The organism is Comamonas sp. MYb69, from assembly GCF_037479315.1.
GTDB lineage: Bacteria > Pseudomonadota > Gammaproteobacteria > Burkholderiales > Burkholderiaceae_C > Comamonas.
In genome coordinates this window covers 112,071-169,741 of the sequence record NZ_JBBGZG010000004.1, presented here as the reverse complement: position 1 = coordinate 169,741, position 57,671 = coordinate 112,071, and the positions used below count along the sequence as shown (strand labels likewise).

General features: G+C 64.7%; 48 protein-coding genes, 2 tRNA genes and 1 riboswitch (1 of these 51 only partly in view). Of the genes, 21 read left to right on the top strand and 29 right to left on the bottom strand.

From position 1 onward, the window contains the following. Nucleotides 1–898, bottom strand: partial view of a LysR family transcriptional regulator gene (locus WH303_RS07095; RefSeq protein ID WP_339517635.1) — the 5' portion only. The gene continues 2 nt to the left of window position 1, outside the view; the window shows 898 of its 900 coding nt (coding positions 1–898); its start codon is at nt 896–898; only part of the stop codon is in view: it crosses the left edge, with 1 base visible at nt 1. 168 nt (nt 899–1,066) lie between these two features. Here WH303_RS07095 and WH303_RS07090 point away from each other — a divergent pair, with 168 nt between their 5' ends. Then, nucleotides 1,067–2,158, top strand: a complete 1,092-nt coding sequence (locus WH303_RS07090) for a YeiH family protein (RefSeq protein WP_339517633.1) — start codon at nt 1,067–1,069, stop codon at nt 2,156–2,158. Nucleotides 2,159–2,275: 117 nt separating this feature from the next. Beyond that, the gene (locus WH303_RS07085) at nt 2,276–3,559 is read left to right on the top strand and encodes an O-acetylhomoserine aminocarboxypropyltransferase/cysteine synthase family protein (RefSeq protein WP_339517631.1); all 1,284 of its coding nucleotides are present in this window, start codon (nt 2,276–2,278) and stop codon (nt 3,557–3,559) included. A gap of 116 nt (nt 3,560–3,675) precedes the next feature. On the opposite strand, the gene WH303_RS07080 is transcribed toward WH303_RS07085, so the two are convergent. The 3 genes from WH303_RS07080 to mntP form a co-directional block, all read right to left on the bottom strand. After that, nucleotides 3,676–4,287 (bottom strand): OmpW/AlkL family protein, encoded by a 612-nt coding sequence (locus WH303_RS07080; protein WP_027010866.1) that lies wholly within the window; start codon nt 4,285–4,287, stop codon nt 3,676–3,678. A gap of 287 nt (nt 4,288–4,574) precedes the next feature. After that, nucleotides 4,575–5,576, bottom strand: a complete 1,002-nt coding sequence (locus WH303_RS07075) for a DUF808 domain-containing protein (RefSeq protein WP_021026715.1) — start codon at nt 5,574–5,576, stop codon at nt 4,575–4,577. A 443-nt stretch (nt 5,577–6,019) separates the two neighbouring features. Next, on the bottom strand, nt 6,020–6,589 hold the full coding sequence (gene mntP, locus WH303_RS07070) for a manganese efflux pump MntP (RefSeq protein WP_339517628.1): 570 nt from the start codon (nt 6,587–6,589) through the stop codon (nt 6,020–6,022). A gap of 19 nt (nt 6,590–6,608) precedes the next feature. Then, nucleotides 6,609–6,774, bottom strand: a riboswitch (yybP-ykoY riboswitch). A 417-nt stretch (nt 6,775–7,191) separates the two neighbouring features. On the opposite strand from mntP, the gene WH303_RS07065 reads away from it, so the two are divergent. Together WH303_RS07065 and WH303_RS07060 are read left to right on the top strand one after the other, a co-directional pair. Next, nucleotides 7,192–8,724, top strand: coding sequence for an NCS1 family nucleobase:cation symporter-1 (locus WH303_RS07065; RefSeq protein WP_021027626.1), 1,533 nt, complete (start codon nt 7,192–7,194; stop codon nt 8,722–8,724). 15 nt (nt 8,725–8,739) lie between these two features. Then, nucleotides 8,740–9,474 carry an aspartate/glutamate racemase family protein gene (locus WH303_RS07060; protein WP_021027627.1) on the top strand — a complete coding sequence of 245 codons (735 nt, stop codon included), beginning with the start codon at nt 8,740–8,742 and terminating at the stop codon, nt 9,472–9,474. 83 nt (nt 9,475–9,557) lie between these two features. Here the strand turns inward: WH303_RS07060 and WH303_RS07055 are convergent, their stop codons facing one another. The 13 genes from WH303_RS07055 to WH303_RS06995 form a co-directional block, all read right to left on the bottom strand. After that, entirely contained in the window at nt 9,558–10,679 is a 1,122-nt protein-coding gene (locus tag WH303_RS07055; protein WP_232539663.1) for a VWA domain-containing protein, read from the bottom strand. Between the two features lie 116 nt (nt 10,680–10,795). Continuing rightward, a complete protein-coding gene (locus tag WH303_RS07050; RefSeq protein ID WP_339517626.1) occupies nt 10,796–13,360 on the bottom strand; it encodes a DUF5682 family protein in 2,565 nt (854 codons plus the stop codon). A 48-nt stretch (nt 13,361–13,408) separates the two neighbouring features. After that, a complete protein-coding gene (locus tag WH303_RS07045) occupies nt 13,409–14,491 on the bottom strand; it encodes an ATP-binding protein (protein ID WP_339517624.1) in 1,083 nt (360 codons plus the stop codon). Between the two features lie 43 nt (nt 14,492–14,534). Beyond that, entirely contained in the window at nt 14,535–16,253 is a 1,719-nt protein-coding gene (locus WH303_RS07040; protein ID WP_339517622.1) for a DUF5691 domain-containing protein, read from the bottom strand. Next, nucleotides 16,250–17,662 carry an SWIM zinc finger family protein gene (locus tag WH303_RS07035; RefSeq protein WP_339517621.1) on the bottom strand — a complete coding sequence of 471 codons (1,413 nt, stop codon included), beginning with the start codon at nt 17,660–17,662 and terminating at the stop codon, nt 16,250–16,252. The genes WH303_RS07040 and WH303_RS07035 overlap by 4 nt, the downstream gene beginning before the upstream one ends. 127 nt (nt 17,663–17,789) lie before the next feature. Next, nucleotides 17,790–18,077, bottom strand: a complete 288-nt coding sequence (locus WH303_RS07030) for a DUF3325 domain-containing protein (protein WP_339517619.1) — start codon at nt 18,075–18,077, stop codon at nt 17,790–17,792. Beyond that, nucleotides 18,074–19,783, bottom strand: a complete 1,710-nt coding sequence (locus tag WH303_RS07025; protein ID WP_339517617.1) for a PepSY-associated TM helix domain-containing protein — start codon at nt 19,781–19,783, stop codon at nt 18,074–18,076. Before WH303_RS07025 ends, WH303_RS07030 begins: the two co-directional genes overlap by 4 nt. Then, nucleotides 19,780–20,106 (bottom strand): DUF3649 domain-containing protein, encoded by a 327-nt coding sequence (locus WH303_RS07020; RefSeq protein ID WP_021027639.1) that lies wholly within the window; start codon nt 20,104–20,106, stop codon nt 19,780–19,782. The genes WH303_RS07025 and WH303_RS07020 overlap by 4 nt, the downstream gene beginning before the upstream one ends. Beyond that, on the bottom strand, nt 20,103–20,831 hold the full coding sequence (locus WH303_RS07015; RefSeq protein ID WP_339517614.1) for a cobalt ABC transporter substrate-binding protein: 729 nt from the start codon (nt 20,829–20,831) through the stop codon (nt 20,103–20,105). Before WH303_RS07015 ends, WH303_RS07020 begins: the two co-directional genes overlap by 4 nt. Before the next feature lie 117 nt (nt 20,832–20,948). Then, nucleotides 20,949–23,294, bottom strand: coding sequence for a TonB-dependent receptor (locus WH303_RS07010; protein WP_339517613.1), 2,346 nt, complete (start codon nt 23,292–23,294; stop codon nt 20,949–20,951). A gap of 126 nt (nt 23,295–23,420) precedes the next feature. After that, complete coding sequence (locus WH303_RS07005; RefSeq protein ID WP_339517611.1) at nt 23,421–24,734, bottom strand: sigma-70 family RNA polymerase sigma factor; 1,314 nt, start codon at nt 24,732–24,734, stop codon at nt 23,421–23,423. Between the two features lie 220 nt (nt 24,735–24,954). Next, nucleotides 24,955–25,755: an anti-sigma factor gene (locus tag WH303_RS07000; protein WP_339517609.1), complete on the bottom strand. Its 801-nt coding sequence runs from the start codon at nt 25,753–25,755 to the stop codon at nt 24,955–24,957. Nucleotides 25,756–25,773: 18 nt separating this feature from the next. Beyond that, nucleotides 25,774–26,349, bottom strand: a complete 576-nt coding sequence (locus tag WH303_RS06995) for a sigma-70 family RNA polymerase sigma factor (RefSeq protein WP_339517608.1) — start codon at nt 26,347–26,349, stop codon at nt 25,774–25,776. A 352-nt stretch (nt 26,350–26,701) separates the two neighbouring features. Here WH303_RS06995 and WH303_RS06990 point away from each other — a divergent pair, with 352 nt between their 5' ends. Then, nucleotides 26,702–27,490, top strand: a complete 789-nt coding sequence (locus WH303_RS06990) for an SDR family NAD(P)-dependent oxidoreductase (RefSeq protein ID WP_339517607.1) — start codon at nt 26,702–26,704, stop codon at nt 27,488–27,490. Nucleotides 27,491–27,493: 3 nt separating this feature from the next. Then, on the top strand, nt 27,494–28,195 hold the full coding sequence (locus tag WH303_RS06985) for a glutathione S-transferase family protein (protein ID WP_339517606.1): 702 nt from the start codon (nt 27,494–27,496) through the stop codon (nt 28,193–28,195). A gap of 70 nt (nt 28,196–28,265) precedes the next feature. Here WH303_RS06985 and purL read toward each other — a convergent pair whose 3' ends face one another. Beyond that, entirely contained in the window at nt 28,266–32,276 is a 4,011-nt protein-coding gene (gene purL, locus WH303_RS06980; RefSeq protein WP_339517604.1) for a phosphoribosylformylglycinamidine synthase, read from the bottom strand. A gap of 182 nt (nt 32,277–32,458) precedes the next feature. Here purL and map point away from each other — a divergent pair, with 182 nt between their 5' ends. Continuing rightward, the gene (map, locus tag WH303_RS06975; RefSeq protein WP_021024879.1) at nt 32,459–33,274 is read left to right on the top strand and encodes a type I methionyl aminopeptidase; all 816 of its coding nucleotides are present in this window, start codon (nt 32,459–32,461) and stop codon (nt 33,272–33,274) included. Nucleotides 33,275–33,496: 222 nt separating this feature from the next. Then, a complete protein-coding gene (locus tag WH303_RS06970; protein ID WP_021024880.1) occupies nt 33,497–36,115 on the top strand; it encodes a [protein-PII] uridylyltransferase in 2,619 nt (872 codons plus the stop codon). A gap of 19 nt (nt 36,116–36,134) precedes the next feature. On the opposite strand, the gene def is transcribed toward WH303_RS06970, so the two are convergent. Next, nucleotides 36,135–36,674 carry a peptide deformylase gene (gene def, locus WH303_RS06965; RefSeq protein WP_021024881.1) on the bottom strand — a complete coding sequence of 180 codons (540 nt, stop codon included), beginning with the start codon at nt 36,672–36,674 and terminating at the stop codon, nt 36,135–36,137. 140 nt (nt 36,675–36,814) lie between these two features. On the opposite strand from def, the gene WH303_RS06960 reads away from it, so the two are divergent. From WH303_RS06960 to WH303_RS06935, 6 genes are all read left to right on the top strand, one after another. Then, on the top strand, nt 36,815–37,258 hold the full coding sequence (locus WH303_RS06960) for a YbaN family protein (protein ID WP_116925254.1): 444 nt from the start codon (nt 36,815–36,817) through the stop codon (nt 37,256–37,258). A gap of 75 nt (nt 37,259–37,333) precedes the next feature. Then, nucleotides 37,334–37,409, top strand: a tRNA-Asn gene (locus tag WH303_RS06955). 47 nt (nt 37,410–37,456) lie between these two features. Next, nucleotides 37,457–37,532 (top strand) — tRNA-Asn (locus WH303_RS06950). 146 nt (nt 37,533–37,678) lie between these two features. Further along, nucleotides 37,679–38,464: a leucyl/phenylalanyl-tRNA--protein transferase gene (gene aat / locus WH303_RS06945; protein WP_339517602.1), complete on the top strand. Its 786-nt coding sequence runs from the start codon at nt 37,679–37,681 to the stop codon at nt 38,462–38,464. Continuing rightward, complete coding sequence (locus WH303_RS06940; RefSeq protein WP_339517600.1) at nt 38,457–39,215, top strand: arginyltransferase; 759 nt, start codon at nt 38,457–38,459, stop codon at nt 39,213–39,215. The genes aat and WH303_RS06940 overlap by 8 nt, the downstream gene beginning before the upstream one ends. A gap of 55 nt (nt 39,216–39,270) precedes the next feature. Continuing rightward, entirely contained in the window at nt 39,271–40,068 is a 798-nt protein-coding gene (locus WH303_RS06935) for an IclR family transcriptional regulator (protein ID WP_021024885.1), read from the top strand. Between the two features lie 69 nt (nt 40,069–40,137). Here WH303_RS06935 and WH303_RS06930 read toward each other — a convergent pair whose 3' ends face one another. The 7 genes from WH303_RS06930 to WH303_RS06900 all read right to left on the bottom strand — a co-directional run bounded on the left by WH303_RS06930 (nt 40,138) and on the right by WH303_RS06900 (nt 49,909). Further along, the gene (locus WH303_RS06930) at nt 40,138–41,265 is read right to left on the bottom strand and encodes a serine hydrolase (RefSeq protein WP_027010406.1); all 1,128 of its coding nucleotides are present in this window, start codon (nt 41,263–41,265) and stop codon (nt 40,138–40,140) included. A 117-nt stretch (nt 41,266–41,382) separates the two neighbouring features. Beyond that, entirely contained in the window at nt 41,383–42,921 is a 1,539-nt protein-coding gene (locus WH303_RS06925) for a 2-isopropylmalate synthase (protein WP_021024887.1), read from the bottom strand. A gap of 154 nt (nt 42,922–43,075) precedes the next feature. Further along, entirely contained in the window at nt 43,076–44,800 is a 1,725-nt protein-coding gene (gene leuA / locus WH303_RS06920; RefSeq protein ID WP_339517596.1) for a 2-isopropylmalate synthase, read from the bottom strand. A gap of 221 nt (nt 44,801–45,021) precedes the next feature. Beyond that, nucleotides 45,022–45,909, bottom strand: coding sequence for a CDP-diacylglycerol--serine O-phosphatidyltransferase (gene pssA, locus WH303_RS06915; protein ID WP_021024889.1), 888 nt, complete (start codon nt 45,907–45,909; stop codon nt 45,022–45,024). Between the two features lie 205 nt (nt 45,910–46,114). Then, the gene (gene ilvC, locus WH303_RS06910; RefSeq protein WP_230773062.1) at nt 46,115–47,131 is read right to left on the bottom strand and encodes a ketol-acid reductoisomerase; all 1,017 of its coding nucleotides are present in this window, start codon (nt 47,129–47,131) and stop codon (nt 46,115–46,117) included. 353 nt (nt 47,132–47,484) lie between these two features. Next, nucleotides 47,485–47,976, bottom strand: a complete 492-nt coding sequence (gene ilvN / locus WH303_RS06905; protein WP_021024891.1) for an acetolactate synthase small subunit — start codon at nt 47,974–47,976, stop codon at nt 47,485–47,487. 142 nt (nt 47,977–48,118) lie between these two features. Then, nucleotides 48,119–49,909: an acetolactate synthase 3 catalytic subunit gene (locus WH303_RS06900; RefSeq protein WP_339517593.1), complete on the bottom strand. Its 1,791-nt coding sequence runs from the start codon at nt 49,907–49,909 to the stop codon at nt 48,119–48,121. Nucleotides 49,910–50,214: 305 nt separating this feature from the next. On the opposite strand from WH303_RS06900, the gene WH303_RS06895 reads away from it, so the two are divergent. The 6 genes from WH303_RS06895 (at nt 50,215) to WH303_RS06870 (ending at nt 53,888) form a co-directional block, all read left to right on the top strand. Beyond that, a complete protein-coding gene (locus WH303_RS06895; RefSeq protein ID WP_182345611.1) occupies nt 50,215–50,778 on the top strand; it encodes an RNA polymerase sigma factor in 564 nt (187 codons plus the stop codon). After that, complete coding sequence (locus WH303_RS06890; RefSeq protein WP_021024894.1) at nt 50,775–51,209, top strand: DUF3619 family protein; 435 nt, start codon at nt 50,775–50,777, stop codon at nt 51,207–51,209. Before WH303_RS06895 ends, WH303_RS06890 begins: the two co-directional genes overlap by 4 nt. After that, complete coding sequence (locus tag WH303_RS06885; protein WP_339517592.1) at nt 51,206–52,141, top strand: DUF3106 domain-containing protein; 936 nt, start codon at nt 51,206–51,208, stop codon at nt 52,139–52,141. The genes WH303_RS06890 and WH303_RS06885 overlap by 4 nt, the downstream gene beginning before the upstream one ends. Before the next feature lie 10 nt (nt 52,142–52,151). After that, the gene (locus tag WH303_RS06880; RefSeq protein ID WP_339517590.1) at nt 52,152–52,721 is read left to right on the top strand and encodes an RDD family protein; all 570 of its coding nucleotides are present in this window, start codon (nt 52,152–52,154) and stop codon (nt 52,719–52,721) included. A gap of 127 nt (nt 52,722–52,848) precedes the next feature. Beyond that, on the top strand, nt 52,849–53,295 hold the full coding sequence (locus WH303_RS06875; protein ID WP_021025146.1) for a diacylglycerol kinase: 447 nt from the start codon (nt 52,849–52,851) through the stop codon (nt 53,293–53,295). Continuing rightward, entirely contained in the window at nt 53,292–53,888 is a 597-nt protein-coding gene (locus WH303_RS06870) for an LOG family protein (RefSeq protein ID WP_021025145.1), read from the top strand. The genes WH303_RS06875 and WH303_RS06870 overlap by 4 nt, the downstream gene beginning before the upstream one ends. A gap of 111 nt (nt 53,889–53,999) precedes the next feature. Here the strand turns inward: WH303_RS06870 and WH303_RS06865 are convergent, their stop codons facing one another. Both WH303_RS06865 and WH303_RS06860 read right to left on the bottom strand, forming a co-directional pair. Beyond that, a complete protein-coding gene (locus tag WH303_RS06865) occupies nt 54,000–55,295 on the bottom strand; it encodes an MFS transporter (RefSeq protein ID WP_021025144.1) in 1,296 nt (431 codons plus the stop codon). A 74-nt stretch (nt 55,296–55,369) separates the two neighbouring features. Continuing rightward, nucleotides 55,370–56,338: an ornithine cyclodeaminase family protein gene (locus WH303_RS06860; protein ID WP_339517589.1), complete on the bottom strand. Its 969-nt coding sequence runs from the start codon at nt 56,336–56,338 to the stop codon at nt 55,370–55,372. A gap of 199 nt (nt 56,339–56,537) precedes the next feature. On the opposite strand from WH303_RS06860, the gene WH303_RS06855 reads away from it, so the two are divergent. Then, the gene (locus WH303_RS06855; protein ID WP_339517588.1) at nt 56,538–57,152 is read left to right on the top strand and encodes a helix-turn-helix domain-containing protein; all 615 of its coding nucleotides are present in this window, start codon (nt 56,538–56,540) and stop codon (nt 57,150–57,152) included. 84 nt (nt 57,153–57,236) lie between these two features. Here WH303_RS06855 and WH303_RS06850 read toward each other — a convergent pair whose 3' ends face one another. Further along, the gene (locus WH303_RS06850) at nt 57,237–57,575 is read right to left on the bottom strand and encodes a P-II family nitrogen regulator (protein WP_021025141.1); all 339 of its coding nucleotides are present in this window, start codon (nt 57,573–57,575) and stop codon (nt 57,237–57,239) included. Nucleotides 57,576–57,671 lie beyond the last annotated feature (96 nt).

The following is a 57,671-nucleotide window of genomic DNA, read 5'->3' as shown; positions in this document are numbered from 1 at the left end:
AGGCAGCGTCCATACAGGCCTGCACCAAGGCCTGCAGCACCGGTGACCGCTGCTTGCCCTGGCGCTGCAGCAGCGAAAACTGGCGCCGCATCGGCGGCAACAGGCTGTGCAGCACCGCCAGCTCGCCGCGCTCGATCCAGGGCTGGGCAATGACGCGCGACAGGCAGCTGATGCCCGCCCCACGCGCCACGGCCGTGCAAATGGCTTCGGAGCTGCCCAGCACCGCTGCAATCGGCCATTCCCGCAACTGGGACAGCACGGTGAACTCCACCGCCTCGCGCGTGCCCGAGCCCTCTTCACGCAGCAGCCAGCGGCAAGCGCCCAGCTGCTGGGCGCTGACAGGGCTGTGGCCGGCAGCGGCCACCAGCGCATGGCCCGGCGCGGCAATCAGCACCAGCTCATCCTCACGCCAGGGCTGCACCTCCAGCGCCGGCCAGTGGCTCACCCCTTCGATAAAGCCCAGGTCCACACTGGCCTCGCCCACCGCTTCGGCCACTTCGCGCGTGTTGCCGATCACCACCTCAAACTGCACCAGCGCATAGCGCTGCATAAAGTCCGCCAGGATGGCCGGCAGCACATGGTTGGCAATCGTGGTGCTGGCTGCCAGCCGCAACACCACGGGCGCCATCGGCTCGGTCTGCTGCGTGGCCTGCTCCAGCTGCAAGGCCAGCTCCAGCAAGCCCTGCGCTTGCGGCCAGAGGCTGCGCCCCAGGTCATTGAGCACCAGGCGCTTGCCGCTGCGCGCAAACAGCTGCGCGCCCAGGCCCGCCTCCAGCTGCTGCAAGGCGGCGCTCACGGCTGATTGCGACAGGCCGATGGTCTGCGCTGCGGCGACGGTGCTGCCGCTGTGGGCGATGGCGCAGAAAACCTCCCACTGGCGCAGGCTGAGATGGAGCATGGGGATGGCGCCCAAGGCGCTTGGGTTGATGAAAAAATATCTACCTATTTTATCGATAGATATTAACCAAACAATTAGTTATACAGATATAAGAATAATTTCTATAGTGACTCCATATCGCCCGGCAGGCCACCGCTTTTGGTCCTGGCAGGGCCTCTGGAACCACCCATGTCACTCGCCCCCCTCTCCCTCCCCCAACTGCGCAACAGCCACTGGCTCGACAGCGCCAAACGCCTCGTGCCGGGCTTGCTGCTGTGCGCGGCCATTGCCTGGTTGGCCAGCACGCTCGCAGCCCTGCCCTGGTTTGGCAGCCATGGGCTGAGCGCGCTCACGCTGGCCATCGTCATCGGCATGCTGGTGGGCAATACCGTCTATGGCTGGGTGCAGGCGCCGGCCGCTGCGGGGGTGGGCCTGTCCAAGCAGCAGCTGCTGCGCCTGGGCATCATCCTCTATGGCCTGCGCCTGACCTTCCAGGACATCTCTGCCGTGGGCGCCAGCGGCGTGCTGATCGATGCGCTGATGCTCGGCAGCACCTTTGTGCTGGCGCAGTGGCTGGGCCAGCGCTGGCTGGGTCTGGATGCCCGCACCAGCATGCTGGTGGGCGCGGGCAGCGCCATCTGCGGCGCAGCGGCCGTGCTGGCCACCGCCCCGGTGGCCAAGGCGCGCGCCGATGATGTGGCAGTCGCCATCGCCACCGTGGTGGTCTTTGGCACGGTGGGCACCTTTTTGTACCCCGTGCTCTACCAGTGGCTCGCGCCCAGCCTGCAGATGAGCGAGGCCGGCTATGGCCTCTGGGTGGGCTCGACCGTGCATGAGGTGGCGCAGGTGGTCGCTGCTGGCGGCGCCATCAGCAGCAGCGCGGCCGACACCGCCGTGGTCGCCAAGATGGTGCGGGTGATGATGCTGGCCCCGTTTCTGATTGCGCTGTCGCTGTGGCTGGCCAAGCGGCCTGGCAATGATGCACCGGCCCCGCAGCCCGCCGCCAACGGCGCCGTGCAGGCCCGCCAGATCACCATTCCCTGGTTTGCCTTGGGCTTTGTTGCGGTCGCGGGCATCCATTCGCTGGGCGTCATCCCGGCGCAGGCACTCGCCATCGGCGTGCAGTGGGACAACGCGCTGCTGACGATGGCAATGGCCGGCCTGGGCCTCACTACCCATGTGCGCTCGGTGCGGGCTGCGGGCATCAAGCCCTTGCTGCTGGCCCTGGTGCTGTTTGTCTGGCTGGTGCTGGGCGGGCTGGCGGTCAATACCTGGATTTGAGGGCGCTACGAGGCCTCTGCGGCCTCATAAGCTCATACCCAAAAAATCGTTGGCCCGGCGCGCAAAACTGCTACAACGGGCAGGCATCTTTCCGCCAACAACAAGGATTCCAACACCATGCGCATCGAGACATTGGCCGTTCACGCAGGCTATTCGCCCGACCCCACTACCAAGGCTGCGGCCGTGCCCATCTACCAGACGGTGGCCTACGCCTTTGACAGCGCGCAGCACGGCGCCGACCTGTTTGATTTGAAGGTGCCGGGCAATATCTACACCCGCATCATGAACCCGACCACCGATGTGCTGGAAAAGCGCGTGGCAGCGCTCGAAGGCGGCATTGCCGCGCTGGCGCTGGCCTCGGGCATGGCAGCGATCACCGCAGCCATCCAGACCCTGGCCGAAGCGGGCGACAACATCGTCTCGGCCAGCACCTTGTATGGCGGCACCTACAACCTGTTTGCGCATACCTTTCCGCAGCAAGGCATCGAGGTGCGCTTTGCCGATCCGCGCGACCCGGCCAGCTTTGGTGCCTTGATCGACGACAAGACCAAGGCCGTGTTCATCGAGTCCATCGGCAACCCGCTGGGCAATGTGACCGATATCCGGGCGCTCGCCGATGTGGCCCATCGCCATGGCGTGCCGCTGATCGTGGACAACACCGTGCCCTCGCCCTATCTGCTGCGCCCCATCGAGCATGGCGCCGACATTGTCGTGCATTCGCTCACCAAGTACCTGGGCGGCCATGGCACCAGCGTGGGCGGTGCCATCGTCGATAGCGGCAAGTTCCCCTGGGCCGAGCACAAGGCGCGCTTCAAGCGCTTGAACGAGCCCGATGTGAGCTACCACGGCGTGGTCTACACCGAAGCGCTGGGCCCTGCGGCCTATATCGGCCGCGCGCGCGTCGTGCCGCTGCGCAATATGGGCGCGGCCATTTCGCCGCAGAACGCCTTCCAGATCCTGCAAGGCATCGAGACCCTGGCGCTGCGCATGGACCGCATCTGCGAGAACACGCAAAAGATTGCCGAGACGCTGCAAAAGCACCCCAAGGTGGCCTGGGTGCGCTATGCCGGCCTGCCCGACCACCCGGACCATGCCACCTTGCAAAAGCAGTCGGGCGGTCGTGCCTCGGGCATTCTGTCCTTCAGCCTCAACGCCGCCGATGGCGAAGGGCGCGCTGCCGGTGCCCGCTTTCTGGATGCGCTGCAGCTGTTCACCCGCCTGGTCAATATTGGCGATGCCAAATCGCTGGCGACGCACCCGGCTTCGACCACGCACCGCCAATTGGACAGCGCAGAGCTGGATAAAGCCGGCGTGAGCGAAGGCATGGTGCGCCTCTCGGTCGGCATCGAGCATGTCGATGACCTGCTGGCCGATCTGGAGCAGGCGCTGGCCCAGGTCTGAGGGTCCGTCGCGCATAAAAAAGAGCCGCTTGCATAAAAAAGAGCCGCTTTCAGTAAGCGGCTCAATCACAGTGCTCTTTGGCTCCTGAACCACCAGGAGCGGGTTGTAGACCCCTTTTAGAAACGGTAGCCCACACCGACACCCAGCAACCAAGGATCCACCTTGAAGGTGCCCACCTTGGTGCCGGCCGAGCGCACATCGGTCTTGATGTAGACCTTCTTCACATCGACGTTGATCGACCAGTGCTTGTCCAGCATGTAGTCAAAGCCGATCTGCAGCGCCGGGCCAAAGCTGTTCTTCTTGATCGATGGATCGAGCGCGGCCTCGACGGCCGGCGCAAAGTTCACGTTCGAGAAGCGCGTGTAGTTCACACCAGCGCCCAGGTAGGGCTTGAAGGCGCCCATATTGGTGAAGTGGTACTGCGCGAGCAGGCTGGGCGGCAGGTGCTTGAGCGTGCCGATCTTGGCGCCGTCCGAGCGCAGGTCGTGCTTTTGCGGATAGGTCAGCACCAGCTCGGCCGCGATATTGGGCGTGAAGAAATAGGTCACATCCACTTCGGGAATCGTCTTGTCATTGATCGACAGACCCAGGCCGGTGGAGTCCTTGTTGGCGCTGTCCAGATGCACGGCGCGCACACGCACCTGCCAGGGGCTTTGCGCCTCTTGTGCCATCGCCGCGCCCGACGCCATTGCACATACAGCTGCCGCTGCCAACATCATTTTTTTCATCGTCATTGCCCTCGCTGCGATCTTGCTCGCATGGATTGAAAAGTAGCTGAACCCAGGCCGCATCTGCATGCCCCCACCCGCGCCAAGCGCCGTATCTGAAGGCGGCAGAGCAGTTTCTGCTGTCCATGCCTGCATCTTCTGCTTTAGCGGGCTGTACGGCCCTGACCCAGATCAACGAGACAAAACAAGCGATGAAAAAAGGCGGCCCGCTGTTGCGATGCCGCCTTCTGCTTCTTGCTGGCCGCGCCCGAGGGGCGCGGCCAGCAGCCATGCGCTGCTGCTTGCGATCAGTGCCCGCGCAGCTTGTGCCAGGCCTCCACCGCCAGCACCACCAGGCCACCAATGGCTGCACCAACAGCCACATGCACCAGCGTTGGGGCCAGCAGTGCCACCACGCCACCCATCGGGGCTACGGTACTCTCCAACCAGTGCTCGATCGGGCCAATGCCATGCACCAGCAGGCTGCCGCCCACCATGAACATCGCAGCCGTTCCGACAATCGACAGGCCACGCATCAGCCAGGGCGTAAACGCAATCAGGCCCCGGCCAAAAGCCTTGGCAGCGGCACTGGTCTTGCGCATCAGCCACATGCCCACATCGTCCATGCGCACAATACCGGCGACCAGGCCATAGACAAACACGGTGATCGCCAGCGCCACGGCCACCAGCACTGCAAACTGCTCCCACAGCGGCTTGCTGGCCACAGTGCCCAGCGCGATGGCGATGATTTCTGCAGACAGAATGAAATCGGTACGCACCGCACCCGCCACCTTGGCTTTTTCATAGGCCACAGGGTCCATGTTTTTCTCGCTGGCAGCCTTCACGGATGATGGCGCCACGCCCATCTGCGCAGCCTGCTCGGACTCCTTGACGGCATCATGGGGCGCCTGTTTGCCGGGCTTGTGGAACAGGCTCAGCACCTTCTCCACCCCTTCAAAACACAGAAAAGCGCCGCCAAGCATCAACAGCGGCGTGATCAACCAAGGCGCAAAAGCACTGATCAAAAGCGCTGCCGGCACCAAGATGACTTTGTTTTTGAGCGATCCCTTGGCCACCGCCCAGACCACCGGCAACTCCCGGTTGGCCTTGACCCCAGTCACCTGCTCGGCGTTCAGCGCCAGGTCATCGCCCAGCACCCCCGCCGTCTTTTGCACCGCCACCTTGGTCTGCGTGGCCACATCGTCCAGGATGGCCGTGCTCTTGCCCGCAGCCGTCTTGGTCATCAGCGCCACATCGTCAAGCAAGGTCGCAATATCATCGAGCAACATCAACAAACCAGCACCTGCCATTACGCACTCCCTGTCTAAATTCGGTGGCAAATCATAGCGATTTCACAAAGCAATGCCGTGTCAGGCCCCGTAAAACGGTGATTTCTACGTTTTGTTGGAGCTTGTTCACAAAACTTTATGCAGACCTTGTCAACAACTTCAGCCTGCGGCCCGTTGTACACCCATCTACACCAGAAAGGTGAAAGGACTGAAATGACTGAAGTGTTTGCTATTTGGCCTGAAGACGAACGTGACCGTAAGCGTGCTCCTGCCCGCTTCTGATACCAGCGCAGCCTGCAAGCGGTTGAGCCAGACCTAAAAACCCGGCACCCGCAGCGATTGCAAGCCCACTGATCTCTCTCACTTAAGCCCCGCTCTGCGGGGCTTTGTTTTGCCTGTAGCAACGCTCCTACAGCGCAAAACGCAGCCAAGCCCTCCGCCATGCCAGCAGAGGGCTTTGGCTTTTACACCGCCACCATGTGCTCGTACAGGATCAGCGAGCCAATCGCAATTAGCACCACACCACCCACCGCCTCTGCCCAGCGGCCGGTGATATTGCCCAGCACGCGGCCGACCATCACGCCCAGGGTCACCATCGCAAAGGTGGCAAAGCCGATGCTGAGCGCAACGACGGTGATGTTCACATCCAGAAATGCCAGGCCCACGCCTACCGCCATCGCGTCGATGCTGGTGGCAAAGCCGGTGGCCACCAGCAGCCAGAAGCCATGGCGCGCGGGCCGGCTCATCTCGGGCTCATCGGCGCTTTGAAAGGCACCCAGCACCATGCGGCCGCCCAGCACCAAGAGCAGCACAAAAGCAATCCAGTGGTCCCAGGCCTTCACATAATCGGCCGCGGCATAGCCCAGCGCCCAGCCCACCAGCGGCGTGATGGCCTCGATAACACCAAAGATCAGGCCGGTGCGCAGTGCCTCGGACCAACGGGGTTTGACAAGGGCAGAGCCTTTGCCAATCGCGGCGGCAAAGGCATCGGTAGACATGGCAAGCGCCAACAGGGAAATGGAAGCAGCGTTCATCGGAGGTTCTTCTAGGACAGTCGGGCATGAGCACAACGGCATGCCACCACTGCCCGACCGAGGTCGTGCTGGCATGCCGATGGTCTCGCCAACCGAAGAACGGATGTCTGCGCCACAGCATGCGAAATGCCGAGTATGTTGACGCAGACGCTTCCAGCGCGGAAGCAGGCTACTCCCCAAGGGAGCCCGCAGTCTAAACGCTGCGCAGCGCTTCGGAGCACATGGCCCCAAACGCGCCAAGTTCTTTAGGAATGGATCGCATTTCTGTCTTGCTGTTGCGGCCTGGACCCAGCAAAACGCCAGCCGCTACAAGCCGAAACATGAGCAAGCTCATGTATTGCAGCTCTCCCTTGGCACCCTCTGACAGAGGCAGCCAAGGCGTCTCCCAAGTAACAGTGTGGCACTTCACCCAGGGTTGCCCCTAGTTCATTTTCAGGTGTTTTGTATACACTTAATGTATGCATATGTGCACACAACGCATAGCCATTGAGGCCTGTTTTGTGCTGCACATGCCATGCATGGACCCGCGCACATGACGAGACAAACCCGGCCGCCAGGCCGCAAATAAGGCGCAGCTGGATGCGCCCGATCCAAGGATGTCAATGACCGATCTTGCAGCAGACCAGAACGCAGGCTTTGCCTTCAATCCCGCACAGCAGCGCCCGGCAGCGGCCGGTGCCTTGCCCGCCGGCGTATGCCCCTCGCTCTACAACAAAGACCTCGCGCCCACCAAGAAAGACAGCCGCTCCTGGGGTGCCTACAGCCTGTTCACGCTCTGGGCCAATGATGTGCACAGCCTGGGCAACTACGCCTTTGCCATCGGCCTGTTTGCGCTGGGCCTGGGCGGCTGGCAGATTCTGACGGCGCTGATGATGGGCGCCGCCTTGCTGTTTGTGCTGCTGACCTTGTCGGGCTTCATGGGCCCCAAGACGGGCGTGCCTTTTCCGGTGATGAGCCGCATCAGCTTTGGCACCCGGGGCGCGCAGATCCCGGCCTTGATCCGGGGCGGTGTCGCGATTGCCTGGTTCGGCATCCAGACCTACCTGGCCTCCAAGGTGCTCGATGTGCTGTTGATCACCCTCTTCCCCAGCCTGCAGGCGCTGCTGGCGCACCAGGTGCTGGGCCTGCCGGTGCTCGGCTGGATCAGCTTCAGCCTGCTGTGGGTGGTGCAGACGATGATTGCCTGCTGGGGCATGGAGAGCATCCGCAAGTACGAGGCCTTTGCCGGCCCGGTGATTCTGGTGACCTTTATCGCGCTGGCCGGCTGGGTGCTGTACAGCTCGGGCGGCAAGATCCAGTGGACGGCGCCCAAGCCCAGCACAGGTGCGGCGATGTGGGTGCAGATCATGGGTGCAGCCTCGCTGTGGGTCGCTATCTATGGCACCTTTGTGCTCAATTTCTGTGACTTCACCCGGGGTGCCACCTCGCGCAGCGCCGTGGTCAAGGGCAACTTCTGGGGTATCCCCATCAACATGCTGATCTTCGGCCTGATCGTCGTCGTGCTGACCGGCGGCCAGCTGGCGATCGATGGCACGCTGATCCTGAGCCCGACCGACATCGTCGAGAAGATCCCCAACAAGCCCTTGCTGGTGCTCGCCAGCCTGTCGCTGCTGATCCTGACCATCGCCGTCAACCTGATGGCCAACTTTGTCGCCCCCGCGCTGGCCCTGGCCAACCTGCTGCCGCGCCAGCTCAACTTCCGCCGCGCGGCCCTCGTCAGCGCCATCCTCGGCTTTGTGATCCTGCCCTGGAACCTCTACGATTCGCCGCTGGTGATCCTGTATTTCCTGGGCGGTCTGGGCTCGTTCCTGGGCCCACTGTTTGGCATCGTGATGGCCGACTACTGGCTGATCCGCAAGCAGCGCGTGCATGTGCCAGCGCTCTACAGCGATGACCGCAACGGCCCTTACCATTACGAAAACGGCGTCAACCGCCGCGCCATCCAGGCCCTGGTGCCCTCGGCCCTGATTGCGCTGCTTTTCGCCTTTTTGCCGGCGCTCGAATCGGTATCGCACTTTTCCTGGTTCATTGCGGCCGGGCTCGGCGGCCTGTTCTACTGGCTGCTGACGCCCAAGGGCCAGCACTATGAAGACCAGGACGGCGAGGCCATTGCCGTGAACCATGCCCAACATTGAGACGGAGTTTTTTGCATGCGCATCCTGATCGTGAACGTCAACACCACCGAGAGCATGACCGAGGCCATCGGCGCCCAGGCGCGCCGGGCAGCCGCACCGGGCACCGAGATCGTCGCCCTCACCCCGCGCTTTGGCGCCGAATCGGTAGAAGGCAATTTTGAGAGCTACCTCTGCGCTGTCGGCGTGATGGATGCCGTCATGCGCTATGACCAGCCCTTTGATGCCGTCATCCAGGCCGGCTACGGCGAGCATGGCCGCGAAGGCCTGCAAGAGCTGCTGGAAGTGCCCGTCGTCGACATCACCGAGGCTGCGGCATCGACGGCCATGTTCCTGGGCCACAAATACGCCGTCGTCACCACCTTGGACCGCGCTGTGCCCTTGATCGAAGACCGGCTCAAGCTGGCCGGGCTGGATGCGCGCTGCGCCTCGGTGCGCGCCAGCGGCATGGCCGTGCTGGAGCTCGAGAGCCAGCCCGAGCGCGCGGTCGATGCCATCGTGCAGCAGGCCGCCAAGGCCGTGGAAGAAGACCATGCCGAAGTGATCTGCCTGGGCTGCGGCGGCATGGCCGAGCTCGAAGACAAGGTGCGCAGCCGCACCGGCGTGCCCGTGGTCGATGGCGTGGCTGCCGCGGTGACCATTGCCGAATCGCTGGTGCGCCTGGGCCTCAAGACCTCCAAGGTGCGCACCTATGCGCCGCCGCGCGCCAAGCGCATTACCGGTTTTCCGCTGCCCGATTCGCTGGGCCGCTAAACGGCTCCGTCTCCCAGCCTCTGTTTACTCCAACCGCCCTGCTCCGCAGGGCTTTTTTCTGGCTGGGTGAGTGCCAGGCAGCGTCATTGACTGGTCTTGAAGCCTTGGGTTGCCGCCCAGGCCGCCACATCATCGCGGCGAATGGCGGCTGCCATCAGCTGCGGGAAGGCATCCGGCGTGCAGGCAAAGGAAGGCACGCCCAAGGCCGCTAGCTTGGCGGCCAGTGCGGCATCATAGGCGGGCGCGCCTTCGTCGCTCAGCGCCAGCAAGGTGATGAACTGCACGCCCGATTCCACCAGCTCGTTGGCACGGCGCAGCAGGCCGGATTCCACTCCCCCCTCGTACAGATCCGAGATCAGCACCAGGATGGTGTTGCGCGGCTCGCTGATCAGGCTTTGGCAGTAACCCACAGCGCCATTGATGTCGGTGCCGCCGCCCAACTGCACGCCAAACAGCACATCGACCGGGTCGTCAAGCTTGTCGGTCAGGTCCACCACCGCCGTGTCAAACACCACCAGCTTGGTGGCGACGGCAGGCAGGCTGGCCATCACCGCGCCAAAGATGCTGGAGTAGACCACCGAGTTGGCCATCGAACCGCTTTGGTCGATACACAGAATCACCTCGCGCTGCGGGCGGCGCGCCTTACGGCCGTAGCCGATCAAGGTCTCGGGGACGATGGTTTGGTACTCCGGCTGCCAGTGGCGCAGGTTGGCGCGTATCGTGCGGTTCCAGTCGATCTCAGCATGGCGCGGGCGGCGGTTGCGCTGGCTGCGGTCCAGCGCGCCGGCCACGGCGCTGCGCATCGGCTCTTCGAGCTTTTTCATCAGCTCGTCCACCACCTTGCGCACCACCAGGCGCGCGGTGGCCTTGGTGTTTTGCGGGATGACCGAGCCCAGCGAAATCAGGTTGGCCACCAGGTGCACATCGGGCTGCACGTTCTCCAGCATCTCGGGCTGCAGCAGCAACTCGCGCAGCTGCAGGCGCTCCATCGCATCGCGCTGCATCACCTGCACCACCTGGCTCGGAAAGTACTTGCGGATATCGCCGAGCCAGCGCGACACCGAGGGCGAAGAATTGCCCCGGCCGCCCTTGCGCGAACCGAGCTGGCTGTCGCCCTCGTAGAGCGCGGCCAGCGCCTGGTCCATTTCCTGCAGGCGTCCGCCCACGGTTCCGCAGCTGGCATCGGCCGGGCTGCCCAGCACCATGCGCCAGCGCTGCAAGCGGGTCGTCGGCTGCAGTGCCTCCGCCGCGTCGGCTGCCAGGGTTTGGCTATCGTCTTGCGCCGTGCCTGGCGCGGGATGGGTGGCATTCGTCATCGTCATCACTCCAGCGTTGGGGCGTCGTTGCGGGGGGCCGAGGCAGCGGCAATCTGCGCCAGCAACTCGGGCGGCAGCTCCAGCCCCAGCAAGGTGTTGAGCAATGGCAAGGCCAGCACGGCACGCGCCTCGTCCCAGGGTGCATCCTCATCGCCCAGCGCCAAGGCGGCAGGCGCGGCCGCACCGGCCACCGGCGCGCGCCGGGCCTTGTCGCCCAGGCTCTGGCGCTCATGCTTGCTGAAGTTGGCAAAGCTGCGCCGCACCAGCGGCAAAATCTGCGCAAACTGCACTTCGCCCAACCCGGCCAGCCAGGCATCGACGGCGCCCCAGATGGCTTCATCGTGCAGCAGCACCAGCGCCTGCTGGTTCAAAAAGCCATCCAGCCAGGCGGCGACATCCAGCGGCGCCGCGCCCAGTGAGAGGTTGCGGTTGAACTGCAGCACCACCTCGGCGCTGTCCAGCAGATGCTCATCGAGCAGCAGCCGGCAGGCCATGCCGCGCAGCAAGGCGGCAGCGGCATCGCCCATGGCCAGGCTGCGCAGCGCAGCGCGCCAGGCGTCGACTGCGGCTTGGGCTTGTGCATCGTTGCCACGCAGGCGCAGCGCCTCGTGCGCGGCCAGCACCTTGCCCTTCATCGCGGCAGCGGCCTCTTCGTCCATCGCCATGCAGGCGACGGGCAGGCCAATGGCGGCGCGCAGCACCAGCGAATCGATGACGGTGGCCAGCAAGGCGGTATCGGTCTGGCGCACGCTGCCGTAGCGGTACACATTGGCCAGCGGCGGCAGCGCCTGCAGCAGCTGGGCCACATCACCGGTGGTGGCCGCGCGCTCGGCCAGGGTGGCGATCAGCGACTCGACCAGCTGCGGCAGATTGGCCAGCAGCGCGTCGTCAATCGCCTGCGCAATCTCGGGCAAGGGCGTATCGGGCGGGAGGCTGGCGCGCAGGCGCGCGGTGGCGGCCTGCGCCACGGTGGCGCCATGCACGCTGGCCTCGATGATGCGCACGGCCAGCTCGGGCTCCCACTGCATCTGCCAGCTCTCGCGGAAGGTGCCACGGTTGCGCTGCGCATCGGCCGCGCGCGTGCCCCAGCCAATGCCCAACAAGCGCAGGCGGTGCAGAAAATGGCTGCGCGCCAGGTCGGTCTCCTTGCGCAGGTCCAGCGCCAGCAGTTTGCTCGCCGCCTCGGGCTTCATGCGCAGCGATTTCTGCTGCTGCTCAATATCGCGCTGCAGCGGCACCTGCGGCACATCGGCGGGCACCGTGCCCAGCACATGGCCGACGGTGAGCTCGTCGTCGATCAGGTTCAGCGGTGCGGTCTCGCCCATGCAGACCACCGTGACGATGGCCTCGTTGATCTCCTGCAGCCCCGGTATCGGCTGGCCGCGCATGGCAGCCAGCCCTTCGGCCAAACGGGTGGCCTCGATGATGTGGGCGCTGGAGCAGTCCAGGTCCTTGTCGCGCAGCAGCCGCGCCACGCGGGTCAGCCAGCCTGCGGTGCGCAAGGTGGCGGCATCGCGGGCGCTGCGTGCAGGTACGGCCAGGCCTTCTGCTGCATGCTGTGACAAGGCCGCATCGGCCCGGTAGCACTGCCAGAGATGCGCGTACCAGCCCGGCGAGGTGACGCCTGCGCCATAGCCGCTGCGGCTGGCCAGGTTGCGGTAGGTCCAGGGCGCCCAGGTCGCCAGCACCTTGGCCTTGGGCAAGCCCTTGAGCACGGCGCTGTCGGCCTTGGCGGTGGTGCTTTGCTGCAGCGCCGGCACATGCCAGGCGCCGCAGACCACCGCAATGCGCTGGTAGCCGGCCTTGACTGCCTCACGGATGCACTGGCGCATATGCGCCTCCCGCTGGGCCTCGCGCAGCACATAGTGGGGGCCGCGCCAGGCCTCGCCGTCGTCGCCCAGTTCGCTGCGCACTGCCGTCATGGCCTCGTTGATGCTGCTGAACAGCGCTTCGCTGTTACCCCGCTCTTCCACCAAGCGGTTCCACCAGCTCTCGCCATCCTCAAAGCCGGCCGCATGGGCGAGCCAGTCGAGCGGGTCGCGCATTGGCGGCTGCTTGCTCTCGATCGGTTCGCCGACGTCGCTGTCCATATCCACCACCGGGGCCGTGTCGGCGCTGGCCTCAGTGGCATCGCCTGGCGCCTCTTCCGCTTCCTCCAGCGCATCGTCCTCGCCCTCTTCCCCGTCCACCTCTTGCGCAGGCTCCGGCTTTTTCAGCGCCTGGCGCCGTGCCCAGTCCTGGGCCATCGCATGGGTTTGGGGCAGGTCGATAAAGCGCGTGGCCACGCCCTGCTCGCTCGCCCATTGCAGCGCCTGCCATTCGGGCGAGAACTCGGCAAAGGGGTAGAACGCGGCCTGGCTGGGCTCGTCTTGCATGTACACCAGCATGGCGACAGGCGGGCGCAGCTCGGCACTGCGCAGCATCGGCAGCAGGGCCTCGCCTTCGGGCGGGCCTTCCACCAGCAGGCAGTCGGGCTGCAGTTGCGCCAGCGCTTGCACCAGGCTGCGCGCACAGCCCGGGCCGTGGTGGCGAATGCCAAAGAAATGGACGTTGTCAGCAGAAGTGGCCATGGGCTCGGTCAGCGTTGTCGGGGGCAGAAGAAGAACGGCGTCAGCGGCTTAGATTTGCTCGCGGCAGGCGCGGTACAGGTCTTTCCACTCTGCGCGCTCCTTCACCACCGTCTCCAGGTATTCCTTCCAGACCACGCTGTCCTGCACCGGGTCCTTGATGACGGCGCCCAAGAGGCCCGAGGCGACATCATGCGCACGCAGCACGCCATCGCCAAAATGGCCGGCCAGCGCCATGCCGCTGTTGATCACCGAGATCGCCTCCGCGGTCGACAAGGCGGAGCTGGGCGACTTGATGCGCACGGTCTTGCCGTCTTCGGTCTGGCCATTGCGCAGCTCGCGGAAAATCTGCACCACGCGGCGCACTTCTTCCAACGCCGGTGCCTCGGCAGGCAGCTGCAGCGCGCGGCTTTGCTCGCCCACGCGCTTGGTGACGATTTGCACCTCCTCATCCTGCGAGGCAGGCACGGGCAGCACGACGGTGTTGAAGCGGCGCTTCAAGGCGCTGGAGAGCTCGTTGACGCCCTTGTCGCGGTTGTTGGCCGTGGCGATCACCGAGAAGCCGGCGACGGCCTGGAACTCGGTCGAGAGCTCGGGCACCGGCAAGGTTTTTTCGGACAGCACGGTGATCAAGGTGTCCTGCACATCGGCGGGGATACGGGTCAGCTCTTCGATGCGGGCGATCTTGCCCAGCTTCATCGCATGCACAAGCGGGCTGGGGACCAGCGCCTTTTCCGAGGGGCCATGGGCCAGCAGCTGGGCATAGTTCCAGCCGTAGCGCAGCTGCTCTTCGCTGGTGCCGGCCGTGCCCTGGATCAGCATGGTCGAGTCGCCACTCACCGCCGCTGCCAGGTGCTCGGACACCCAGGACTTGGCCGTACCAGGCACGCCGTACAGCAGCAGTGCGCGGTCGGTGGCCAGGGTGGAGACGGCAATCTCCATCAGACGTGGGCTGCCGATGTACTTGGCGCTCACTTCAAAACCATTGCTCAGCGTGCCGCCCATCAGGTACTGCAGCACGGCCCAGGGCGAGAGCTTCCAGTTGGGCGGGCGCGGGCGGTCATCGGCCTTTTGCAGGGCATCCAGTTCTTCGGCAAATTGCTGCTCGGCATGCTGGCGTAGTACTTGGCTCATGGTGTGCTTCCGGTAGAGATCAAAAGGTTCGTGGTGGGCGCCATCAGGCGGGCTGGGCCGCTTGCAGCGCCAGGCGCAGATCGACAATGCGGTTGAGTTGGGCGAGCACCTGCTCGTCATCCCAGGGGCGCAGGCGCGAGCGCTCTAGGCGCGCTTGCTGCTCCTGCTTGAGTCTGGCGATGTCGGCCTCGGTGCTGCCTTCGGGCACCACCAGCGCGCTAGCGTCCTCGGTTGCCGTGGGCTCGGCAGGCGCTGCCGTGCGTGGCGCGCGCCACAGCTGCGCAAAGCGCTCCAGATCGCCCACCTGCAGGCGGCGTGCACAAGCCAGCACGGCATGGTCGGCCTGCCAGCTGTGCCAGTTCCCCGCAGGCTGGCGTGCCTGCAAGGTGCTGAGCAAGGCCTCGAGCAACCAGCGCGACATGGCAGGCGAGAGCAACTCTGCGCGCCCCATGCCTTCGTCGATGCGGTGGATGGCCTCGATAAAGGCGCTCTTGCCCAGCTTGGCCTGCAACTGCACCAGCCACTGGGTTTCGCGCTCTTCAGCACTCAGCTCGGCCATCAGCAGCGGCAGCACATCGCTGCTGCGCGAGTCGCTCTCCATGCTCTGGATCAGCGGCAGCCAGCGCACATCGCGCTGCGCACGCAGCGCCGCGATCCAGCCCTGGCGCAGCGCGCCCTTCCAGTCGCTGCGCCGGCTCCATTCCCAGAGCTGCTCGGGCGTCTTGCCCAGATGGTGCTGCCAGAAATCGAGGGGCGTGAGCTCCACCAGCTGCTGCAGCCACCAGGCGCGATGGCCCTTGATATAGGCGGGCGGCTGCAGGGTGACGCCGTCGCGCTCCCAGTCCTTGTGGCCCTCTTGGGGCGGCTCGATCTGCCACTCGCCCTGGGCATCCTGGCTCAGCATGGCCTGGAGCGCTGCGCCCATGCGCTGGCTGTGCGGGCTGTGCGGCAAGCGGGCCAGCAAGCTGGCGGCCGACTCGCGCACTTCCTTGCTGCGGTCGCCCAGCAGCTTTTCCAGCAAGGCCTCGTCGTGGGCCGACAGGCCGCGCGCCAGGCTCTGCACCATGGGTGCGCGCTCGCGGGCGCCCAGCTCCTTGAGGCTGGCCTCCAGCCGCGCGCGGGCGCCTGCCGGGTCGGTGGCGCGCTGCTGCTGCAGCAAGGCCACGCGCTGCTCCAGCGAGCCTTCCTGCCAGATCTGCTCGGCATCGGCCGTCTCTTGCACGCCATGGGCATAGGCCCACTGCGGGTTCTGGGCGGCCAGCCAGCGGCCGCGCTCGCCCAGCACCGGCGTGAGCCACTGGCGCAGTTCCACCGATTGGCGGCCCTGGTGCAGCGCATCCACCAGCAGCGCATAGGGCAGGCGCTGGCCTGCTTCATCGAGGCTGGCCAAGGCCAGCGCCAGCAGCTCGGGCGCATTGCCCTGCAGCACTTCGCCGAGCAGCCGCAACAGTGGCTCGCCCTGCGGCGCCGGGCGCGATCCCGCCGCGGGGGGCGCCACGGCTGCGGCGCCGGCCGCAGCCAGCTGCGGCTGCGATGCACCGGGCTGCCAGCCCACGCGCTCCAGCACCGCAGCAACGGCCGTGGCGCGCAGCACTTGCTCGGCCTGGCTGCCCGCCGGCTGCATCAAGGCCGCCTGCAGGGCCTGCTGGCTGGCGGGCGCCGTGCGGTCGATGCCCTGGGTAAAGAGGGCTGGCAGCGCCAGCCGCTCGGCGCCCACCAGCGCCGATTGCTGCAACGCAGCCCAAAGATTCGCATGGCTCACAGCACGTCACCCCGGTTCTGCCAGATGTTGGTCCATGGCGCCTGGCCATCGCCGGCCTGCCAGGCACTGAGCAGGCGCCAGCGCCCTTGCTGCTGGCCGCCCTCCCATTCGCCAAACAGCGCCATCGGCGCGCCGCCACCGAGCGCCTGCAGCTGCCAAGCCTGGTCATCGGCCACGGCCAGCGGCACCAGCGCGGCGGCCTTGTCGCCTTGCGCCCAGACCGCATACCACTGGCCCGCGCTGGTCTGCAAACGCGCCTGGCCGCACCACAGCGGCTGCACCGGCTGCAAGGGGTTGGCAGCAATGCGCTGGCTCAGCTGCGCCAAGGCATCGCGCCATGCCGCCTCGCCCAACGGCGCGCCGGCGCCAGGCGCCAGCAACTCGATATCAGTACCCGCAATCGCACGCAGCGGCGCCTGGCCGGGGTAGAAATGCAGGCTGCCCCGGTAGCATTGCGCCGGCACCCAGGCGGTCTCAAAACCACGGCCACCCTGCGCATAATCGAGCAGCCAGGCAATGCGCCCGCTGTGCTGGCCTTGCAGCCATACGCGGCGCTCCAGCAAGCGGCCTTCGCGCTCGATCTGGCGCAGGCCCACCACCCGCCAGTCATCGGCCAGCACCTGGCCGCGCGCCTGCACCTCGGCCTTGTCCATGGGCCAGCCCAGCGCGGCCATCACATCGGCACGGGTCTCGGCGCCGAGGGCATCGCGGCGTGCCACCGCATCGGCCAGCAATTGCCAGTGGCCCAGCTGCACCAGCAGGTCACGCGACCATTGCGGGTGGCTGTCCACCAGCTCCCAGGCCTCCTTGATGCGGGCGGCCATGCCGCTGGCCTGCGCATCTACCATGCGCGCGGCCATGGTGTTCCAGTGCTGGCGCGCCTGCTGGTCGCCCGAGAGGTTGGCCAGGCCGTTGCGCAGCATGTCCTGCATCCACAGCTGCAGCTCCTGCATGCCGGCGGCCACCTTGTCCCAGCGCTTGTCGTCGCGCTTGGCCTGCTGCTTGGCCAGCGTCTCGGGATCGGGCGGGGGAGCTGCGGCAATGGCAGCGGCCTTGGCTTCTTTTTTCTCGGCTTTTTCAGCGCGGCCATCCAGCCAGGCGCTGACCCAGGCGGGCGGCTCGGTGTTGTCGGCCACCTGGCCGGCTGCGCGCAGCAGCATCAGCGCCAGGCCATGTTTGCAAGGGAATTTGCGGCTCGGGCAAGAGCACTTGAAGGATGGCCCGCTCAGATCGACCTGGGTCTGGTAGGGCTTGGAGCCGCTGCCCTGACATTCGCCCCAGGCTGCCGTTGCGTTGCAGCCCAGGCTGGGCCATTTGCTGGGGTTCTTCAACCCTTGGGCTGCCTTGGTGGAAGAGGCATCCGGTGACAGCGCCACCACCTCGGCTTCGGTTGCTAAGACACGTGACAAACCGCCTCCCCTTCCGTTCAATCTGTTAGTAATCCGCTTTATAGATTTATTGCTAGCGGCATCGCACGATTGTAGGCAGGGTGCAAGACGAAATGATGCAAGACGGGCCTCCGACCCGCCTGGCGTCTCACTTTTTTACAGATTTGCGGCGTTCCCAGGCCACCATCGTGAGGATGACGATGGCGGCGCTGAGCGAGATATGGCCGCACCAGGTGACCAGGCCCAGCGACCAGCCCTTGAGCCCCACGGCAATCGCCAGCGAGGCCAGCAGCGCCAGCCAGCCGGCCAGGCGCAGGCCCCGGGTCTGGCCGGGCAGCAGCTCACGGCCAAACAGGTCGAGCTGGTGGCGGTCCATGGCCAGCGCCAGCAGTGCAAACGCCGGCAGCGACACCAATTGGATAGCGAGGTGGTTCATGGCCGGGCCTCCTGCAGATCGGTGGCAATGGCAGCGGTGGCTGCCACAGCGTTGGTGACGGCCACGGCGCCGGTATCGGCAGCACGTGCGGCAGGCGCTTGCCGTGGCGCCGCCTGGCGCTGCGGCTTGAGCTTGGGTTGGTGGCGCCAGGTGCGCACCGCCAGCCAGGCATGCAGCGCGGCCAGCGCCAGCAAGGTCAGCTCCAGCCCGCTGAACACCCAGTCACCCTCGATCAGGCTGCGCCACAGCGGGCGGTCGGTGGTCAGCACATTGAGGACCGGCAGCAAGGCCAGTGCCGCGCAACCGGCCCAGAGCAGCTCCACCCAGGCGCGCTTGGCCGGCCGCAGCATGGCCCAGACCAGGCTGGCCCCCCAGAGGATGAAGAACCAGTGGATCTCCCAGTCGCTGCGCTTTTCCATGCCCAGCGGCAGCAGGCGGTTGGCCCAGAGCATGGCGGCCATGCCGATGCTCAGGCCCGCAATCGCCGCAATGTTCAGGCGCTCCACCAGCCAGAAGCCAAAGTAAGGCTTGTCCGGATGGGGCAGCTTGCTGCGGCGCTTGACGGTCCACATCACCAGGCCGGTGCCGACCATGGCCGTGCCCGCCAGGCTGGTGAGGAAGTAGAGCCAGCGCACGGTGCTGTCGCCAAAGCGGCCCAGGTGCAGGGCGTACAGCACGCCCCGCGTCTCGGCCGCCGCGCCGACCTGGTCCTTGACCTCGAGCAGCTTGCCGGTGCTGCCCTCGAACAGCATGTATTTGGGGCTGATCGACACGCGCTCGAAATCGCCATAGGTGACGATCACGCGTGCCGAGGCATCGCCGGCATTGTTGACCGTGACGCGGCCAATGCGGTCCTCGCCCCAGCGCTGCTGGGCCTGGCGCACCATATCGCCCAGAGGGGCCAGCGGCGCGGCCACGCCACTGGGCTTGCCTGCGGGGATGAAGGCGCTCAGCTCGCTTTGCATGGCCTGGCGCTCGGCCTGGGTCTTGAACGCAGCGCTGCTGGCCCAGGGCATGGTCATGGCCATCAAGGTGACCAGACCGGTATAGGTAATCATCGCGTGGAAAGGCAGCCCGAAGACCGACAGCGCATTGTGCGCATCCAGCCAGGAGCGCTGGCCCTTGCCCCAGCGGAAGGTGAAGAAGTCGACAAAGATCTTCTTGTGCGTGATCACGCCGCTGACAATGGCCACCAGCATGAACATGGCGCAAAAACTCGCCAGCCAGCGGGCCCAGAGCACGGGCATGTAATGGAACTGGAAGTGGAAACGGTAGAAGAACTCACCGCCCACGGTCTCACGGCCTGCCACCTTCTGGCCGGTCTGCGGATCGAACACCGCGCTGCCAAAACCGCGCTCGCCCTTCTCGGGCTTGGCAATGCGCCAGAACGCGCTCACGACGTTGTTGCGCGCATCGGGCATGCCCAGGCTCCACTGGTTGCTGCCAGGGGCCACTTGCTCCAGCACCTGCGCCACGCGCGGTGCCACTTCGGCAGCATCGGGCACCACGGCCTGGTGGGCCAGCTCGGGCCGCATCCACTGCGAAATCTCTTCCTTGAAGTAGCTCACCGTGCCGGTGAGAAACATCGCATACAGAATCCAGCCCACCAGCAGCCCGGCCCAGATATGCAGGTCGGACATGGTCTGGCGGATGCCGCGTACGGCTGGCTTGCTCGGTTTGCTATCTTTTTTATCAATGGCAGTCATGCCGGAGTCACTCCATTCCATACCGGCCAGGCGGCCAGCAGCAGCGGTATTGCGGCCAGCAGCAGCCCCACCCAGGCACGGGTGGCCGAACGCACGGCAAACACCCAGATCACCGCGCCGGTGTAGACCAGAAAGCTGGCCATGGTGCCGGCCAGCACCGCCTGGGGTTTGGCCATCGGCAAGGCCAGCACGGCCACGCTGGCCACCGCCGCCAGCGCATAGCCGCCGCCAATGGCGGCAACGATGCGCGAGAGCAGCGGGCCGACCCGGCAGGCCTTGGCCAGCGCGGCGCGCAAGGCGCCGCTCAGCGCCTGGCTGGTCATTTGGCCGGGTTAGGCGTTGCCACAGGGCCAGCCGCCACAGGGGCTGCGCCGTCCGGCTTCACATAGGTGACCGAGGTCACATAGCTCACGCCGTCGTACTTCTCGCCAGCGCGCTCGCCGGGCGTGCGGTCGTTGTGCTTGATCTCGGCCACATACTGGCCTTGCCATGGCAGGTCGAAATGCACCAGGCCTTGCGCATCGGTGTGGCCCTCTTTCATCCAGCCCGATTGGGTGACCAGCGCGACCTGGGTCTTGGCCAGCGGCTGGCCCTTGAACGTGGCCTTGAACTCACCGTCCTTGCCGGTCGGGGTCAGGTCCAGTGCCAGCTTGGGCTTTTGCGCAGCAAAGCCGGTGACCAGGCGTGCAGCGGGGTGGTACCAGTTGGTGACATCCTTGCCATCACGCTTGAACTTGGACAGCGGGTAGTTCGCGTCCTCCGCCACGATGGACTCGCCCGCCTGAACGCTGAAAGGCAGTGCAAAGCCATTGGCGGTCTTGTTGCCGGCAGCGGCCTTTTCTTCGCCCTTGGCGTTGATCAGCACGCCCTGGGGCTTGCCAAAGTGGTCCAGCAGGCCGGGGGATGCTTCGCGCAGGTTGTCGCCAAACTCGCCAAAGCGCAGCACCACGGCATGGTCTGCACCGGCGGGCTCGAGCCAGACCTGGTGGGCTTGAGCGGACATGGCCAGCACGGCCAGGCTCAGGGCAGACAGGGATTTCTTCAACATATGCTCTCTCTCCTTTTTTGATAAACATGCTGCAGGCGCCTTGTGCGCTCCCGCAGCCCACTCCCCAGAACCGGTGGGCGGTCTCTACGCAGCTGCGCGGAGACCACCCGCAGGTTCTCAAAAATCAACCGTTGCCGACAGCACCACGGTACGCGGTGCGCTCAAGGTCAGGTAGTTGTTGCCGCTGATCAACCAGACGTTCTTGCCCGTCAGGTTCTCGACATTGGCACGCAGCACCACCGCCTTGCCGCTGACCTGGGTGCGGTAGCGCGCGCCCACGTCCAAACGGGTCCAGCCCGAGAGCTTGAGGGTGTTGGCATTGCTGGCCCAGGCCGATCCGGTGTGGATCATGCGGCCGTTGACGGACAGGCCCTGCACGCCGGGCACATCCCAGTCGGCGCCCAGGTTGGCATTGATCTTGGGCACGCCGTAGGCATCGTTGCCCTGGTACTGCGCCGCCTTGGTGACCTTGGCGCGGTTGAAGGTGAGGCCCCCCATCAAGCGCAGACCGCGTTGCAGCTCGCCATAGGCGGCCAGCTCCAGGCCCCGGTTGCGCTGCTCACCATCAAAGCTGTAGATGTTGGTGGTCGGGTCGGTCATGCTGTTGGGGCGGCTGATCTGGAACAGGCTGGCCGTCGTCATGAAGCTGCCCCAATCCACCTTCACACCCGCTTCGTACTGCTTGGACTTGAACGGCGGAAACACCTCGCCGGCATTGACCGCCGTGTTGGGCGCCGTGGCACCACGCGAGAGGCCGGCCGTGTAGTTGCCGTAGACGGAGACCTGGTCATTGGCCTTGACCACCAGGCCGACCAGCGGCGTGGTCGCGCTCTTGGCGTAGCTGCTGGTCTGCGCGCCGGTGGCAGTGCTGAAGTTGCGCAGGTCCACCGTCTGGCGGCGCAGGCCCAGGGTCAGCAGCAGGCGGTCATCGGCCAGGGCCAGGGTGTCCGTCACCGCGATGCCGTAGTTGTGCGCCTTGGAGGCCTTGTTGGGCTCGGTGCGCGCGCCTTCGACCGGCGGCAAGGGCGCGGGGTTGTAGATGTTCGATGGCGACGTGGTCAGGCCGGCCACATAGGCGTTGCCGGACTCCTGGCGCAGGTCGGAGGCGCTGACCACCAGCGAGTGCTTGATACCGGCGGTGGCGAACTTGGCACGCAGGCCCAGATCGGCGCTGCTGGTCTCGCTGTAGGAGTCATAGAAGCTGCTGCGCACGGTGAAGTCGCCGGCCGCATTCATCGACGTGGTCGTGGTCGGGAAAATCTGCTGGGCCTTGCCCTTGCGGTAGCCAATGCCGGCAAACGCCGTGACCTGGTCGTTCAGATCGACTTCGAGGCGCGAGGCGATGACCTTGTCGTCCAGCGACAGATCGGTATCGGGGAACCAGTTGCTGCGCGAATTAGGTGGCTTGGGCAGAGACGTGAGCGCCGGGTTGAAGCCGATCTGCGGGCGAAAATCTTCCATCTCTTCGCGCTGCGCATAGGCGTCGAGCGACCAGCGCAGATTGCTGCCCCGGTAGTCGACGGCGATTGCGCCCACGCCCAGCTTCTGGTCGCCACCACGGATGCTGGCCTCGCCGCCGCGCGCTGCGCCATTGACGCGCACGCCCCATTCCTTGTTCTCGCCAAAGCGGCGTGAGATATCGACACTGGTGCCAAACTGCGCGCGGCCCAGGTACTGCAGGCCCACGCGGTTGAGCGGCTCATCGCCTGCACGCTTGGTCTGCACATTGATCGCGCCGCCAATGCTGCCGCCCGGCGGCATGCCGCCCACCATCGCGCCCGGGCCCTTGAGCAGCTCGGCACGCTCCAGAATCTCGGCCGGCACGCGGCTGGCCGAAGTCAGGCCATAGAGACCGTTGAGGCCCACATCGCCACCGCTGATGCCAAAGCCGCGCACCTGGATGTCTTCACTAAAGCCCTGCGAGGCGGTGGTCAGGCGCACCGAGGCGTCGTTGGCCAGCACTTCACCCAAGGTGCGGGCCTGCTGGTCGGCCACCGCTTCTGCAGTGTAGGCCACGGTGGAGAAAGGCGTGTCCATCACATCCTGGTCGCCCAGCATGCCAATGCGGCTGCCGCGCGCCTGCTTGCCACCGGCATAGGCCTCGGGGCGGTCGCCGGCGCGGGTGGCGGGGGCCGTCACCACCACCGGGTTCAAGGCCACTTCGCCTGCGGTCTGGCCGTTGTCGATGACCAGGGTTGTGCCTTCGATGCGGGCCACCAGGTTGGTGTTGCGCAGCAGCTGGCGCACGGCATCCTGGGCGCTCATGCTGCCCTTGACGGCGGCGCCCGGGCGCCCTTGCACCAGCGCCGGTGGCGCCATCAGTTGCAGGCCAGCCTGGCGGGCCAGTTGGGCCAGCGCGCTGTCGAGCGGCTGGGCGGAAATATCAAAATCAGCGGCCGAGGCCGTGCCAGCCAAGGCGGCAATGGCCAGGGCAATCAGGTGGCGTTTGCAGGGGTGCGACATAGCGTAGGGTACTTTCCTCATGTGGTTCACAAGAGGTAATACGAACGAGACGCAGTTTTCCCTCAACGCCAGTGCAAGTATTTTTAAATGACCGTCTGCCGGTCCATAGTGCATGCACGCCATCGCTCAACTCTGCGCCTTGCGCCGTGCAATCGTGATGCGGCGCGCCGCGCCCTGGCCTTCTTCGCGCACTACCACCGGCACACTGCGCGGCAGCAGCTGCAGCCAGGCGCGGGCATCGGCAATGCGCACCCGGCCAAAAATCGTCAAATGCTCGGCATCCGGCGCCACCTGCAAGGGCACTGGGCAGTAACGGGCCAGGCGCTGCACCGCCAGGCCCAGCGGCTCGTGGCGGAAGTCCAGCCAGCCATTGCGCCAAGCCGCCACCTCTTCCGCGCTGCTGTCGCGCCGGGGCGACTGGCCTGGCTGCCAGTCCAGGCTCTGGCTGCCCGTCAGCTCCCAGCCATCGCCGGCATCGGCCAGATCGCCATCGCTGCCGCGCTCTTGCACGCGCACCCGGCCCTCTTCCACGGCCACACGCAGCCCACCCTGGTTATCGAGGGCCACTTCAAACCGGGTGCCCAGCACGGTGATGCGGGCCGGGCCGGCATCGACGATAAAGGGCGCATCGGCATTGCGCGCCACCTTGAAGAAGGCCGCGCCATGGTGCATCTGCACATAGCGGCTGCTGCCGTAGTAGCGCACATCCAGGCGGGTCTGCGCATCCAGCGCAATGCTGCTGCCATCGGGCAAGGCCTGGTTGAGCTGGCGGCCGGTAGCGGTGCCCAGCTGGATTTGCCAGGTCACCACCTGGCTTTGGTACAGGCGCCAGGCCAGGCTGCCGCTGGCGCCCAGCCCTGCCACACCGAGCAAGGCCGACAGTGCGCGGCGCCGGCCCTTGCGCGGCAGCGCCTGCACAACGCCATCGCCACGCCATTCGTGCAGGGCCGCCTCGATCGCATCCATGGCGCGCATGATCTCGCGCTCCACCGTCTTGACGGAGACGCCGTGCGCAGCGGCAATCGCCGCCTGCGATTCGCCATCGAGCCGGTCGGCCAGGAACATGCGGCGGCAGCGCTCTGGCAGGGCGGCAATCGCGGCATCGACCGCCACCAGCGCCTCGCGCCGCAGGCTGGCCTCGGCCACATCCTGGCCCAGCGCCTGCACACCGGCGCTGCTGTCATGCAGGGCGCTGTCAAAGCGCTCGGAAGTGCGCGCCGCCCGGCGCAAGTGGTCGATCACCAGATGCTCGGCCACCGTGTACAGATAGGCGCGTGGCGCCGGGTGCTGGCTTTGAGCCATGGGCCCCGCCTCCACCACGCGCAGCCAGGCGTCATGTACGATGTCCTGCGCCGATTGGCGGCTGCCGGTACGGCGTGCCACAAAGGCGATCAGCTCGCGATAGCTATCGCGAAAGGCTTCCAACGGGAGGGCGGACATGGCGGGGACGGGCGAGCAGTAAAAATGACAAGGCGCGTTAGTATATTACGAATGAGAATAAATCTCATTTGTTATATAAATTCTCTTTGAAAACAGAGTGTTAAATCGCCCGCCCGTGGAGGCGGTTACTGCTGCCAGCGCAACCATTTTCCCGCTATGGAAGACGCTAAAAAAATGCCCTGTACCGCTAAGGTTCAGGGCGTGGAGCGGGAAAATCTGCTTACAGATCGCGCTTGATCAAAGCCCCGCTGAACAGCACCGGCCCGGTCGGCCCCGTCTCGCTAGGCACCCCGCCCTTGGGCTCCAGACTGACGGCCAGCGCTGGGACGGCCTGCACCTGGGCCAGTTGGGCCTGCAGTTGCGCCAGGCGCCCCTCGCCCATGACGCCCAGCGACTGCGGCGCCCCCTGCGCGGGCAAGGCCCAGAGCTGCAGCGACCGGTCGGCGGCCTCCTGGTAGCCACCCACGCGCTGCAGCACCAGCTGGCTCTGGCGGGCATCAAAGGTCACCAGCATGGAAGCCTGCGCCTTGCCATCGGCCAGCACGGCGACATACTGCAGCTGGGGGCTGGCCTGCAAGGCAGTCTGGGTCTTTTGCAGCTCCGTCTGCAAGGCAGCGAGCTGCTGGCCTGCGCTGCGTTGCAGATTTTGCTGCGCATAGAGGCCAATGCCGATGGCGGCGACAGTGGCCACGGCACCGGTCAGCGCCAGCGAGCGCCACCAGGCCAGCGCCTTGGGGCTGCGGGCGTTGGCAGCAGCGCGCTGCTGCTCCATCGCCAGGCCCGCCTGGTCGGCATCGACCAGGTTCTGGATGCGGGTCCAGACGGCGGCATCGGGTTGCACGGGCGATTGCAGCTCGGACAGCGCCGACCAGCGGCCCTGCCACAGCAGTGCGGCCGAGCGCACCTGCGGGTGGGCACGGGCCAGCTGCTCAAAGCGGCGGCGGGCGCCGGCGCGCAAGGTGCCCAGCGCGTAAGCGGCGGCCAGGCGGTCGAGCAGTTCGGGGTGTTGTACCAGGTTCATCAGAGCACTCCTTTGCGCCTACACGTGGCGGGCCATGCACTTGCGCAGCTGCTCCAGACTGCGGCGCATCCAGGTTTTAACGGTGCCCAGCGGCAGCTGGAAGTGGCTGGCCAGCTCGCTGTGGCTCAAATCTCGCAAATAGGCCAGGCTCACGACCTGGCGCTGGGCCTGCTGCAGCCGCTCCATGCACTGCTGCAACACGGTCGCCTGCTCACTGGCCTCCACCGATTGCATGGGGCCTTGTGCCTCGTCGCCCTGCGGCAGGTCATCCATGTCATCGACCAGCGCATGCTGGTCCAGCCGCTCGGCCTTGCGCCGGCGCAGAAAATCCAGCGCCCTGCTGCGCACCAGCATGCCCATCCAGGCCAGCGGCGGGCTGAGCGAATCGCGGTAACTGCCCGCGTTACGCCAGATGGCGACAAAGCTGTCCTGCAGCACGTCCTCGGCCCAGGCCTTGTTGCCCAGAATGCGCAGCGCCAGGCCATACAGCCGGGACGCCGTCTCGTCGTACAAAAGCCGGAGCGCCTTGTCCTCGCGGGCGGCTATGCGGTCTAACAAAAGCATCAGTTCAGTGTCAGTGGTCGGTGTGCGCATGCAAGCATTGTGGGGCGAAGGCCCGCTGACGGGTGTATCCGTTGTATTGCTGCCAAGCAGCAAGCGCCCGGGGGAAAGCCGCCTTGGCCGGGCCAGGTCAGCCAGGGCCCACGCCCCCCAAACTTTCATGCATCTGGCCGCTATACGCAGCAAGCCGCCGATTGGATGCAAAACGATGCAGAAGCGATGCAAAAAAATAATCGCTGGCGCTGAATCCAAACCGCCTCGTTGTGCGTAGTGCTAAACGTAGACCTTGCACAGACAGGGTCGGACAACCGGAACACCCTATGACAACCACCGCCACCATCGCCTACCAGCCATCGTGCCCATGCGCCAGCGCCAGGAGGCAACCATGCCACTGAACACCCCCATCGAGCGCTGGTACGGCATGCGTGTCTGGCTGGTCGGCGCCAGCGCGGGCATCGGTCTGGCGCTGGCCGAGCAGCTGCATGCCGCAGGCGCGCGCGTGATCGTGTCGGCGCGCCGGCAGGAAGCGCTGGACAGCTTCGCCGAACAACACCCCGGCTGCCTGCCGCTGCCGCTGGATGTCACCGACCGCGACGCGGTCGTCAGCGCCGTGCACCAGCTGCTGGAGGACGGGCCGCTGGACCTGGTCTGCTACTGCGCGGGCGAGCGGCAGACCATGCGCGCCGATGACCTGGACCTCAATAGCTTGCTGCAGCACCGCGAGGTCAATCTGACCGGCGCCTTTCATGTGATCGCGGCCGTCACGCCCCACCTGCTCGCAGCGGCGCGCGCCGGGCGCCAACCGCATCTGAGCCTGGTGGCCAGCGTGGCCGGCCTGCGTGGCCTGCCGGGCAACCTGGCCTATGGGCCCAGCCAGGCGGCACTCATCAACCTGGCTGAGACCTTGCAACTGGAGTTGGTACCCCAGGGCGTGGGCGTCAGCCTGGCCGTGGTCAAGCCCGGCCTGAGCGAGGCCTTTTTCACCGAGCCTCACCCCGCCAGCCAGCCAGTCTGGCCGCAGCCCGAGCAGGCGGCCAGCGCGATGCTCAAGGGCTGGGCCCGGGGCCACTTTCTGCTGGGCGTGCCCTGGCGCTCCCGGCTGAGTTGGCGCCCGGGCTACAAATCGACGGCATCCGGTCTGGTGGCCTGGGTGCGCCGCTTGCAAGGAAACTAAAGCATGCTGACCCTTCACCACCTGGAAACCTCGCGCTCGCAGCGCGTGCTGTGGCTGCTCGAAGAGCTGAACCTGCCCTATGCGCTGGAGACCTACCCGCGCGATGCCAAGACGCGCCTGGCGCCGCCAGCGCTCAAGCGCATTCACCCGCTGGGCCTCTCACCCATCCTCTGCGACCGGGGCCTGGTGATTGCCGAGTCTGGCGCCATCATCGAGTACCTGGCCGAGCGCTATGGCGCCTGGGCGCCGCCCGACATGGCACACCTCGATCCGCCGCGCAGCAGCCCCGAGCATTTGCAGTGCCGCTACTGGATGCATTTTGCCGAAGGCTCGCTGATGAACTGGCTGCTGCTGCAGCTGGTATTTGACAGCATCGCGGCCAAGCCCTTGCCGCTGCTGCTGCGCCCCGTCGTGCGCCCGGTGCTGCACGGCCTGCGCCAGCAGGTGCACAAACTGCTGATCGCCCCGCACATGGAGGCGGCGATGGCCTATATGAACCACCACCTCGCCCACCAGCCCTGGTTTGCCGGCGAGCACCTGACGATGGCCGATTTTCAGATGGGCTTTGCGGTGGAGGCCGCGCTGGCGCGCTGCGCCAACCCCGCCGACTGGCCACACCTGCATGCCTACCGCCAGCGCATGCAGGCGCGCGACGCCTACCAGCGGGCGATTGCCAAGGGCGGGCCGGTGGTGATGAAGCTCTGAGCCACTGAACCCCGGCGCATGAAAAAAGGCCCTGCAGTGCAGGGCCTTGGGTCATGGGGCGTTGCGCAGATCAGCCCAGCCAGTGGCGGGCATTGCGCCAGACGCGCATCCAGGGGCTGTGGGCCGAGCGGTCGCCGTCGGTCCAGCTCATCTGCACATTGCGGAACACGCGCTCGGGGTGCGGCATCATCGCGGTAAAGCGGCCATCGGCGGTGGTCACAGCGGTCAGGCCGCCGGCCGAACCGTTCGGGTTGAACGGGTACTGCTCGGTCGCCTGGCCGTGGTTGTCCACATAGCGCATCGCGGCGATCACCGCATCGGCGTTGCCACGGAAGCGGAAGTTGGCATAGCCCTCACCGTGCGCCACGGCGATCGGCAGGCGCGAGCCGGCCATGCCTTGCAGGAACAGGCTGGGCGAGTCCAGCACTTCAACCATCGACAGGCGCGCCTCAAAGCGGTTGCTCTGGTTTTGCGTAAAGCGCGGCCAGTCTTGCGCACCGGGGATGATGTCGGCCAGCTCGGCAAACATCTGGCAGCCATTGCAGACGCCCAGGCCGAAGGTGTCCTTGCGGCTGAAGAAGGCCTGGAACTGCTCGGACAGCGGCTCGTTGAAGGTGATGGAGCGGGCCCAGCCGATGCCGGCGCCCAGGGTGTCACCGTAGCTGAAGCCGCCGCAGGCGACGATGCCGGCAAAGTCACGCAGCTGGGCACGGCCCGTCTGCAGATCGGTCATGTGCACGTCCACCGCTTCAAAGCCTGCTTCGCCAAAGGCGTAGGCCATCTCCACGTGGGAGTTCACACCCTGCTCGCGCAGCACCGCCACGCGGGGCTTGGCCGCCACGTTGACGAAGGGCGCAGACAGCGCTTCTTGCGGGTCGAAAGTCAGGTGTACATGCATGCCGGGGTCAGACGGCACACCGACCGAGGCGTGCTCGCTGTCGGCGCAGGCGGGGTTGTCGCGCTGCTGGGCAATCTTCCAGCTGACGGCATCCCAGACCTGGTGCAGATCGCTCAGGCTGGCGCCAAACACCTTCTTGGCATCGCGCCAGACCTGCAGCTCGCCCTTGCCCATGTCCATGCTGGACGAGGCCGGACGCGTCTTGCCCACGATGTGGCTGCAGGTGGACAAGCCATGCTCGCGCAGGGCCTGCAGCACCTCGGCGCTGTCGCTGGTCTTGACCTGCAGCACCACGCCCAGCTCTTCGTTGAACAGCGCACGCAGGGTCAGGTCTTCGCGGCGGCCCGATACCTGGGCGCCCCAGTTCTTGCCTTCGCCGCTGTCCATGCGGCTGTCGGAGATGCCATCGCCTTCGGTGATCAGCATGTCCACATTCAGTGCCACGCCGACATGGCCGGCAAAGGCCATTTCTGCCACGGTGGCCAGCAGGCCGCCGTCGCCCTTGTCGTGGTAGGCCAGGATCTTGCCCTGGGCGCGCAGCGCGTTGACGGCGTCGACCAGGGCGATCAGGTCCTTGGCCTCGTCCAGGTCAGGCGTTTCATTGCCGCTTTGGCCCAGCACCTGGCCCAGGATGGAGCCGCCCATGCGCATCTTGCCGCGCGAGAGATCGACCAGCACCAGGGTGGTGTCGGCCTCGTTGGCGTCCAGCTGGGGCGTCAAGGTGCTGCGCACATCATCGATGGACGCAAAGCCGGTGATGATCAGGCTGACGGGCGAGGTGACCTTCTTGGTCTGGCCGCCTTCGCTCCACTGCGTGCGCATCGACAGGCTGTCCTTGCCCACGGGGATGGAGATGTTCAGCTGCGGGCACAGCTCCATGCCCACGGCCTTGACGGTGGCGTACAGATCGGCGTCTTCACCGGGCTCGCCGCAGGCGGCCATCCAGTTGGCCGACATCTTGACCTTGGACAGCGCAATCGGCGCGGCCAGCATATTGGTGATGGCTTCGGCAACCGCCATGCGGCCCGAGGCGGGAGCATTGATGGCAGCCAGCGGGGTGCGCTCGCCCATGGCCATGGCCTCGCCCTTGAAGCCTTGGAAATCGGCCAGGGTCACGGCGACGTCAGCCACCGGCACTTGCCAAGGGCCGACCATCTGGTCGCGGTGGGTCAGGCCGCCCACAGCGCGGTCGCCAATGGTGACCAGGAAGCGCTTGGAGGCCACCGTGGGGTGGGCCAGCACGTCGATCACGGCCTTTTCCAGCGGCACGCCGGTCAGGTCGATGGCGGGCAGGCTGCGCGCCACGGTCTGCACATCCTTGTGCATCTTGGGCGGCTTGCCCAGCAGCACGTCCATCGGCATATCGACCGGGAATTTCTGGTCGTCAGCGGTGGCCGCCGGGTCCTGCAGCACCAGCTGGCGCTCTTCGGTCGCCGTGCCGATGACGGCAAACGGGCAGCGCTCGCGCTCGCAAAACGCGGAGAACTGCGCCAGCGACTCAGGCGCAATCGCCATCACATAGCGTTCCTGGCTTTCGTTGGACCAGATTTCCTTCGGCGCCAGGCCCGATTCTTCGAGGTTGACCTTGCGCAGGTCAAAGCGGGCGCCACGGCCGGCGTCATTGGTCAGCTCGGGGAAGGCGTTGGACAGGCCGCCGGCGCCCACATCGTGGATCGCCAGGATGGGGTTGGCCGCGCCCTGCTGCCAGCAGTGGTTGATGACCTCTTGCGCACGGCGCTCGATCTCGGGGTTGCCGCGCTGCACCGAGTCAAAGTCCAGCTCGGCCGCATTGGTGCCGCTGGCCATCGAGCTGGCTGCGCCGCCGCCCATGCCGATGCGCATGCCTGGGCCGCCCAGCTGGATCAGCAAGGTGCCGGCGGGGAACAGGATCTTCTGGGTCTGCTCGGCATCGATCACGCCCAGGCCACCGGCGATCATGATGGGCTTGTGGTAGCCACGGGTGATGTCACCGACTTGCTGCTCGTACTCGCGGAAGTAGCCGGTCAGGTTGGGGCGGCCGAATTCGTTGTTGAACGCGGCGCCGCCCAGCGGGCCTTCGATCATGATCTGCAGCGGGCTGGCGATGTGCTCGGGCTTGCCGACCTCGCTGCCCCAGAGCTTGGAGACGGTGAAGCCGGTGAGGCCCGCCTTGGGCTTGGAGCCCCGGCCGGTCGCGCCTTCGTCACGGATCTCACCGCCCGCGCCGGTGGAGGCACCCGGGAAAGGCGAGATGGCCGTCGGGTGGTTGTGGGTCTCGACCTTCATCAGCACATGGCTGGTGGCCGCCTGCTTTTGGTAGCTGGGCGCCGTCACGGCATCGGCCTGGGTGTTGAACGGCGCGACAAAGCGCTCGACCTGGTGGCCTTCCATGATGGAGGCATTGTCCGAATAGGCGACGACGGTGTGCTGGGGCGATACCGACTCGGTGTGGCGGATCATGCCAAACAGGCTCTTGTCCTGCGCCACGCCGTCGATGGTGAACTTGGCGTTGAAGATCTTGTGGCGGCAGTGCTCGGAGTTCGCCTGGGCAAACATCATCAGCTCGACATCGCTGGGGTTGCGTGCCAGGCCCTTGAAGGCGTTTTCCAGGTACTCGATCTCGTCGTCGGCCAGCGCCAGGCCCCATTGCTTGTTGGCTTTTTCCAGCGCGCTGCGGCCGCCGCCCAGCACATCGACAAACTCCATCGGCTGGGCTTGCAGGGCGGAGAACAGCTGCTCGGCTTCGGCGCGGGTGCCAAACACCGACTCGGTCATGCGGTCGTGCAGCAGCGCAGCGATCTGCGCGGTCTGCTCGGCGCTCAGCTCGGGCTTGCCGCCCAGCAGGCCGGCCTTGAGCTCGATCCGGTATTCGGTCAGGCGCTCGATGCGGAACAGCGCCAGGCCGCAGTTGCGGGCAATGTCGGTGGCCTTGGAAGCCCAGGGCGAGATGGTGCCCATGCGGGGCGTGACGATGAAGGCCTGGCCGTCGCTGCCGCCTTCATAGGGGTCGCCATAGGTCAGCAGGGCCGCTACGCGCTCGGCCTGGGCGCCGGCCAGGGGCTGCTCGGTGGCCACCAGATGCACAAAACGGGCAGCAATGCCCGTTATCTTTGGATGGATCGCCGTCAATGCGGTCTGCAGTTGTTGGGCGCGGAAGGAGCTGAGGGCGTTACCGCCTGGTAGCTGAGTCAGGTGCAGTGTCACGTGGCAGCCTATGTGGACTAGGAGGATGGGAAGAAAGCACGCATGCGCCTTGCCCACTGCTACGGGCGGACCGTGGCAGCACCATGACAAGGGCGGGATAACCCGGGATTCTACTGTGCCCCGCCAGGACACGTAGCCGCATGGACAACAGGCCAATGGCAGCAGTGGGATAATCATGGGCTATGACGATCAAAATCAATACCGAAGACGATATTGCGCAGATGCGCATCGCAGGCCGCCTGGCCTCGGAGGTCTTGGACTACATCACCCCCCACATCCAACCGGGTATCACCACCAAGCAAATCGATCTGCTGTGCGCCGAGGCGATGGAAAAGCAAGGCACCAAATCGGCCTGCCTGGGCTACCAGCCGCCAGGCATGACGCCCTACCCCGCCTATGTCTGCACGTCGGTCAACCACGTGGTCTGCCATGGCATCCCCAATGACAAGCCGCTCAAGAAGGGCGACATCGTCAATGTGGATGTGACCATCATCACGCCCGAAGGCTATTTCGGCGACAACAGCCGCATGTTCGTGATCGGCGAAGGCACGATTGCCGGCAAGCGCCTGTGCCAGCTGACCTTTGAAGCCATGTGGCATGGCATTGTGCAGGTCAAGAATGGCGCACACCTGGGCGATATCGGCCATGCGATCCAGAAGTTTGCCGAAGGCCAGGGCCTGTCGGTCGTGCGCGAGTACTGCGGCCACGGCATCGGCAAGGTGTTCCACGACGAGCCGCAGGTGCTGCACTACGGCCGCCCTGGCACCGGCGTCGAGCTGAAGACCGGCATGATCTTCACGATCGAGCCCATGCTCAACCTGGGCAAGAAGGACATCAAGGACCTGGGCAATGACGGCTGGACCGTCATCACCAAGGACCACAGCCTCTCGGCCCAGTGGGAAGTCGAAGTGCTGGTGACCGACACCGGCTACGAAGTGCTGACCTGGTCGGAAGGCTCGCCCACGCCACCCAGCTTTGTGACCAGCACCAAGTGCTGATCGGGCGCTGATACTGCACCGATAAATCGCTGCGCGCGTGCCGGGCCTGCCCGGCACCAGCCCACACCAAGGCGGCACTGCAACCAGCATGCCGCCTTGGTCGTTTCTGGCACTCCCGCCTCCTCCATGCCCCCATTTGGTGCGTAGTGGCATGAAATGTGCTTACTCGCTGCTGCTGTTGATTGCTATGGCACACTGCCAACGACAGCATAGTTAGGCACCATGAACGATCCTCGCATTCCGCAGCTGCGCGAGCAGTACCAGGCGCAACGCAGCGCCCTGTTTGATGACATCATGGCCGGGGGCAGCAGCACCCGGGGCATACAGACCCAGCTGCGCAAGCTCTCGCAGCTGGCCGATGGGCTGCTGCGCGATCTCTGGCACCTGGCCGGCCTGCCCGGGCGCCTGAACCTGGTGGGGGTGGGCGGCTTTGGCCGGGGCAAGCTCTTCCCCTACTCCGATATCGATGTGCTGCTGCTGCTGCCCGAAGGCACCGATCCGGAGCAGGACAGCGAATTGCGCACCGCGATCGAGCAGTTCATCGGCTCGTGCTGGGATGCCGGGCTGGAAATTGGCTCGAGCGTGCGCACCATCAGCCAGTGCATCAGCGAAGCCCAGGCCGATGTGACGGTGCAGACAGCGCTGCTGGAGTCGCGCCGCATCATTGGCTCGCCCCGCCTCTACCACCTGTTCCAGGCGGCGCTGGCCCAGTCCATCAAGCCCGACGCCTTTGTCGTGGCCAAGGTGCTGGAGATGCAGCAGCGCCACAACAAGTACGAGAACACCGTCTATGCGCTCGAGCCCAACTGCAAGGAGTCGCCCGGCGGCCTGCGCGATCTGCAGCTGATTCTGTGGCTGGGCCGTGCCACGGGCCTGGGCAGCCGCTGGAAGGAGCTGGCCGACAAGGGGCTGGCGACCGTCTACGAGGTGCGCAACCTGCAGCGCAACGAGGACCTGATCTGCCTCATCCGCGCGCGGCTGCACATTGTGGCGCGGCGCCGTGAAGACCGGCTGGTGTTCGACCTGCAGACGCCGGTGGCCGAATCCTTTGGCTTCAAGACCATCACGCCGGCCGGCCAGCGCTTTCCCAAGCGCGCCAGCGAGGAGCTGATGAAGCGCTACTACTGGGCTGCCAAGGCCGTGGCCCAGCTCACGCAGATCCTGATGCTGAACATGGACGAGCGCCTGCACCCGGGCAACCACACCTTGCGCCGCATCGATGACGAGTTCTACGACAAGGCCGGCCTCATCGAGGTGGCCGACGACGAGGTCTACCAGCGCAACCCGCATGCGATCTTGCGCACCTTTTTGCTCTACGAGACCGAGCCGGGCTTGAAGGACCTGTCGGCCCGTACCTTCCGTGCGCTCTACCATGCGCGCCAGCTGATGGATGCGCAGTTCCGGCGTGACCCGGTCAACCGCGCCACCTTCATGCAGATTCTGCAGCAGCCCCATGGCATCACCCATGCGATGCGGCTGCTCAACCAGACCTCGGTGCTGGGGCGCTACCTCTGGCCGTTCCGCCGCATCGTGGGCCAGATGCAGCATGACCTGTTCCATGTCTACACGGTGGACCAGCACATCCTGATGGTGCTGCGCAATGTGCGGCGCTTTTTCATGGCCGAGCATGCGCATGAGTACCCGTTCTGCTCCCAGCTGGCCGCTGGCTGGGACAAACCCTGGATCTTGTACCTGGCCGCCCTGTTCCACGACATCGGCAAGGGCCGGGGTGGTGACCATTCTGAGATCGGCGCGCTCGAAGTCAAGCGTTTTTGCCGCGACCACCAGATTGCCAAGGAAGACCGGCAGCTGGTCGAGTTCCTGGTGCGCGAGCACCTGACGATGAGCCAGGTCGCGCAAAAGCAGGATACGTCCGACCCCGAGGTGATCACCGCCTTTGCCCAGCGCATGGGCAATGAGCGCCGGCTCACCGCGCTCTACCTGCTGACCGTCGCCGACATCCGGGGCACCAGCCCCAAGGTCTGGAACGCCTGGAAAGGCAAGCTGCTCGAAGACCTGTACCGCTCGACGCTGCGCGTGCTGGGCGGGCGGGCACCCGATGTGGCCGCGCAGGTGGAAATCCGCAAGCGCGAAGCGCTCGTGCTGCTGGCGCTGTCGGCCCAGCCCCATGAATCACAAAAGGCGCTGTGGGATACGCTGGGCCTCGATTATTTTCTGCGCCATGAGGCTGCCGATATCGCCTGGCACACGCGCCACCTGTCACGCGCCGTGGGCAGCAAGGCCACCTTGGTGCGTGCGCGCCAGTCGCTGGCCGGCGAAGGCCTGCAGGTGATGGTCTATGCGCCCGACCAGCCCGATCTGTTTGCCCGCATCTGCAGCTATTTCGACCAGGCGGGTTTCTCGATTCTGGACGCGCGCGTGCACACCGCCCTTAACCGCTATGCGCTCGACACCTTCCAGGTGGTGGCGACCGATGCACCGCAAAGCTACCGCGAGCTGATCAACCTGGTCGAGAGCGAGCTCACGCGCGTGCTGGTGGCCGCCCAGCCGCTGCCCGAGCCCGCGCAGCGCCGCGTATCGCGCCGGGTCAAGAGCTTTCCGGTGGCGCCGCGCGTGCTGCTGCGCCCCGATGACAAAGGCCAGCGCTGGCTGCTGTCCATCTCGGCGGCAGACCGCGCCGGCCTGCTCTACACCGTGGCACGCATCCTGGCGCGCCACCAGCTGAGTGTGGAGCTGGCCAAGATCAGCACCTTGGGCGAGCGCGTGGAAGACAGCTTTTTGCTGCAGGGCCCGGAGCTGCAGAACAATGTGAGCCAGATCGCGATCGAGACCGAGCTGCTCTGGGCACTGGCTGCAACAGGTAGCGGCGCGGCCGGTTGACCGTTAAGGCGGACCCGGCTCAGTCGTCCTCGGCCGCGCTGATACCGGGAAACAGCACCTCGGTAAAGCCGAACTGGCTGAAATCGCGCACCCGCATCGGGTAGAGCTTGCCCCAGAGATGGTCGCATTCATGCTGCACCACCCGGGCATGGAAGCCCTCGGCCTCGCGGTCAATCGGGTCGCCATACTGGTCAAAGCCGGTGTAGCGGATCTTGCGCCAGCGCGGCACCATGCCGCGCAGCCCGGGTACCGACAGGCAACCCTCCCAGTCGTTTTCTTCCTCGTTCGACAAGGGCGTGATCACCGGGTTGATCAGCACCGTGGGCGGCACCAGCGGGCGGTCCGGGTAGCGCGGGTTGCGATCGGGCGAGCCGAAGAACACCACCTGCAGGTCCACCCCGATCTGCGGCGCAGCCAGGCCCGCGCCGTTGGCGTCGCGCATGGTGTCGAGCAGGTCCTGCACCAGCTGGTGCAGCGCATCGGTGTCAAATTCGGTCACGGGCTGCGCGGTGCGCAGCAAACGGGCATCGCCCATTTTCAAGATTGGATAGATCGCCATGCCGGCATGGTAGCGCAGCGCGCAAGCCCGTCTGGCGCCTTTTGCCACCCAAAACACCGGCGCCGCAGCGCAGCAAGATGCCCACCCCCCTTGCCCAGCATCAAGACACTGTTATGCGGCGCGATGCACAATGCTGGACCATGAACGAGCCCGGAGCCTCTTCCACCGCGCTGCAAGACGTGCAGACACCGGCCTACTGCCCCATCCGCAGTCCGGTCTTGCGTTGGCTGCTGCTGTTGGCGGCTGTGGCCTGCCTGGCGATGGGCATCATCGGCATTTTTGTGCCGGGGCTGCCGACCACGGTCTTTGTGCTGATGGCCGGGGCTTGCGCAGCGCGCAGCTCGCCGCGCCTGCATGCCTGGCTGTGGCGCCACCGCCTGTTTGGCGGCATGCTGCGCAACTGGGCGGCGGGCGGTTTTGTCAGCCGCAAGGCCAAGTGGAGCGCCAGCATCACGATGGCGCTGTGTGCCGTCATCATGCTGCTGGTGCCAGCGCCTGGCTGGGCCAAGCTGTTGTCGATTGGCTGCATGGCCTGCGTGCTGGCCTGGCTGTGGTGCCGGCCCGAGCCCCCGGCGCCGCAATGAGCCCAGCACTGCGCGGCAAAAAATGACCTCGCCCGTTTTTCAGGGCAAAAATTCGTTCTATAATCGCAGTCTTGTTCCTCAATAGCTCAGTTGGTAGAGCGCCGGACTGTTAATCCGTAGGTCCCTGGTTCGAGCCCAGGTTGAGGAGCCAAAGAATTTTTTGGCTTTGCAATCGCACAAAGCCTGTTCACTGTTTATTCCTCAATAGCTCAGTTGGTAGAGCGCCGGACTGTTAATCCGTAGGTCCCTGGTTCGAGCCCAGGTTGAGGAGCCATTCAAAAAGCCTGCACGGCCGTGCAGGCTTTTTTGTTTTTGCCGCCCCCGGCCCGCAGCGGCGGCAGAACTGCAGTATTTGTCACCCCCGCGTAGCCTTGGGGGCCAGCAGCGCGCCATTTGGCCGCTACCATGGCAGGCAACACCATGAGCGCCAACCACCACACGCCCCCGCTTGCCTGGCTGCAAGCCGATGACGACTTTCCACCCGTGGACATGGCCTGGGGGCCCCACACCCCGCACCCCGGCCTGCTGGCCGCCGGCGGCGTGCTTGACAGCGCCCACCTGCAGCAGGCCTACCGCCAGGGCATCTTCCCCTGGTTCAGCGAAGGCTCCCCCATTCTGTGGTGGTCCACCGATCCGCGCATGGTGCTGCAACCGGCCAACTTCCGGCTGCACCGCTCACTCAAGCAGGCGATCCGCAAATTCGAGCAGGATCCAAACAGCGAGCTGCGCATCGACAGCGACTTTGCCGCCGTGATTGCCGCCTGCAGCCAGCAGGACCGCCCGGGCCAGGATGGCACCTGGATCGTCGACGACATCCAGGCGGCCTACACCCAGCTGCACCGGGATGGCTGTGCCCACAGCGTGGAGCTGTGGCAAGGCGGCCAGCTAGTGGCCGGCCTGTATTGCGTGGCCATGGGCCGCGCGGTGTTTGGCGAATCGATGTTCACCACGGTGCCCAATGGCTCCAAGATCGCACTGGCCGCGCTGGTGCAGATCTGCCGGCGCGAGCAGGTGCCGATGATCGACTGCCAGCAAAACACCGGGCATCTGGCCTTCATGGGCGCTGCCGAAGTGCCGCGCAGCCGGTTTTTAGAGAATGTGCGCACGCAAATAGCGCTGCCCCCTATGCGCTGGGAGTTTGCATCTCGCGATGGGACTGACATAATCCCACTATCTGAAATGACATCTCCGCATCCGGATGAGTAGGCTGAACGAACTACCGCTGCACAGCTTGCAGTTTTATGCGACAGCGCCCTACCCATGCAGCTATCTCGAAGCGCGCATGGCGCGCTCTCAGGTAGCCACGCCCAGCCACGCCATCCAGAACGATGTCTACTCCGAGCTGATCCAGCAGGGTTTTCGCCGCAGCGGCCTGTTCACCTACCGCCCCTATTGCGACGGCTGCCAGGCCTGCGTGCCCTTGCGCGTGCAGGTACAGGACTTCAAACCCAAGCGCCACCAGCGCCGCGCGCGCAAGCAGCATGAAGCACTGGATGTACGCGTGCTGCCGCTGGGTTTTCTGCGCGAGCACTACGCGCTCTACCTGCGCTACCAGTCGGCGCGCCACACCGGTGGCGGCATGGATGAGGACAGCGTCGAGCAGTATTCGCAGTTCATGCTGCAAAGCCGGGTCAACAGCCGCCTGGTGGAGTTTCGCGAGCCCGCGCAAGGCCAGCAGCCCGGCGCATTGAAGATGGTCTCGATCATCGACATCCTCAATGACGGCCTGTCGGCCGTCTACACCTTTTACGAGCCCGAGGCCCACACCAGCTACGGCACCTACAACGTGCTGTGGCAGATTGAACAGTGCCGCGCGATGGGCCTGCCCTACCTCTACCTGGGCTACTGGATTGCCGCCAGCCCCAAGATGCAATACAAGGCCGATTACCAGCCCTATGAGGTCTATATCGACCAGCGCTGGCAACCGGGCCAGCTCGCCAACCATTGCGCCCCTTGATCGCTCCGATCAAGCGGCCCACCCCTATCTTTGTTATTTGAGCGCCAGTCTACGCATGACCAAAACCACACATGACACCGTCACCAAGCCCAGCGTGCAAGTGCTAGAGCGCATGTTCACGCTGCTGGACGTCCTGGCCACGCGCGAGGAAGCGGTGTCACTCAAGGAGCTGAGCGAGATCACGGGCCTGCACCCGTCGACGACGCACCGCATCTTGAACGACCTGACCATTGGCCGCTTTGTGGACCGCCCCGAATCGGGCAGCTACCGCCTGGGCATGCGCCTTCTGGAGCTGGGCAACCTGGTCAAGGCGCGCATCAATGTACGCGAAGTGGCCCTGCTGCCGATGCGCCGGCTGCACCTGGCCACGCAGCAGGCCATCAACCTGAGCATGCGCCAGGGCGATGAGATCGTCTATGTGGAGCGCAGCTTCAGCGAGCGTTCGGGCATGCAGGTGGTGCGCGCCATCGGCGGCCATGCGCCGCTGCACCTGACATCGACGGGCAAGCTCTTTTTGGCCAATGACGAGCCCGAGCGCGTACGCGCCTACGCGATGCGCACGGGCCTGGCCGGCAACACCAAGAACAGCATCACCAATTTGGCGGTGCTCGAGCGCGAGCTGTCCAAGACCCGCCAGTACGGCGTGGCGCGCGACAACGAGGAGCTGGAGCTGGGCGTGCGCTGCATGGCAGCGGGCATCTATGACGACCAGGGGCGCCTGGTCGCCGGCCTGTCGGTGTCGGCCCCCGCCGACCGCCTGGAAGACGCCTGGACCACGCGCCTGCAGGCCACAGCCAGCGAGATCTCGTCCGCACTGGGCTTTGACGAGCACCGCCAGCCCAACGCACGCTGAGCCCGGGCAGGCCATCACCCCCACGCAAAAAAACCTGCCGAGGCAGGTTTTTTTGTGGGCGCAGCGCGCTCAGTGCTTGGCCAGCAGCTGCGCGCCCGAGCCTTCGACCCAGTGGCGCACGCGCTCGGCATCTGCCAGACGGCCAAACTTGCCGGCCGAATCCAGGAACACCATGATCAGCTTGCGGCCAGCCACCTGGGTTTGCATCACCAGGCAGCGTCCTGCTTCGGAAATGTAGCCGGTCTTTTGCAGGCCGATATTCCAGTCCGGGTTGTGCACCAGGCGGTTGGTATTGTTGAACTGGAGGGTGCGCTCACCCACTTCCACCTGGTAGGACGGCGAGGTGGTCAGATCGCGCATCAGCGGATCGGAGTGCGCGACATTGACCAAGGTGGCCAGGTCAAAGGCGCTGGACTGGTTGGAGCTCGACAGGCCGGTGGGCTCGACATAGCGGGTATCGGCCATGCCCAGCATCTTGGCCTTCATGTTCATCATGCCGACAAAGGTCTGCAGGCCACCGGGGTAGGTGCGGCCCAGCGCATGGGCGGCACGGTTCTCGCTGGACATCAGCGCCAGGTGCAGCAATTCGCCACGCATCAAGGTGGTGCCCACGCGCAGACGCGAGCTGCTGTGCTTTTCGGTATCCACATCGTCCTGGGTGATGGTGATCATCTCGTCCATCGGCAGCTGGGCCTGGGAGATGATGAGGCCGGTCATCAGCTTGGTGAGCGAGGCGATCGGCAGCACGGCATGGTCGTTCTTGGACAGCAGCACTTCATGGGTGTCCTGGTCCAGCACCAGGGCCACGCTGGATTTGAGTGCCAGCGGATCGGTCACATCATGCAGACCGGCCATCTGGCCAAAGGACTGGCGCTCGGGGATGATGACGGCGGCGGCAACGGCAGCGCGCCCTGCGTGGCGCCCTGCCTTGGCCAGTGTGGTCTTGCCCTTGCTGGCTTTGCCGGCGACCTTTTTAGAAGCGGGGGCAGCAGCGGCCTGCTTGTGGCGGCCATTGCGCTCACCCTTGGAGGCCACAGCCGCCTGCTTTTTGCCGGCCTTGGCCTGCACATGGGCCTTGGGAGCGGGCTTGTTCTTGGTGCTGGCCTGCACGCTGGGAGCGGACAAACCAAAGGCCAAGGTACAAATTGCAAACAAATGTGAAAAACGACGCAAAACACTGCGATGACGTAGCGCCATTATTCTGCTCCCTACAAATACGATAGCTGACAGCGGAAATTTGGATTTAAAAAATCGCGCAAATTCATTAACTTACGCGATTCTTCAATTATTTAAGTGAAATTATATTCCGAAGTCTCAACCTTGTGCAGCTACTCGCTCCGTAGGATTTTGTAACTTGTTTAGTGCAGCGATGTAAGCCTTCGCTGACGCCACCACAATATCAGGGTCTGCGCCTACACCATTGACCACACGGCCGCCCATCTGCAAGCGCACGGTCACCTCGCCCTGGCTCTCGGTCGAGCCGCTGATCGCATTGACCGCGTAGAGCACCATCTCGGCGCCGCTGCGCGCCTGCGACTCAATCGCTTTCATCGAGGCATCGACCGGGCCGTTGCCAGTGGACTCGCCGCGCACCTCCTGGCCATGGGCAATCAGCACCACGCTGGCCTTGGGCTGCTCGCCCGTTTCGCTCGATTGCGACAGCGAGACAAAGCGGTAGGTTTCGGCCTGCGCCTCGGCGCCTTCCATGTGCACCAGCGCGAGGATGTCTTCGTCAAAAATTTCGCTCTTGCGGTCGGCCAGGTCCTTGAAGCGGGCGAATGCGGCATTGATCTCGCTTTCGCTGTCCATCACCACACCCAGCTCCTGCAGGCGCTGCTTGAAGGCGTTGCGGCCCGAGAGCTTGCCCAGCACGATCTTGTTGGCGCTCCAACCCACATCTTCGGCGCGCATGATCTCGTAGGTATCGCGGGCCTTGAGCACGCCATCTTGGTGGATGCCGGAGGCATGGGCAAAGGCATTGGCACCCACCACGGCCTTGTTGGGCTGCACCACAAAGCCGGTGGTCTGGCTCACCAGGCGGCTGGCGGCCACGATGTGCTGGGCATCGATGTTGACATCGAGGCCAAAATAGTCACGGCGCGTCTTGACGGCCATGACCACCTCTTCGAGTGAGCAGTTACCCGCGCGCTCGCCCAGGCCGTTGATCGTGCATTCCACCTGGCGTGCACCACCGATCTTGACGCCGGCCAGCGAATTGGCAACGGCCATGCCCAGGTCGTTGTGGCAGTGCACCGACCAGATGGCCTTGTCGCTGTTGGGAATGCGCTCGCGCAGGTTCAGAATGAACTGGCCATAGAGCTCGGGGATCGCGTAGCCGACGGTGTCGGGCACGTTGATGGTCGTGGCGCCTTCGGCAATCACGGCCTCGATCACGCGGCAGAGAAAATCAGGGTCGCTGCGGTAGCCGTCTTCCGGGCTGAACTCGATATCGCCCACCAGGTTGCGGGCAAAGCGCACCGACATCTTGGCCTGCTCGAACACCTCATCGGGCGACATGCGCAGCTTTTTCTCCATGTGCAGCGGGCTGGTCGCAATGAAGGTGTGGATACGCGCACGGTTGGCGGGCTTCAAGGCCTCGGCCGCGCGGGCGATATCGCGGTCGTTGGCGCGGGCCAGCGAGCAGATGGTCGAGTCCTTGATGATGGAGGCGATGCTCTGGACACAATCGAAATCACCGTTGGAGCTGGCGGCAAAACCGGCCTCGATGACGTCCACCTTCAGGCGTTCGAGTTGGCGCGCAATGCGCAGCTTTTCGTCCTTGGTCATCGAGGCGCCGGGCGATTGCTCGCCATCGCGCAAGGTGGTATCAAAAATAATCAGTTGGTCGCTCATCGTGTGTTCTCCATTGCATTGGTCTTGCGCTGCCGCCGTGCTACCACCGTGGGTGAGTGGAATCTCTAAAACAGGCTGCAGGAAAGCGATCTGCTCGCCCTCCTGCAGCCTGCTTCAACCGCGCTACAGTTTACGTGCTTTGCTCCGCCTGTGGTTAGGCGGTAGCTACTTGTGCAGCCGCTTGTGGCGCTGCCGTTTGCACGCTGGCGACAGCACCGCTACGTGCTACCGCGCTCATCACCGCGCGGAAAGCCGCCTGGGTGCTGTTGCTGTCCATGCCCACGCCGTACAGGCTCTGGCTGTCGCCCACGCGCAGCTCGATATAGGCAGCGGCCGTGGCATTGGCGCCCTTGTCGCCACGGGCATCGCTGGCGGCAACGGCATGTTCGCTGTAATCGAGCAGACGCACAGGAATACCGATGGCGCTGCTGACCGCTTGCACAAAGGCATCGATCGGGCCATTGCCGTGGCCTGCGATGCTGACGGCCTGACCGGCCCACTGCACCTTGCCGCTGATGCGCACGTCATCGCTGTCGTTCGATTCCACGCGGTACTGGGCCAGCGCATGGTTGGCGCTGAGTTGGTACTCGCGCTCGAAGATCTGCCACAGGTCCTTGGCGGTGAACTCGGTGCCGGCTGTGTCCATTGCGCGCTGCACCACCTGGCTGAACTCGATCTGCAAGCGGCGTGGCATCGCCAGGCCATAGGCTTCTTCGAGCAGGTAGGAGATGCCGCCCTTGCCCGACTGGCTGTTGACGCGGATCACAGCCTCGTAGCTGCGGCCCAGGTCCTTGGGGTCGATCGGCAGGTAAGGGATCTCCCAGATATCGGCATCCTGGCGGGCCGCAAAGGCCTTCTTGATCGCATCCTGGTGCGAGCCCGAGAACGAGGTGTAGACCAGGTCGCCGGCATAGGGGTGGCGCGCGGGCACGGGCAGCTGGTTGCAGTACTCGACTTCAGCGCGGATGGCATCGATGTCCGAGAAATCGAGCTGGGGCGATACGCCCTGCACATACATGTTCAAGGCCACGTTGACGATGTCGAGGTTGCCGGTGCGCTCGCCGTTGCCAAACAGGCAGCCTTCGACGCGGTGGGCGCCGGCCATCAAGGCCAACTCGGCGCTGGCCGTGCCGGTGCCGCGGTCATTGTGCGGGTGCACGGACACCACCACCTCAGGGCGGCTGGCGAACTTGCGCACCATCCACTCGATCTGGTCGGCAAACACATTGGGGGTGGCGTTCTCTACCGTGGTGGGCAGGTTCAGGATGATGTCGCGGCCTGGGCCCCAGGCGGCAATCGCCGTCTCGCAGGCCTGCAGGGACACCTCGAGTTCGGCGAGCGAGAAGGTCTCGGGCGAGTACTGCAAGACCCATTCGGTGGCGGGCTGGGCATCGGTCAAGGTCTTGAGGTGGCTGACCTGGTCTTTGACCAGGGCCATCACCTCGGGCACGCTCATGCCGAACACCACCTTGCGCCAGACCGGGGCCACCGCGTTGTAGATGTGGACGATGGCGCGCGGCGCGCCTTGCAGGGCCTCGACCGTGCGCGTAATCAGCTCAGGGCGGGCGGGGGTCATCACCTGGATGGTGACGTCAGCGGGAATGCGCTTTTCCTCGATCAACTGGCGCACAAAGTCGAACTCGATCTGCGAGGATGCGGGAAAGCCGACTTCGATTTCCTTGAAACCAATCTTGACCAGCATGTCGAACATGCGCAGCTTGCGTGCCAGGTCCATTGGCTCGATCAGCGCCTGGTTGCCATCGCGCAGATCGGTGGACAGCCAGATGGGCGCCTGGGTGATCTGGGCATCAGGCCAGGTGCGGTCACGCAACGCAATGGCTGGAAAAGCGCGGTACTTGCTGGAAGGTTGGGTCAACATGGTTGTCTGGTCTTTCTCATCGGAACAAAAAGTTCGGGGTTGGAAACCAGCAACCTGCTAAAACAGAATCGGCCCGTTGCTGGTGCAAACGGGCCGAGGTGTAGGGGTGAAAAACTGCGCGCTACTCTACCTGCCCGTTGGACATGCTAGTAGTAGAGCTAGGGACAGGTTTTGCATGGCGTTTACTCTAACACAGGTTTTGCCCGGTGTCTGCAAAAAACTCAATCGTGGTGCAAGCCGCGCTCTTCGGGCTCGTCGGTCGAGGTCGCCACGATCGAGACATGCTGGCCCTTGAAGCGGCGCCAGGCATAGATCACATAGCCCGAGAGCAAATAGGCCACAAAGATCAGGAACAGCATCGTGGCCGGCTCGATGCTGACCACCGCCAGCAGCAGCACCACCACCACCAGCGAGATGAAGGGCACGCTCTTGGCAGCGCCAGCATCCTTGAAGCTGTAGTACGGGATATTGGTGACCATGGTCAGGCCCGCCAGCAAGGTGATGGCAAACATGATCCAGGACAGGTCATCGCGGCTGGCCGGATAACCGCCAAACAGCGCAATCACCTGGCCGAAAATCGGCACATCGCGGTGCGATACCAGAAGCGCGCTGGTGAGCCAAATAAAGCCCGCCACCAAGGCTGCAGCAGCGGGCGATGGCATGCCCTGGAAGTAGCGCTTGTCCACCACCCCGGTGTTCACATTGAAGCGCGCCAGGCGCAGCGCTGCGCAGGAGCAATAGACAAAGGCTGCGATCCAGCCCCAGCGGCCCAGCGGGCGCAGCGCCCACTCATAGGCAATGAGTGCCGGCGCCGCGCCAAAGGACACCATGTCCGACAGCGAATCCATCTGCTCGCCAAAGGCGCTTTGCGTGTGCGTCATGCGCGCCACGCGGCCGTCGAGGCTGTCGAGCACCATCGCGCAGAACACGCCCACGGCCGCAGCCTCGAAACGGCCATTCATGGCCATCACGATCGAGTAAAAACCGCCAAACAAGGCGGCCAAGGTAAACGAGTTGGGCAGCACATAGATGCCCTTGCGCCACTTGCGCTGCGCAGGCTGCAGTGCATGCGCTGCGGCCTTGGGCTTGGTTTCGTTTTCGTCCAGCATTCAATCCACTCCAGCGCCAGCTATCTCTGCGCAATCAGCTACATATTTTATAGTTTCCGGCAGGCTCGGGCCCGGCCGGCCATGGCCTACAGTGTAGCTTTTGCCAATAGGGGCCCGCCTGGCATGCCCATGAAAAAAGGACTGCCAAGGCAGTCCTTTGCGCATCACCTCGGCGCCGCAGCAGGGCAGCGGCAGCCATCGGGATTTAGTTGCGGGTCTGGTCGACCAGCTTGTTCTTGGCGATCCAAGGCATCATGGCGCGCAGCTGGCCACCGACTTGCTCGATCTGGTGATCGGCGGTGTTGCGGCGGCGGGCGGTCATCGATGGGTAGCTCAGACGGCCTTCCTGGATGAACATCTTGGCGTAGTCGCCGTTCTGGATGCGCTTGAGAGCATTGCGCATGGCCTTGCGCGACTCTTCGTTGATCACTTCAGGGCCGGTCACGTACTCGCCGTATTCGGCGTTGTTCGAGATCGAGTAGTTCATGTTGGCAATGCCGCCTTCGTAGATCAGGTCCACGATCAGCTTGAGTTCGTGCAGGCACTCGAAGTAGGCCATTTCAGGCGCGTAGCCGGCTTCCACCAAGGTCTCGAAGCCCATCTTGATCAGCTCGACCGCGCCGCCGCACAGAACGGCTTGCTCGCCGAACAGGTCGGTCTCGGTTTCTTCCTTGAAGTTGGTCTCGATGATGCCGGCCTTGCCGCCACCATTGGCCATCGCGTACGACAGAGCCAGGTCACGGGCCTTGCCGGACTTGTCCTGGTGCACAGCGATCAGGTGGGGCACGCCGCCGCCTTGGCTGTAGGTGTTGCGCACGGTGTGGCCAGGGGCCTTGGGCGCCACCATCCACACGTCCAGATCGGCGCGGGGCACGACCTGGTTGTAGTGCACGTTGAAGCCGTGCGCGAACACCAGCGAAGCGCCTTGCTTGATGTTGTCCTTGACGTTGTCGTTGTAGACCTTGGCGATGTCTTCGTCAGGCAGCAAGATCATGACCACGTCAGCGGCCTTGACAGCATCGTTGACTTCCATCACGGTCAGGCCAGCCTTCTCGGCCTTGGGCCAGGAAGCGCCAGACTTGCGCAGACCGACGATGACCTTCACGCCACTGTCGTTCAGGTTCTGCGCATGCGCATGGCCTTGCGAGCCGTAGCCGATGATGGCGACGGTCTTGCCTTTGATGAGGGACAGGTCACAGTCCTTGTCGTAAAAAACTTTCATGCTTCGCTCCGTTGGTATCAGTCAAAAATTCAGAAATTCAAACAAACATTCTCAAGAATCTGCATCGTCAGGGGGCCTTGCCGCAGGTCCTGAAGCCAGCAAATAAGCTCCCGCTACAAAAGCGCCCAATCCTACTATGAGTACTAGCCAGGGGTTGGTGCGCCTCGAAGCGTTTTCGTCGGGCTCGCCAAAGATGCCATCACACAAGCGCTGCTGTGTGAAAAGGTCCTGGGACAGACTGCAATCGGGGTCATCCGTCTGCACCCAGGCCACCACCAGCACAAGCCCCACCAGCAGCAGCACCACCCCCACCGCCTGGCGGGCATGGCGTCGCAGCCGGTGGCACCAGCGCATTACACGCGCAAGATGCGTTCACCGCGACCGATGCCGCTGGCACCAGTACGCACGGTCTCCAGGATGGCCGACCGGTCGATCGCGCTCAGGAAGGCGTCGTTCTTGGCCTGGTCGCCGGTCACCTCGATGGTGTAGCTCTTCTCGGTCACATCGATGATGCGGCCGCGGAAGATATCGGCCATGCGCTTCATTTCTTCGCGCTCCTTGCCGACCGCCCGCACCTTGATCATCATCAGCTCGCGCTCGGTATAGGCGCCTTCGGTCAGATCGACCACCTTGACCACTTCAATGAGGCGGTTGAGGTGCTTGGTGATCTGCTCGATGACGTCGTCCGAGCCGGTGGTGGTGATGGTCATGCGCGACAGCGAGGCATCCTCGGTGGGCGCCACGGTGAGCGACTCGATGTTGTAGCCACGGGCCGAAAACAGGCCCACCACGCGCGACAGGGCGCCTGGTTCGTTCTCCAGGAGAACCGCAATGATGTGTTTCATAAGAACAGATTCCTCTTTTCGCTACCCTCCCCCGGCGCCGGTAAGCGCAGGGCTCGGTAGACAATAGATTCGTCAGAAAGGGAAAACCCAAGGGAAGGCTGGACGCGCGCTTGCCACAAGGCGCGCCAAGCCAGAAAGGCGTTTACAGATCGTCCGCGCCCAGCAGCATCTCGGTGATGCCCTTGCCAGCCTGGACCATCGGGAAGACGTTCTCGGTCGGATCGGTGCGGAAATCGAGGAACACGCTCTTGCGCTCTTCGCGGGCAATGCGCCGCGCCTCGCGCAGCGCGGGCTCCACATCCTCGGGCTTCTCGATCAGAATGCCCGCATGGCCATAGGCTTCGGCCAGCTTGACGAAGTCAGGCAGCGAATCCATGTAGCTGTGGCTGTAGCGGCCCGAGTATTCGATCTCTTGCCACTGGCGCACCATGCCCAGGAAGCGGTTGTTGAGCGCGCAGATGATGATCGGCGTCTCGTACTGGCGGCAGGTGGCCAGCTCCTGGATGTTCATCTGCACCGAGCCTTCGCCGGTGATGCAGAACACCTCGGCATCGGGCTTGGCCAGCTTGATGCCCATCGCATAGGGAATGCCCACGCCCATCGTGCCCAGGCCGCCCGAGTTGATCCAGCGGCGCGATTCCTCAAAGCGGTAGTACTGCGCCGCCCACATCTGGTGCTGGCCCACGTCCGAGGTCACATAGCAGTCCGCATCGCGGGTCATCTGCCACAGCGTCTCGACGACGAACTGGGGCTTGATCACCTCCTTGTTGCCACGGTCATAGCGCAGGCAATCGCGGCTGCGCCAGCCTTCGATGGTCTTCCACCAGTTCTGCAGTGCCTCGGCATCGGGGCTGGCCACGCTCTCGCGCACCATCGCGATCAGCTCGGTCAGCACTTCCTTGCAGTCGCCCACGATGGGCACATCCACCTTGACGCGCTTGGAGATCGACGAGGGGTCGATGTCGACATGGATGATCTTGCGCTCCACCGACATGAAGTGCTTGGGGTTGCCGATCACCCGGTCATCAAAGCGCGCACCGACGGCCAGCAGCACATCGCAGTTCTGCATCGCGTTGTTGGCTTCGATCGTGCCGTGCATGCCCAACATGCCCAGGAATTTCTTGTCGCTGGCCGGGTAGGCGCCCAGGCCCAGCAAGGTGTGGGTCACCGGGTAGCCCAGCAGGTGTACCAGGGTGCGCAGCTCTTGCTCGGCGCCGCTCAGCAGCACGCCGCCACCGGTATAGATATAGGGGCGCTTGGCCGACAGCAGCAGCTGCAGAGCCTTGCGGATCTGGCCGCTGTGGCCCTTCTTGACGGGGTTGTAGGAGCGCATCTCCACCGTCGAGGGATAGCCGCTGTAGGCCACCTTCTTGAAGGACACGTCCTTGGGGATATCGATCACCACGGGGCCAGGGCGGCCCGTGCGTGCAATATGGAAAGCTTTTTTCATCGTCAGCGCCAGATCGCGCACATCCTTGACCAGGAAGTTGTGCTTGACGATGGGGCGCGTGATACCGACGGTATCGCATTCCTGGAAAGCATCCGAGCCAATGGCGGTCGTGGATGTCTGACCGGAGATCACGACGATCGGGATGCTGTCTGTGTAAGCAGTGGCAATACCGGTGACTGCATTCGTCAGGCCGGGGCCAGAAGTGACCAGGGCCACGCCCACCTCACCGGTGGCGCGGGCAAAGCCGTCTGCCGCATGCACTGCTGCCTGTTCATGGCGAACCAGCACATGGTTGATGGTGTCTTGCTTGTAGAGCGCGTCGTAGATGTAGAGAACTGCACCGCCGGGGTAGCCCCACAGCTGCTTGACGCCTTCGGCCTGCAGTGCCTTGACCAGCACTTCAGCGCCCATGAGTTCTTGGGATTTCTGCGCGGACTGATGCGCCGCTTGCGCCGAGTTCTGCTCGGCCTTGGACATTTCCATGATCAACCTTTGTGAATTTCTCTAACGAAAAACCTCTGGTGCTCCTCGCCCAGCTCTTGTGGAGCCTGCTTGGAACTTGAGGCCAACGGACATGGGCGAGATGCTTGCGACGCCGGACCGTGACCCTTTTGCTTTTTGATGCTTATACATTATCGCACTGCAGCATTGCTTTGCGACAAACCACGGATTTTTTTTCGATAGGATGCGATAATCTAGGGCTTGATGCGGTGTTTTTTGCCACACTTGGTTTATTTGCCCGGGTAAAAAGCGAGAAATCTCTGAATAACCACGGTGTTGGGTACGATTTGGCCACAGAACGAGAACTGTCCGACTTTCTGAAAAGCGTTGAAAAGCGAGCTTTCAAGCGCTCGCTTTTTCATGTGCGCGACCAGGAAGCAGCGCTCGACATCGTGCAGGACAGCATGATGAAGCTGGCCGAGCACTATGGGGACAAGCCGCCCAACGAGCTGCCGATGCTGTTCCAGCGCATCCTGTCCAACAGCACGCTCGACTGGTTTCGCCGGCAAAAGACGCGCAACGCGCTCTTTACGACGATGAGCGACTTCGAAGGCCCGGATGACGAGGGGGAATTCAACCTCCTCGATATCTACAACGCCGACAATGGAGAGGCCGAGCAGAGTGCCGAGGACCACACCAACCGCAAACAAACCCTTGCATTAATAGAAAAAGAGATACAACAGTTGCCAGCGCGTCAACGCGAAGCGTTTCTGATGCGTTATTGGGAAGAGATGGACATCGCAGAGACTGCAGCAGCCATGGGTTGCTCAGAGGGAAGTGTAAAAACCCACTGCTTTCGCGCCATCCAAACCTTGAGTAAAGTGCTTAAGGCCAAAGGAATCGTGCTATGAACCGCTCAAACACCGCCCAAACCGTTGTCAATGCTGAAATTTTTGCCCGCCGCGTCACCGCTCGGCTGAGCGAAGCCGAGGCTGATCTCGACTACGACATCAGCGAACGTTTGCGAGCGGCCCGCGAGCGCGCGCTGTCCCGCCGCAAGGTGGTGGCTGTGCCGGCGATTGCACGCCAGCCCCAGCAGGAGGCTGCACCTTCTGGCAAACGCAACTGGTGGCGCGCCGTGGTGTCGGCCGTGCCGCTGAGCGCGATGGTGGCTGGCCTGGCCTTCTTCAACGGTGTTCAGGCGGACGAGGGCGCCAGCGAAATGGCCGAGTACGATGCCACCTTGCTGGCTGACGAGCTGCCGCCAAGCGCCTATACTGATCCTGGTTTTACCCAGTTTCTGAAGATTGCTGCCCAAAAGCAGCCCACTGACAAGCGTTGAGACACGATTACGATAACGACGAGGTAGCCGGCAAACCGCCCGCCCCTTCGAGCATCCCCGCCCTGGCAGCCAGTATTTTGCTGGCTGCTTTTGCTGTTGTGGGCATCTACGCCGGCAACAAGGCCGCCAACATCTACGGCAGCGCCGCCAGCGATCTGGTGAGCGCCAACAGTGTCACGCGCTCGAGCAGCCCGCGCAATGAAGGCCCGAGCTGGGAAGCGCTCGATGACGACCAGCGCACCGTGCTGGCACCGCTCGAAGAGCAGTGGAACTGGCTGACCACCCAGCAAAAAAGCCGCTGGACGATGATCGCCGACAGCTTTGACGATTTCTCCCCCGAAGAGCAGCTGCGCATTGCCGAGCACATGAAGGAATGGGCCAAGTTCAGCCTGTCCGACCAAAGCCAGGCGCGGCTCAACTACTCCAACATCAGCAGCCTGTCGGCCGAGGAAAAGCGCAAGCTCTGGGAAGACTACCAGGCACTCAGCGCCCGTGAGCGCAAGCGCCTGGCCCAGGGCGGCGTGCTCTACCACGGTGGCGTGGCCCTGGCGCCCCGCCCCACCGCCCGCAGCACCGGGCGCCTGGTCAAGGTGCCCGCTGCCGCCATCAACCCCAACCGCGCCAACCCGCCCAAGATCCTGCCGCCGCCCGAGATCCGTGTGCAGTCGCGCGGCATGGTGACGCCGGTGGAAGTAGGTCCCCTCAGCGGACCTGCCCCGGCCGCTAACAGCGCAGCCCACGCACCAGCGCCCGCGTTGCCACCAGCGCCGTCCCCCGCCTTGCCGCCTGCCCCGGTAGTGGAGACCGCGCCGGTGCAGATGCCCGCGCCTGTTACCTCTTCGCCGCTGCCCCCGCTTGACGCCCCCAGCCGGCCACCGGCGGGCGAATCACAGTCGCGCAACAGCGACAGCCCGGTGCACCCGCCGACCTGATACTGTTCGCATGCAGACCCCCTCCAGCACAACAGCGCTCTCCCAGGGCCCTCTCGCCACCAGCGCGCTGTTGCGCGCACCGCGCCTGGCGCGGCGCATGGCCTGCTGGTTGTACGAGGGCATGCTGATGTTTGGCGTGGTCTTCATGTCGGGCTACCTCTACAGCTCGCTGAGCCAGACCCGCAATGCGATGGACAACCGCCATGGCCTGCAGCTGTTCCTGTTCATCATCTTTGGCATCTATTTCACCTGGTTCTGGCACAAGGGCCAGACCCTGGCGATGAAGACCTGGCAGATCCGCATCGTGGATCGGAACGGCCAGCCGTTGACCCAGGGCCGCGCGCTGCTGCGCTATGCTTGCAGCTGGCTGTGGTTTCTGCCGCCGCTGGTCGTCAGCATGCCCTTTGGCCTGCCGGTGGGCGAAATCGTCGTGCTGCTGAGCGGCTGGATCGTGGTATGGGCGCTGGCCAGCCGGCTGCACCCGCTGCAGCAGTTCTGGCACGATGCGCTCGCGGGTACCCGCCTGGTCAGCGCCGAGCGCCCTGCGCCAAAAAGCACGGCGCCTGATCCGTCGGACTAGATGGACCCCTGTTGCGCCGGCGATGCTGGGCGCAAGAGCCACGCAGCGCGCCGATCAAATGCTGCAGTGCAATAATATGCTTTGTGTCGCCTGCGCTGTGCCATGATGGGCGACTACCACGCTCCCTATGAACCAGCCCGATCCCCGCCCCCCCTCCGAGCCCGCCGCGCCAGCGCACAGCCTGGCCGACATCCACGCCGCCAACCCGCAAAAAAGCCGCACGGGCCTGACACGGGTCTGGCATGCCGCTGGTTATTCGCTGCAAGGCCTGCGGGCCGGCTGGGCCGAAAAGGCCTTCCGCATGGAAGCCCTACTCGCGCTGCTGATGCTGCCCGCCTCCGTATGGCTCGCACGCGACTGGCGCGACTGGGCCTTGCTGATCACCCCGGTTTTTCTGGTGCTGATCGCCGAGCTGCTCAACACCGGCATCGAGATGGCGATGGACCGCTTTGGCCCCCAGTGGCATGCACTGGCCAAGAAGGCCAAGGACATGGGCAGTGCTGCCGTGTTCCTGGCGCTGGTGCTGTGCGCTGCGGTGTGGCTGCCTGCCTTGTATGAAAGATTGCTGAAATGACCAACTCCCCAAGCTTTTCGATGTGCGTTTACTGCGGCTCGCGCCCCGGCAAGGCCGACGCCTTTGGCGAGGCCGCCCAGGCCGTGGGCCACTGGATCGGCAGCCATGGCGGCCAGCTGGTCTATGGCGGCGGCAAATCGGGCCTGATGGGCACGGTGGCCCGCGCCACGCGCGAGGCCGGCGGCCGCGTGGTCGGCGTGATCCCCAAGGCGCTGGTGGACCGCGAGCTGGCCAATGAGCTCTGCGACGAGCTGCATGTGGTCACCACGATGCACGAGCGCAAGGCCATGATGGCCGAGCGCAGCAATGCCTTTATCGCCATCCCTGGCGGCATCGGCACCTTCGAAGAGCTGTATGAAATCTGGACCTGGCGCCAGCTGGGCTACCACGACAAGCCCATCGGCATCCTCAACGCCCATGGTTACTACGACGGCATGCTGCAGTTCCTGCAGCAGTGCGTGGGCCAGGGCTTTATGGACGAGTGGCAGATGGGCCTGATCAAGAGCGGTGACGACCATGCCGCACTGCTCGCCCAGCTGGTCGAAGAGGCCGGTCTGTCGCAGCAAAGCGATGCGCTGCGTGCCGTGATCTAAACCGCGCCCCGCAGACACCAAAAAGCGGCCCGTTGAACGGGCCGCTTTGCTTTTGCGGGGTCAGCACCGCCGCTTTGGAATGAAGCGGCAGCGGTGCTGGGGTCCGACCGCTTAGTCGTTGTCCGCCACCGTTTTGGCAAACGCAATGCCGATCAGCGAGATCACTGCGGTGCCCACGATGTACCAGGCCACCGGCACCCAGGAGCCGTTGTATTTGTTGAGCAGCCAGGTGGCGAGCAGGGGCGCAGTGCCGCCGGCCAGCGCCGCGCCAATCTGGTAGCCCAGCGTGATGCCGGTGTAGCGCACACGGGTCGAGAAAATCTCCGAGAACAAGGTGCCCAGCACGGCGGTGATGGGCGCCCAAACGAGACCCAGGCCGACGACGGTGGCGATGACCAGGCTGGTCATCGTGCGCTGCTCGAGCAGCATGAAGTACGGGAAGGTGAAGGCGGCCATTACCAGGGTGCCCGCCACAAACATGCGCTTGCGGCCAATGCTGTCCGACAGCCGCCCCATCAGCGGGATCATCAAGGTGGTGAGCAGGGTGGCGATGGTCACCGCATTGAGCACCGAGATGCGCTCAAAGCCCAAGGTAGCCGTGGCGTAGCTGACGATAAAGGTCGAGAAGATATAGAACGGCGCCGTTTCGACAAACTTGATGGCGACGGCCACCAGCACCGCGCGCCAGTGGTAGCGCAGGGTTTCGACCAGCGGGATCTTGGCCACATTGCCGCTGGCCTTGGCCTGCTTGAACGCGGGGGTCTCATCAATGCCCTTGCGGATCCACAGGCCCAGGAACACCAGGATGGCGCTCAGCAGGAACGGCACGCGCCAGCCCCAGGCCAGGAACTGGTCATCGGGCAGGGTGCTCATCACGGTGATGGCCAAGGTGGCCAGCACCATGCCGATAGTCACGCCCATCTGCGGCACGCTGCCAAACAGGCCCTTGCGGTTCTTGGGCGCGTATTCGTAGGCCAGCAGCAGCGCGCCGCCCCATTCGCCACCAATGCCCAGGCCCTGCACCAGGCGCAGCACGATCAGCAGGATCGGCGCCCATATGCCAATTTGCTCATAGCCCGGCAGCAGGCCGATCAGCACGGTGGCGCCGCCCATCAGCGACAAGGTGATCACCAAGGTCTTCTTGCGCCCGATGCGGTCACCGATGTGCGAGAAGATAAAGCCGCCCAGCGGCCGGATGAAAAAGGTCAGCGAGAAGGTCAGGTAGGACAGCATCAGCCCCACGACCGGGTCGGTGGTTGGGAAGAACACCTTCCCGAACACCAGCGCCGCCGTGGTCGCATAGAGGAAATAGTCAAACCACTCGATGGAGCTGCCCATCAGACTGGCAATCAGTACTCGCTTGTTGGTGGCCGCAGACGCTGCTGGCTCGGTCGAAGAGGTGCGCATGGAAGGGATGTGAACAGGTAGCAAAGGAAAGGGGGGAAGAGTGGCCGGGCCCGCACAGGGCCCGGCGCAGCAGATCAGGTGGCCAAGGCGCCCGAGGTACCCGCAGCGGCAAAGGCGTCAAAGGCCAGCGAGGCGGCAGCCAGGTCCTCCAGCGCCGTGCCCACAGCCTTGAACAGCGTGATGTCCTCGGCGCTGCGGCGGCCCGCGTGCTGGCTGCGGCACAGCTGCTCCAGGGTGGCAGCCAGGCGACTGGCCTCCCAGGCGCCGCTGGCGATGGGCGCCAGAATATCGCCCGCCTTCATCAGCGCTTCGGGCGTATCGACAAAAACGGTGGCGCGGGCAAAGCAGGCGTCATCGCTCTCGCGCATCGCCGGGGTAAAGCTGCCGATCAGGTCCAGGTGCACACCCGGCTGCAGCCACTCGCCATGCACCAAGGGGGCGTTGGACAAGGTGGCGCAGCTGATGATGTCGGCCTGGCGCGCCGCCTGCTCCAGGTCGGTGGCGACCGAGGCTTGCAGGCCCTGCGCCTGCAGGCGCGCCACCATCGCTTGTGCGGCCTCGGGGCGGATATCCCAGACCTGCACCTCCTGGATATCGCGCACGCAGCGGTAGGCGTCGGGCAGCAGGCTGGCCACGCGGCCGGCGCCCAGCACCAGCAGACGGCGGGCATCGGGGCGGCTGAGCCAGCGCGCGGCCAAGGCCGATGCGGCAGCGGTGCGGCGCGAGGTGATGGCGTCGCCATCGAGCACCGCCAGCGGGACGCCGGTGGTCGCGTCGTACAGGATAAAGACCGAATGCAGACCCGGCAGGCCCCGCGCCTGGTTGCCCGGGAAGATGGACACCGTCTTGACCCCCATGCGCTTGCCGGTCTGCCAGGCGGGCATCAGCAGCAGGATGCCGTCGTCGGCGCCCGTCTGGCCGGCGATCTGGTGGTTGTGGCGCAAGGGTACTTCGCAGCCGGCGATGAACATCTGTTCCAGACAGTCGATCAGGGCCGCCATGGGCAGGTGTTGCGTGGTGTGGGTGGAGTCCAGGATCTGCATGTGGCGCAATAAATCTACTAAAGAGAATTAATTTTCGTATACGAAATTTAATGCAGTTTGAGACAATAAATTTCTTAAACTCGTTCTTTCTGTCTAGGGTTTACCCGAGAATTGGGCCTAAAACGCGGCCGCCACGGCTGCGCTGCGCCACGGGCCAGCGCAGCGCCCCCTACACTGGCGAGCACCACAAGAGCCTGCCATGCCCCACGCCCCCCTACCCCACCACAACGCCGGCGCCGATGCCACCACCGATGTGCTGGCCACCAAGCTGCGCCTGCTGCGGCGCGATGCCGATCTGACCTTGCAGCAGCTGAGCCAGCGCTGCGGCATCTCGGCCTCGGCGCTGTCCAAGATCGAGCACGGCCAGCTCTCGCCCACCTATGAAAAGATTGCGGCGCTCGCGCGCGGGCTGGATGTGGACGTGGGCGAGCTGTTCAGCCCGCTGCAGCAAACGGGCCTGCGCGCGCGGCGCAGCATCACCCGCCAGGGCGATGGCCTGGTGCACCGCACGCCGCAATACGTCTATGAGCTGCTGCATGCCGACCTGGCCGACAAGCGCTTTATTCCGCTGCTCACCACCATCAAGGCCCATGAGCGCAGCGCCTTTCCCCAGTTGCTGAGCCACGATGGCGAGGAGATGCTCTATGTGATGCGCGGCAGCGTGGTCATCCACACCGACAGCTATGCGCCGCTGGAGCTGGCCGCTGGCGACTCCTGCTATTTCGACAGCGTCATGGGCCATGCCTGCATCTCGGGCGGCGATGAGGATGCGCAGGTGCTGTGGATTTGCTCGCACACCACGATCAAACCCTGAACCCGCTGCCCAGCAACCGGTAGCAGGCATGAAAAAAGCGCCTGGCTTGCCAAGGCGCTTGTGCGGATGCGGGTGGGGCCCCGATCAGACCGCCGCTTCGTCCAGATCACCGGTACGGATACGGATCACGCGCTCGACCTCGGTGACGAAAATCTTGCCATCACCGATCTTGCCGGTGCGGGCGGCGTTGACGATCGCGTCCACACAGCGGTCCACATCCTCGTCCTTCACGGCGACTTCGATCTTCACCTTGGGCAGAAAGTCCACGACATATTCCGCACCACGGTAGAGCTCGGTGTGGCCCTTCTGGCGGCCAAAACCCTTGACTTCGCTGACGGTCAGACCGGTCACGCCCACATCCGCCAGAGCTTCACGCACCTCGTCCATCTTGAAAGGTTTGATAACGGCGGTAATCATTTTCATAAAGCTCTCCTGGGATGGGCATATACACGCTGCGCAGGCGATGCGCGCAGCAACTGGGGCTATTGTGCGTCAAGATTCCGGCTTCGGCACCTCCGG

Bases quoted from the DNA above. Each gene is read 5' to 3' on its own strand.
- WH303_RS07090 (WP_339517633.1), top strand. From the start codon at position 1,067: ATGTCACTCGCCCCCCTCTCCCTCCCCCAACTGCGCAACAGCCACTGG.
- WH303_RS07085 (WP_339517631.1), top strand. From the start codon at position 2,276: ATGCGCATCGAGACATTGGCCGTTCACGCAGGCTATTCGCCCGACCCC.
- WH303_RS07080 (WP_027010866.1), bottom strand. From the start codon at position 4,287: ATGAAAAAAATGATGTTGGCAGCGGCAGCTGTATGTGCAATGGCGTCG.
- WH303_RS07075 (WP_021026715.1), bottom strand. From the start codon at position 5,576: ATGGCAGGTGCTGGTTTGTTGATGTTGCTCGATGATATTGCGACCTTG.
- mntP (WP_339517628.1), bottom strand. From the start codon at position 6,589: ATGAACGCTGCTTCCATTTCCCTGTTGGCGCTTGCCATGTCTACCGAT.
- WH303_RS07065 (WP_021027626.1), top strand. From the start codon at position 7,192: ATGACCGATCTTGCAGCAGACCAGAACGCAGGCTTTGCCTTCAATCCC.
- WH303_RS07060 (WP_021027627.1), top strand. From the start codon at position 8,740: ATGCGCATCCTGATCGTGAACGTCAACACCACCGAGAGCATGACCGAG.
- WH303_RS07055 (WP_232539663.1), bottom strand. From the start codon at position 10,679: ATGGTGCTGGGCAGCCCGGCCGATGCCAGCTGCGGAACCGTGGGCGGA.
- WH303_RS07050 (WP_339517626.1), bottom strand. From the start codon at position 13,360: ATGGCCACTTCTGCTGACAACGTCCATTTCTTTGGCATTCGCCACCAC.
- WH303_RS07045 (WP_339517624.1), bottom strand. From the start codon at position 14,491: ATGAGCCAAGTACTACGCCAGCATGCCGAGCAGCAATTTGCCGAAGAA.
- WH303_RS07030 (WP_339517619.1), bottom strand. From the start codon at position 18,077: ATGAACCACCTCGCTATCCAATTGGTGTCGCTGCCGGCGTTTGCACTG.
- WH303_RS07025 (WP_339517617.1), bottom strand. From the start codon at position 19,783: ATGACTGCCATTGATAAAAAAGATAGCAAACCGAGCAAGCCAGCCGTA.
- WH303_RS07020 (WP_021027639.1), bottom strand. From the start codon at position 20,106: ATGACCAGCCAGGCGCTGAGCGGCGCCTTGCGCGCCGCGCTGGCCAAG.
- WH303_RS07015 (WP_339517614.1), bottom strand. From the start codon at position 20,831: ATGTTGAAGAAATCCCTGTCTGCCCTGAGCCTGGCCGTGCTGGCCATG.
- WH303_RS07010 (WP_339517613.1), bottom strand. From the start codon at position 23,294: ATGTCGCACCCCTGCAAACGCCACCTGATTGCCCTGGCCATTGCCGCC.
- WH303_RS07005 (WP_339517611.1), bottom strand. From the start codon at position 24,734: ATGTCCGCCCTCCCGTTGGAAGCCTTTCGCGATAGCTATCGCGAGCTG.
- WH303_RS07000 (WP_339517609.1), bottom strand. From the start codon at position 25,755: ATGAACCTGGTACAACACCCCGAACTGCTCGACCGCCTGGCCGCCGCT.
- WH303_RS06995 (WP_339517608.1), bottom strand. From the start codon at position 26,349: ATGCGCACACCGACCACTGACACTGAACTGATGCTTTTGTTAGACCGC.
- WH303_RS06990 (WP_339517607.1), top strand. From the start codon at position 26,702: ATGCCACTGAACACCCCCATCGAGCGCTGGTACGGCATGCGTGTCTGG.
- WH303_RS06985 (WP_339517606.1), top strand. From the start codon at position 27,494: ATGCTGACCCTTCACCACCTGGAAACCTCGCGCTCGCAGCGCGTGCTG.
- map (WP_021024879.1), top strand. From the start codon at position 32,459: ATGACGATCAAAATCAATACCGAAGACGATATTGCGCAGATGCGCATC.
- WH303_RS06970 (WP_021024880.1), top strand. From the start codon at position 33,497: ATGAACGATCCTCGCATTCCGCAGCTGCGCGAGCAGTACCAGGCGCAA.
- def (WP_021024881.1), bottom strand. From the start codon at position 36,674: ATGGCGATCTATCCAATCTTGAAAATGGGCGATGCCCGTTTGCTGCGC.
- WH303_RS06960 (WP_116925254.1), top strand. From the start codon at position 36,815: ATGAACGAGCCCGGAGCCTCTTCCACCGCGCTGCAAGACGTGCAGACA.
- aat (WP_339517602.1), top strand. From the start codon at position 37,679: ATGAGCGCCAACCACCACACGCCCCCGCTTGCCTGGCTGCAAGCCGAT.
- WH303_RS06940 (WP_339517600.1), top strand. From the start codon at position 38,457: ATGAGTAGGCTGAACGAACTACCGCTGCACAGCTTGCAGTTTTATGCG.
- WH303_RS06935 (WP_021024885.1), top strand. From the start codon at position 39,271: ATGACCAAAACCACACATGACACCGTCACCAAGCCCAGCGTGCAAGTG.
- WH303_RS06930 (WP_027010406.1), bottom strand. From the start codon at position 41,265: ATGGCGCTACGTCATCGCAGTGTTTTGCGTCGTTTTTCACATTTGTTT.
- WH303_RS06925 (WP_021024887.1), bottom strand. From the start codon at position 42,921: ATGAGCGACCAACTGATTATTTTTGATACCACCTTGCGCGATGGCGAG.
- leuA (WP_339517596.1), bottom strand. From the start codon at position 44,800: ATGTTGACCCAACCTTCCAGCAAGTACCGCGCTTTTCCAGCCATTGCG.
- pssA (WP_021024889.1), bottom strand. From the start codon at position 45,909: ATGCTGGACGAAAACGAAACCAAGCCCAAGGCCGCAGCGCATGCACTG.
- ilvC (WP_230773062.1), bottom strand. From the start codon at position 47,131: ATGAAAGTTTTTTACGACAAGGACTGTGACCTGTCCCTCATCAAAGGC.
- ilvN (WP_021024891.1), bottom strand. From the start codon at position 47,976: ATGAAACACATCATTGCGGTTCTCCTGGAGAACGAACCAGGCGCCCTG.
- WH303_RS06900 (WP_339517593.1), bottom strand. From the start codon at position 49,909: ATGGAAATGTCCAAGGCCGAGCAGAACTCGGCGCAAGCGGCGCATCAG.
- WH303_RS06890 (WP_021024894.1), top strand. From the start codon at position 50,775: ATGAACCGCTCAAACACCGCCCAAACCGTTGTCAATGCTGAAATTTTT.
- WH303_RS06880 (WP_339517590.1), top strand. From the start codon at position 52,152: ATGCAGACCCCCTCCAGCACAACAGCGCTCTCCCAGGGCCCTCTCGCC.
- WH303_RS06875 (WP_021025146.1), top strand. From the start codon at position 52,849: ATGAACCAGCCCGATCCCCGCCCCCCCTCCGAGCCCGCCGCGCCAGCG.
- WH303_RS06870 (WP_021025145.1), top strand. From the start codon at position 53,292: ATGACCAACTCCCCAAGCTTTTCGATGTGCGTTTACTGCGGCTCGCGC.
- WH303_RS06865 (WP_021025144.1), bottom strand. From the start codon at position 55,295: ATGCGCACCTCTTCGACCGAGCCAGCAGCGTCTGCGGCCACCAACAAG.
- WH303_RS06860 (WP_339517589.1), bottom strand. From the start codon at position 56,338: ATGCAGATCCTGGACTCCACCCACACCACGCAACACCTGCCCATGGCG.
- WH303_RS06855 (WP_339517588.1), top strand. From the start codon at position 56,538: ATGCCCCACGCCCCCCTACCCCACCACAACGCCGGCGCCGATGCCACC.
- WH303_RS06850 (WP_021025141.1), bottom strand. From the start codon at position 57,575: ATGAAAATGATTACCGCCGTTATCAAACCTTTCAAGATGGACGAGGTG.